This is a genomic window from Amycolatopsis orientalis DSM 43388, from assembly GCF_000411975.1.
GTDB classification, from domain to species: domain Bacteria; phylum Actinomycetota; class Actinomycetes; order Mycobacteriales; family Pseudonocardiaceae; genus Amycolatopsis; species Amycolatopsis orientalis_D.
Genome location: NZ_ASXG01000029.1, coordinates 1 through 54,441 on the forward strand (window position 1 = coordinate 1; position 54,441 = coordinate 54,441).

Annotated in this window: 68 protein-coding genes and 4 tRNA genes; 42 read left to right on the forward strand and 30 right to left on the reverse strand. The window is 66.9% G+C overall.

Annotated elements, in window-relative coordinates; genetic code table 11:
• Positions 1-147 precede the first annotated feature (147 nt).
• Positions 148-945 carry a hypothetical protein gene (locus L942_RS04745; RefSeq protein WP_037355370.1) on the reverse strand — a complete coding sequence of 266 codons (798 nt, stop codon included), beginning with the start codon at positions 943-945 and terminating at the stop codon, positions 148-150.
• A gap of 100 nt (positions 946-1,045) precedes the next feature.
• On the opposite strand from L942_RS04745, the gene L942_RS04750 reads away from it, so the two are divergent.
• From L942_RS04750 to mshC, 4 genes are all read left to right on the forward strand, one after another.
• Positions 1,046-2,443 carry an ATP-binding protein gene (locus L942_RS04750; protein WP_037355372.1) on the forward strand — a complete coding sequence of 466 codons (1,398 nt, stop codon included), beginning with the start codon at positions 1,046-1,048 and terminating at the stop codon, positions 2,441-2,443.
• Positions 2,443-4,401: a vWA domain-containing protein gene (locus L942_RS04755; protein WP_037355374.1), complete on the forward strand. Its 1,959-nt coding sequence runs from the start codon at positions 2,443-2,445 to the stop codon at positions 4,399-4,401. The genes L942_RS04750 and L942_RS04755 overlap by 1 nt, the downstream gene beginning before the upstream one ends.
• Before the next feature lie 210 nt (positions 4,402-4,611).
• Positions 4,612-5,376, forward strand: coding sequence for a MerR family transcriptional regulator (locus L942_RS04760; RefSeq protein WP_037355376.1), 765 nt, complete (start codon positions 4,612-4,614; stop codon positions 5,374-5,376).
• Between the two features lie 82 nt (positions 5,377-5,458).
• Positions 5,459-6,697 (forward strand): cysteine--1-D-myo-inosityl 2-amino-2-deoxy-alpha-D-glucopyranoside ligase, encoded by a 1,239-nt coding sequence (mshC, locus tag L942_RS04765; RefSeq protein WP_037355377.1) that lies wholly within the window; start codon positions 5,459-5,461, stop codon positions 6,695-6,697.
• Positions 6,698-6,766: 69 nt separating this feature from the next.
• Here the strand turns inward: mshC and L942_RS04770 are convergent, their stop codons facing one another.
• A complete protein-coding gene (locus tag L942_RS04770) occupies positions 6,767-8,392 on the reverse strand; it encodes an ABC-F family ATP-binding cassette domain-containing protein (protein WP_037355379.1) in 1,626 nt (541 codons plus the stop codon).
• A gap of 259 nt (positions 8,393-8,651) precedes the next feature.
• Between L942_RS04770 and L942_RS04775 the strand changes: the two genes are divergently transcribed.
• The 4 genes from L942_RS04775 to L942_RS04790 all read left to right on the forward strand — a co-directional run bounded on the left by L942_RS04775 (position 8,652) and on the right by L942_RS04790 (position 11,938).
• Entirely contained in the window at positions 8,652-9,221 is a 570-nt protein-coding gene (locus L942_RS04775; RefSeq protein WP_037355381.1) for a dienelactone hydrolase family protein, read from the forward strand.
• 82 nt (positions 9,222-9,303) lie between these two features.
• On the forward strand, positions 9,304-9,891 hold the full coding sequence (locus tag L942_RS04780; protein ID WP_037355382.1) for an ArsR/SmtB family transcription factor: 588 nt from the start codon (positions 9,304-9,306) through the stop codon (positions 9,889-9,891).
• Complete coding sequence (locus L942_RS04785; RefSeq protein ID WP_037355384.1) at positions 9,888-11,144, forward strand: MFS transporter; 1,257 nt, start codon at positions 9,888-9,890, stop codon at positions 11,142-11,144. The genes L942_RS04780 and L942_RS04785 overlap by 4 nt, the downstream gene beginning before the upstream one ends.
• A complete protein-coding gene (locus tag L942_RS04790) occupies positions 11,108-11,938 on the forward strand; it encodes a metallophosphoesterase family protein (protein ID WP_037355385.1) in 831 nt (276 codons plus the stop codon). The genes L942_RS04785 and L942_RS04790 overlap by 37 nt, the downstream gene beginning before the upstream one ends.
• 45 nt (positions 11,939-11,983) lie before the next feature.
• Here L942_RS04790 and L942_RS44125 read toward each other — a convergent pair whose 3' ends face one another.
• Together L942_RS44125 and L942_RS04795 are read right to left on the reverse strand one after the other, a co-directional pair.
• Positions 11,984-12,136, reverse strand: coding sequence for a hypothetical protein (locus tag L942_RS44125; RefSeq protein WP_158684417.1), 153 nt, complete (start codon positions 12,134-12,136; stop codon positions 11,984-11,986).
• A 281-nt stretch (positions 12,137-12,417) separates the two neighbouring features.
• On the reverse strand, positions 12,418-13,308 hold the full coding sequence (locus L942_RS04795) for a PAC2 family protein (RefSeq protein ID WP_106964800.1): 891 nt from the start codon (positions 13,306-13,308) through the stop codon (positions 12,418-12,420).
• 1 nt (position 13,309) lies between these two features.
• On the opposite strand from L942_RS04795, the gene L942_RS04800 reads away from it, so the two are divergent.
• Positions 13,310-14,845: a recombinase family protein gene (locus L942_RS04800; RefSeq protein ID WP_158684418.1), complete on the forward strand. Its 1,536-nt coding sequence runs from the start codon at positions 13,310-13,312 to the stop codon at positions 14,843-14,845.
• A 124-nt stretch (positions 14,846-14,969) separates the two neighbouring features.
• Here the strand turns inward: L942_RS04800 and L942_RS44130 are convergent, their stop codons facing one another.
• The 6 genes from L942_RS44130 to L942_RS04825 form a co-directional block, all read right to left on the reverse strand.
• Positions 14,970-15,128, reverse strand: a complete 159-nt coding sequence (locus tag L942_RS44130) for a hypothetical protein (protein WP_158684419.1) — start codon at positions 15,126-15,128, stop codon at positions 14,970-14,972.
• A complete protein-coding gene (locus tag L942_RS04805; protein WP_037355389.1) occupies positions 15,125-16,084 on the reverse strand; it encodes a glycoside hydrolase domain-containing protein in 960 nt (319 codons plus the stop codon). The genes L942_RS44130 and L942_RS04805 overlap by 4 nt, the downstream gene beginning before the upstream one ends.
• 8 nt (positions 16,085-16,092) lie before the next feature.
• Positions 16,093-16,356 carry a hypothetical protein gene (locus L942_RS04810; protein ID WP_037355393.1) on the reverse strand — a complete coding sequence of 88 codons (264 nt, stop codon included), beginning with the start codon at positions 16,354-16,356 and terminating at the stop codon, positions 16,093-16,095.
• A 52-nt stretch (positions 16,357-16,408) separates the two neighbouring features.
• Positions 16,409-17,113, reverse strand: coding sequence for a hypothetical protein (locus L942_RS04815; protein WP_158684420.1), 705 nt, complete (start codon positions 17,111-17,113; stop codon positions 16,409-16,411).
• Positions 17,114-17,299: 186 nt separating this feature from the next.
• Positions 17,300-19,747 (reverse strand): hypothetical protein, encoded by a 2,448-nt coding sequence (locus L942_RS04820; protein ID WP_037355397.1) that lies wholly within the window; start codon positions 19,745-19,747, stop codon positions 17,300-17,302.
• Positions 19,747-20,484 carry a hypothetical protein gene (locus tag L942_RS04825; RefSeq protein WP_158684421.1) on the reverse strand — a complete coding sequence of 246 codons (738 nt, stop codon included), beginning with the start codon at positions 20,482-20,484 and terminating at the stop codon, positions 19,747-19,749. Before L942_RS04825 ends, L942_RS04820 begins: the two co-directional genes overlap by 1 nt.
• 132 nt (positions 20,485-20,616) lie before the next feature.
• Here L942_RS04825 and L942_RS04830 point away from each other — a divergent pair, with 132 nt between their 5' ends.
• Complete coding sequence (locus L942_RS04830; RefSeq protein WP_158684422.1) at positions 20,617-21,009, forward strand: hypothetical protein; 393 nt, start codon at positions 20,617-20,619, stop codon at positions 21,007-21,009.
• On the opposite strand, the gene L942_RS04835 is transcribed toward L942_RS04830, so the two are convergent.
• The 20 genes from L942_RS04835 to L942_RS44140 form a co-directional block, all read right to left on the reverse strand.
• On the reverse strand, positions 21,006-24,461 hold the full coding sequence (locus L942_RS04835; protein WP_037355404.1) for a hypothetical protein: 3,456 nt from the start codon (positions 24,459-24,461) through the stop codon (positions 21,006-21,008). The two genes, L942_RS04830 and L942_RS04835, sit on opposite strands and share 4 nt — an antisense overlap.
• Before the next feature lie 5 nt (positions 24,462-24,466).
• Positions 24,467-24,676, reverse strand: coding sequence for a hypothetical protein (locus tag L942_RS04840; protein WP_037355406.1), 210 nt, complete (start codon positions 24,674-24,676; stop codon positions 24,467-24,469).
• A 152-nt stretch (positions 24,677-24,828) separates the two neighbouring features.
• Positions 24,829-25,356: a hypothetical protein gene (locus L942_RS04845; protein ID WP_037355409.1), complete on the reverse strand. Its 528-nt coding sequence runs from the start codon at positions 25,354-25,356 to the stop codon at positions 24,829-24,831.
• 80 nt (positions 25,357-25,436) lie between these two features.
• Positions 25,437-25,925, reverse strand: a complete 489-nt coding sequence (locus L942_RS04850; RefSeq protein WP_158684423.1) for a hypothetical protein — start codon at positions 25,923-25,925, stop codon at positions 25,437-25,439.
• Between the two features lie 198 nt (positions 25,926-26,123).
• The gene (gene gp17 / locus L942_RS04855; protein ID WP_037355412.1) at positions 26,124-26,522 is read right to left on the reverse strand and encodes a tail completion protein gp17; all 399 of its coding nucleotides are present in this window, start codon (positions 26,520-26,522) and stop codon (positions 26,124-26,126) included.
• A complete protein-coding gene (locus L942_RS04860; RefSeq protein WP_051165721.1) occupies positions 26,522-26,890 on the reverse strand; it encodes a hypothetical protein in 369 nt (122 codons plus the stop codon). The genes gp17 and L942_RS04860 overlap by 1 nt, the downstream gene beginning before the upstream one ends.
• Positions 26,887-27,267, reverse strand: coding sequence for a DUF6093 family protein (locus L942_RS04865; RefSeq protein ID WP_037355413.1), 381 nt, complete (start codon positions 27,265-27,267; stop codon positions 26,887-26,889). Before L942_RS04865 ends, L942_RS04860 begins: the two co-directional genes overlap by 4 nt.
• Positions 27,268-27,284: 17 nt before the next feature.
• Positions 27,285-27,872, reverse strand: coding sequence for a hypothetical protein (locus tag L942_RS04870; protein WP_037355416.1), 588 nt, complete (start codon positions 27,870-27,872; stop codon positions 27,285-27,287).
• On the reverse strand, positions 27,841-28,044 hold the full coding sequence (locus L942_RS04875; RefSeq protein WP_037355419.1) for a hypothetical protein: 204 nt from the start codon (positions 28,042-28,044) through the stop codon (positions 27,841-27,843). Before L942_RS04875 ends, L942_RS04870 begins: the two co-directional genes overlap by 32 nt.
• A 27-nt stretch (positions 28,045-28,071) precedes the next feature.
• A complete protein-coding gene (locus L942_RS04880; RefSeq protein ID WP_037355421.1) occupies positions 28,072-28,956 on the reverse strand; it encodes a N4-gp56 family major capsid protein in 885 nt (294 codons plus the stop codon).
• A 22-nt stretch (positions 28,957-28,978) separates the two neighbouring features.
• Positions 28,979-29,617 (reverse strand): phage scaffolding protein, encoded by a 639-nt coding sequence (locus L942_RS04885; RefSeq protein ID WP_051165723.1) that lies wholly within the window; start codon positions 29,615-29,617, stop codon positions 28,979-28,981.
• Positions 29,618-29,638: 21 nt separating this feature from the next.
• Positions 29,639-30,547, reverse strand: a complete 909-nt coding sequence (locus L942_RS04890) for a VG15 protein (RefSeq protein WP_037355423.1) — start codon at positions 30,545-30,547, stop codon at positions 29,639-29,641.
• On the reverse strand, positions 30,441-31,955 hold the full coding sequence (locus tag L942_RS04895) for a phage portal protein (protein ID WP_051165725.1): 1,515 nt from the start codon (positions 31,953-31,955) through the stop codon (positions 30,441-30,443). The genes L942_RS04890 and L942_RS04895 overlap by 107 nt, the downstream gene beginning before the upstream one ends.
• Positions 31,956-31,968: 13 nt before the next feature.
• Positions 31,969-33,573, reverse strand: coding sequence for a hypothetical protein (locus tag L942_RS04900; RefSeq protein WP_037355425.1), 1,605 nt, complete (start codon positions 33,571-33,573; stop codon positions 31,969-31,971).
• Positions 33,574-33,795: 222 nt separating this feature from the next.
• A complete protein-coding gene (locus L942_RS04905) occupies positions 33,796-34,254 on the reverse strand; it encodes a hypothetical protein (protein WP_037355428.1) in 459 nt (152 codons plus the stop codon).
• Between the two features lie 121 nt (positions 34,255-34,375).
• Positions 34,376-34,483: transfer RNA gene (locus L942_RS44135), tRNA-OTHER, on the reverse strand.
• Positions 34,484-34,695: 212 nt separating this feature from the next.
• A tRNA-Asn gene (locus L942_RS04910) sits at positions 34,696-34,768 on the reverse strand.
• Between the two features lies 1 nt (position 34,769).
• A tRNA-Leu gene (locus tag L942_RS04915) sits at positions 34,770-34,846 on the reverse strand.
• Positions 34,847-34,915: 69 nt separating this feature from the next.
• Positions 34,916-34,996 (reverse strand) — tRNA-Ser (locus L942_RS04920).
• Positions 34,997-35,073: 77 nt separating this feature from the next.
• Positions 35,074-35,226 carry a hypothetical protein gene (locus L942_RS44140; protein ID WP_158684424.1) on the reverse strand — a complete coding sequence of 51 codons (153 nt, stop codon included), beginning with the start codon at positions 35,224-35,226 and terminating at the stop codon, positions 35,074-35,076.
• Between the two features lie 1,225 nt (positions 35,227-36,451).
• On the opposite strand from L942_RS44140, the gene L942_RS04930 reads away from it, so the two are divergent.
• From L942_RS04930 to L942_RS05075, 32 genes are all read left to right on the forward strand, one after another.
• Positions 36,452-36,892 carry a hypothetical protein gene (locus tag L942_RS04930; protein WP_037355432.1) on the forward strand — a complete coding sequence of 147 codons (441 nt, stop codon included), beginning with the start codon at positions 36,452-36,454 and terminating at the stop codon, positions 36,890-36,892.
• Positions 36,893-36,994: 102 nt separating this feature from the next.
• Positions 36,995-37,207 (forward strand): hypothetical protein, encoded by a 213-nt coding sequence (locus tag L942_RS04935; RefSeq protein ID WP_037355434.1) that lies wholly within the window; start codon positions 36,995-36,997, stop codon positions 37,205-37,207.
• A 69-nt stretch (positions 37,208-37,276) separates the two neighbouring features.
• Positions 37,277-37,579, forward strand: coding sequence for a hypothetical protein (locus tag L942_RS04940; protein WP_037355435.1), 303 nt, complete (start codon positions 37,277-37,279; stop codon positions 37,577-37,579).
• 444 nt (positions 37,580-38,023) lie between these two features.
• Positions 38,024-38,314: a hypothetical protein gene (locus L942_RS04945; RefSeq protein ID WP_158684425.1), complete on the forward strand. Its 291-nt coding sequence runs from the start codon at positions 38,024-38,026 to the stop codon at positions 38,312-38,314.
• 87 nt (positions 38,315-38,401) lie between these two features.
• Positions 38,402-38,608, forward strand: coding sequence for a hypothetical protein (locus tag L942_RS04950; RefSeq protein ID WP_037355440.1), 207 nt, complete (start codon positions 38,402-38,404; stop codon positions 38,606-38,608).
• 76 nt (positions 38,609-38,684) lie between these two features.
• Positions 38,685-38,906: a hypothetical protein gene (locus L942_RS04955; protein WP_158684426.1), complete on the forward strand. Its 222-nt coding sequence runs from the start codon at positions 38,685-38,687 to the stop codon at positions 38,904-38,906.
• A gap of 208 nt (positions 38,907-39,114) precedes the next feature.
• Entirely contained in the window at positions 39,115-39,486 is a 372-nt protein-coding gene (locus L942_RS04960; protein ID WP_037355444.1) for a hypothetical protein, read from the forward strand.
• Positions 39,483-39,911, forward strand: a complete 429-nt coding sequence (locus L942_RS04965; RefSeq protein ID WP_158684427.1) for a hypothetical protein — start codon at positions 39,483-39,485, stop codon at positions 39,909-39,911. Before L942_RS04960 ends, L942_RS04965 begins: the two co-directional genes overlap by 4 nt.
• A gap of 113 nt (positions 39,912-40,024) precedes the next feature.
• A complete protein-coding gene (locus L942_RS45810) occupies positions 40,025-40,150 on the forward strand; it encodes a hypothetical protein (RefSeq protein WP_268745708.1) in 126 nt (41 codons plus the stop codon).
• Positions 40,147-40,587 carry a hypothetical protein gene (locus L942_RS04975; protein WP_037355449.1) on the forward strand — a complete coding sequence of 147 codons (441 nt, stop codon included), beginning with the start codon at positions 40,147-40,149 and terminating at the stop codon, positions 40,585-40,587. Before L942_RS45810 ends, L942_RS04975 begins: the two co-directional genes overlap by 4 nt.
• Before the next feature lie 428 nt (positions 40,588-41,015).
• Positions 41,016-41,534 carry a winged helix-turn-helix domain-containing protein gene (locus L942_RS42450; RefSeq protein ID WP_037355451.1) on the forward strand — a complete coding sequence of 173 codons (519 nt, stop codon included), beginning with the start codon at positions 41,016-41,018 and terminating at the stop codon, positions 41,532-41,534.
• 2 nt (positions 41,535-41,536) lie between these two features.
• Positions 41,537-41,881, forward strand: a complete 345-nt coding sequence (locus L942_RS04985; protein ID WP_037355453.1) for a hypothetical protein — start codon at positions 41,537-41,539, stop codon at positions 41,879-41,881.
• Positions 41,850-42,638 (forward strand): RecB family exonuclease, encoded by a 789-nt coding sequence (locus L942_RS04990; RefSeq protein ID WP_037355455.1) that lies wholly within the window; start codon positions 41,850-41,852, stop codon positions 42,636-42,638. Before L942_RS04985 ends, L942_RS04990 begins: the two co-directional genes overlap by 32 nt.
• Before the next feature lie 154 nt (positions 42,639-42,792).
• On the forward strand, positions 42,793-42,942 hold the full coding sequence (locus tag L942_RS44145; protein ID WP_158684428.1) for a hypothetical protein: 150 nt from the start codon (positions 42,793-42,795) through the stop codon (positions 42,940-42,942).
• Between the two features lie 81 nt (positions 42,943-43,023).
• A complete protein-coding gene (locus L942_RS05000) occupies positions 43,024-43,896 on the forward strand; it encodes a hypothetical protein (protein ID WP_037355459.1) in 873 nt (290 codons plus the stop codon).
• A gap of 16 nt (positions 43,897-43,912) precedes the next feature.
• Entirely contained in the window at positions 43,913-44,269 is a 357-nt protein-coding gene (locus L942_RS05005) for a hypothetical protein (RefSeq protein ID WP_037355460.1), read from the forward strand.
• The gene (locus L942_RS46125; protein WP_081654940.1) at positions 44,262-44,684 is read left to right on the forward strand and encodes an endonuclease VII domain-containing protein; all 423 of its coding nucleotides are present in this window, start codon (positions 44,262-44,264) and stop codon (positions 44,682-44,684) included. The genes L942_RS05005 and L942_RS46125 overlap by 8 nt, the downstream gene beginning before the upstream one ends.
• 10 nt (positions 44,685-44,694) lie before the next feature.
• On the forward strand, positions 44,695-44,829 hold the full coding sequence (locus L942_RS45815) for a hypothetical protein (protein WP_268745709.1): 135 nt from the start codon (positions 44,695-44,697) through the stop codon (positions 44,827-44,829).
• Positions 44,826-45,140, forward strand: coding sequence for a hypothetical protein (locus L942_RS05015; RefSeq protein ID WP_037355461.1), 315 nt, complete (start codon positions 44,826-44,828; stop codon positions 45,138-45,140). Before L942_RS45815 ends, L942_RS05015 begins: the two co-directional genes overlap by 4 nt.
• 11 nt (positions 45,141-45,151) lie before the next feature.
• On the forward strand, positions 45,152-46,807 hold the full coding sequence (locus L942_RS05020) for an AAA family ATPase (protein ID WP_037355462.1): 1,656 nt from the start codon (positions 45,152-45,154) through the stop codon (positions 46,805-46,807).
• A 12-nt stretch (positions 46,808-46,819) separates the two neighbouring features.
• Positions 46,820-47,593 (forward strand): hypothetical protein, encoded by a 774-nt coding sequence (locus L942_RS05025; protein ID WP_037355463.1) that lies wholly within the window; start codon positions 46,820-46,822, stop codon positions 47,591-47,593.
• Positions 47,594-47,621: 28 nt separating this feature from the next.
• Positions 47,622-48,233, forward strand: coding sequence for a hypothetical protein (locus L942_RS05030; RefSeq protein WP_158684429.1), 612 nt, complete (start codon positions 47,622-47,624; stop codon positions 48,231-48,233).
• Entirely contained in the window at positions 48,230-48,553 is a 324-nt protein-coding gene (locus L942_RS05035) for a hypothetical protein (RefSeq protein WP_037355465.1), read from the forward strand. The genes L942_RS05030 and L942_RS05035 overlap by 4 nt, the downstream gene beginning before the upstream one ends.
• Positions 48,554-48,762: 209 nt before the next feature.
• Positions 48,763-49,182, forward strand: a complete 420-nt coding sequence (locus L942_RS05040) for a hypothetical protein (RefSeq protein ID WP_037355467.1) — start codon at positions 48,763-48,765, stop codon at positions 49,180-49,182.
• Positions 49,183-49,286: 104 nt separating this feature from the next.
• Complete coding sequence (locus L942_RS05045; RefSeq protein ID WP_037355469.1) at positions 49,287-49,529, forward strand: helix-turn-helix domain-containing protein; 243 nt, start codon at positions 49,287-49,289, stop codon at positions 49,527-49,529.
• A gap of 15 nt (positions 49,530-49,544) precedes the next feature.
• Positions 49,545-51,584 (forward strand): DNA polymerase, encoded by a 2,040-nt coding sequence (locus tag L942_RS05050; RefSeq protein WP_235078897.1) that lies wholly within the window; start codon positions 49,545-49,547, stop codon positions 51,582-51,584.
• 14 nt (positions 51,585-51,598) lie between these two features.
• Positions 51,599-51,976: a hypothetical protein gene (locus L942_RS05055; RefSeq protein WP_037355471.1), complete on the forward strand. Its 378-nt coding sequence runs from the start codon at positions 51,599-51,601 to the stop codon at positions 51,974-51,976.
• Positions 51,973-52,203, forward strand: coding sequence for a hypothetical protein (locus tag L942_RS44150; RefSeq protein ID WP_158684430.1), 231 nt, complete (start codon positions 51,973-51,975; stop codon positions 52,201-52,203). Before L942_RS05055 ends, L942_RS44150 begins: the two co-directional genes overlap by 4 nt.
• On the forward strand, positions 52,200-52,430 hold the full coding sequence (locus tag L942_RS05060) for a hypothetical protein (RefSeq protein WP_037355473.1): 231 nt from the start codon (positions 52,200-52,202) through the stop codon (positions 52,428-52,430). The genes L942_RS44150 and L942_RS05060 overlap by 4 nt, the downstream gene beginning before the upstream one ends.
• Complete coding sequence (locus L942_RS41910; RefSeq protein ID WP_051165727.1) at positions 52,427-53,023, forward strand: DUF6378 domain-containing protein; 597 nt, start codon at positions 52,427-52,429, stop codon at positions 53,021-53,023. Before L942_RS05060 ends, L942_RS41910 begins: the two co-directional genes overlap by 4 nt.
• Positions 53,024-53,108: 85 nt before the next feature.
• Positions 53,109-53,306, forward strand: a complete 198-nt coding sequence (locus L942_RS05070; RefSeq protein WP_158684431.1) for a hypothetical protein — start codon at positions 53,109-53,111, stop codon at positions 53,304-53,306.
• Entirely contained in the window at positions 53,303-53,605 is a 303-nt protein-coding gene (locus L942_RS05075; protein WP_037355477.1) for a hypothetical protein, read from the forward strand. The genes L942_RS05070 and L942_RS05075 overlap by 4 nt, the downstream gene beginning before the upstream one ends.
• Positions 53,606-54,441: the final 836 nt, after the last annotated feature.

Genomic DNA, 54,441 nt, shown 5'->3' on the forward strand with positions numbered 1-54,441 from the left:
CTGCGGTCTGAGGGTGGTTGTCAAGGCACGCTTTCCCGCCTTGACAACCACCCTCAGACCGTCAGCACACTCGGGCTTCGGGGTGCCCCACGCCATTCACCCACCTGCAATGTCGCCCGCCAGGGCGACGAGCAGGCCCCCACCCGCTCAAACCTGCCGATCCCCCTGCTCAGCAAACACCCGCACCGCCTCATTAACCGACGCGGTCCGCGCCCCCCGAACCGCCTCCGCCAGCGGCCGCAACGCCTCCGCCCGTCGATTCACCGCGGAAGCCGACAACGCCCCACCGGGATCATCCGCCTGCGCCACCGCGAGAATCGCCGAAATCTCCTCCGCCCGCTGCAGCACCCGCAGCGCCCGCCCTGGCGTCCCGGCGGGCCACTCCACCTGCGGCCGAGCCCGCAAATGCGCGGACAACTCCGCCCGCACCCCGGGCCGGTCGCTGGCCACGTCCAGCGCCTGCAACGCTCCGGCACTGGCCCGGATCGCGTCGGTCAACCCGTGCTCTGCGTCGGGCAACGGCTGGTACTCCAGCGAAACCGGCGCGGCGAGCGAGTACACCGTCCACCGCATCAGCCCCTCGGCGATCGGTTCGGGCACCAACCCGAAGCCGAGCCCGCCGAGCACGACAGCCTCGCCGCACCGCAACGCGGCCTCGGCGAAAGGCCCGCCGCCGCCCAGACCGCGCACATCGCCCGGAACCGGCAGCACCAGCTGAACGCTCACCGCGCCCTGCGCTCGCAGCGCGAGCAGCAGCTGCACGGGAGTGGCCGCCCGGTGAAAGGCGAGCGGGAGATCGAAGGCCTCGGCCGCGGCGGGATCGGCCGCGACGACGTCGTGGGCCTCGGCCCAGTCCTGCAGGGCGTCGAGGACGTCGTCGGACGCCGCGGCCCCGTTCAGCCACGCGGAGGACCAGACGGCGAGGGTCGCACTGGGTCGGCACACGACTGCTCATTTTACCGGTTCCTCCCGCCTCCGCCGATCCCCGCCCGGCTGGAGCCGCTCCACATCGACGGATGCCGGAACGGTCAGTAGCGTCGAAGGGGTGAACGCAGTTCCCGACGCTCTTCCCCGTACTGCCGGCGAGCTCCGCGCCGCCGGATACGCCCCGCGCCCGATCGCGCGCGAGATCCACGACAACCTGCTCGCCGCGCTGCGCGAGGGCCGCGACGCCTGGCCCGGCATCGTCGGCTTCTCCCGCACCGTGCTGCCCCAGCTCGAACGCGCGCTGCTCGCCGGGCACGACGTCGTCCTGCTCGGCGAACGCGGCCAGGGCAAGACCCGCCTGCTGCGCACCCTGGCCGGCCTCCTCGACGAGTGGACCCCGGTCATCGAAGGCTCCGAGCTGGGCGAACACCCGCTCGAGCCGATCACGCCCGCCTCGATCCGCCGCGCCGCCGAACTCGGCGACGACCTGCCGGTGGCCTGGCGGCACCGCAGCGAGCGCTACACCGAAAAGCTGGCCACGCCGGACACGAGCGTGGGCGACCTGATCGGCGACGTCGACCCGGTCAAGGTGGCCGAGGGCCGCAGCCTCGGCGACCCGGAGACCATCCACTTCGGACTCGTGCCGCGCGCGCACCGCGGCATCGTCGCGATCAACGAGCTGCCCGACCTCGCCGAGCGGATCCAGGTCGCGCTGCTGAACGTGATGGAGGAACGCGACATCCAGGTCCGCGGCTACACGCTGCGGCTGCCGCTGGACGTGCTCCTCGTCGCCACCGCCAACCCCGAGGACTACACCAACCGCGGCCGGATCATCACGCCGCTGAAGGACCGTTTCGGCGCGGAAATCCGCACGCACTACCCGCTGGACGTCGAGTCCGAGGTCGCCGTGGTGCGCCAGGAGGCGAACCTCGTCGCGGAGGTCGGCGAGCCGCTGCTGGAGGTGCTGGCCCGGTTCGTGCGCAACCTGCGCGAATCGCCCGTGATCGACCAGCGTTCCGGCGTGTCCGCCCGGTTCGCGGTGGCCGCGGCCGAAACCGTCGCGGCGGCCGCGCTGCGCCGGGCCGCGGTGACCGGGGAGGACCCGCCGGTCGCCCGGCCGGTCGACCTCGACGCGGTGCCCGCCGTGCTGCGCGGCAAGGTCGAGTTCGAGCCCGGCGAGGAAGGCCGCGAGGTCGAGCACCTCGTGCACCTGATGCGCCGCGCGATCGCGGAAACCGCCCGCGAACGGTTCGCCGGACTCGACCTGCGGCCGCTGTCCGACGCGGTCGCGGACGGCCACCTGGTCGCCACCGGCGAGCGCGTCCCGGGCGCGGACGTCCTGGCCGCGCTGCCGGAACTGCCGGTGCTGCACGAGGTCGCCCAGCGCGCCGGAGTGGCCGCGGACGAACCGGCCGGCCGGATCGCGGCGGCGGTCGAACTGGCCCTGGAGTCGCTGTTCCTCGCCCGCAGGCTGGCGAAGGACTCCGACGACGGCACGACGGTGTACGGCGAATAATGCCGCTCTTACCGGAGGGATATTCCTACGGCCCGTGGCACGACGGGCCGGATCCGCTGGCCCCGCCCGCGGACCTGCGGGACGCGCTGGACGAGATCGGCCGCGAGGTCATGGGCGGTTCGTCCCCGCGGGCGGCGCTGGAGGAATTGCTGCGCCGCGGCACCGAACGCACCGCGGGCCTCGACGAGCTGACGCGCCAGTTGTGGCAGCGCCGTTCGCAGATCCAGCGACGGCACCGCCTGGACGGCACGCTGCAGGAAGTCCAGCAGCTGCTGCAGGAAGCGCTTCAAGCCGAGCGCCGGGAACTGTTCCCGGACCCCGACGACGAGGCCCGCTTCCGCGAAGCCCAGCTAGATGCTCTGCCGCCCGGCACCGCCGCGGCGGTCCGCGAGCTGAACGAGTACGACTGGCGTTCGGACGAAGCCCGGCAGAAGTACGAGCAGATCCGCGACCTCCTCGGCCGCGAGATGCTGGACGCGCGGTTCCAGGGCATGAAGCAGGCGATGCAGAACGCCGGCCCGGAGGACGTCGAGCGGATCAACCAGATGCTCGGCGACCTCAACGCGCTGCTTTCCGCGCACGCCCAGGGCGCGAGCGACATCGGCGAGCGCTTCGCCGAGTTCATGCGGCGGCACGGCGAGTTCTTCCCGGAGAACCCGCAGAACGTCGACGAGCTGATCGACGTGCTCGCGGCCCGTTCCGCCGCCGCGCAGCGGATGCTGAACTCGATGTCGGAGGAACAGCGGGCCGAACTGGCCGAGCTGGCGCAACAGGCCTTCGGCGACCCGCGGCTGGCGCAGCAACTGTCCGCTTTGGACTCGCAGCTGCGCGCGCTGCGGCCGGGGGAGGACTGGACGTCGTCCTCGCGCTTCCGCGGGCAGGACCCGCTGGGGCTCGGCGAAGGCGCGCAGGCGATGGCCGATCTCGCGGAACTGGACGCGCTGGCCGAGCAACTGGGCCAGTCCTACCCGGGCGCCCGCCTGGAAGACATCGACCTGGAGGCGCTCGAGCGCCAACTCGGCCCGGACGCGGGCGTCGACGCCCGCCGGCTGTCCGAACTGGAACGAGAACTGCGTCGGCAGGGCCTGTTCGAACGCGCGGCGGACGGAACGCTGCGCCTGTCTCCCAAGGCCTTGCGCCGCTTGGGGGAGACCGCACTGTCCGATGTGGTCAATTCGCTGCGCGGCAAAACCGGGGAGCGCGAGACCGAATCCGCGGGCGCGGCAGGCGAACCGACCGGTTCGAGCCGCCCCTGGCGCTTCGGGGACATGCAGCCGTGGGACGTTCCCCGTACCGTGCGCAACGCCGTGCTGCGCTCCACCGCGGTCGGCGCGGGAAGCGTCCGCCTGGAGGTCGAGGACGTCGAGGTCGTCGAGACCGAACACCGCTCGCGGGCCGCGGTCGCGCTGCTGGTCGACACGTCGTGGTCGATGATCCAAGAGGGCCGCTGGCTGCCGATGAAACGCACCGCGCTGGCCCTGCACCAGCTGATCAGCACCAGGTTCCGCAACGACGCGCTGCAGCTGATCACCTTCGGCCGCTACGCGATGCCGGTGGAACTGCCGGAACTGGTCGGCCTGGAAGGCGCCTGGGAACAAGGCACCAACGCGCACCACGCCCTCCTGCTGGCCGGCCGGCACCTGCGCCGGCACCCGGACGCCCAGCCGGTGGTGCTGATGGTCACCGACGGCGAGCCGACCGCGCACCTGGAACCGGACGGCGAAGCGGAATTCTCGTATCCGCCGGAACCGGCGACCATCTACAAGACACTGTCCGAAGTGGACCGGATCGCCAAACTGGGCGCGTCGGTGACCGTCTTCCGGCTGGGCGACGACCCGAGGCTGGAAGCCTTCGTGGACACCATCGCCCGCCGCTCCGGCGGCCGGGTCGTGGCCCCGGACCTGGACGGCCTTGGCGCCGCGGTCGTCGGCGACTACCTCCGCACCCGCCGCCGCTGACCCCTCCGGCAACGGTCCGTGAAGGGCTCCTTGAAGGAATCAGATTCCCGCAAGGAGCCCTTCACGGACTTGCCGGCGCTGCTCGACGACGGCAGCAATCGCTCGTGCTCGCGCCGAACCGCGGTGTCCGCGAGACTTGACCCTCACGCGACGTGAGGCGTGATCGTGGTTCTCGCAAGGGCCGTACGGCCGCAGAAACGGGGGAGAGCGATGGGGTACCGGGTGGGCGAGGTGGCGGCGCTGGCCGGCGTCACCGTGCGCGCGCTGCACCACTACGACGAGATCGGCCTGCTGTCGCCGAGCGGGCGCACCGCGTCCGGCTACCGGCGGTACGAGGACGCCGATCTCGACCGGCTGCAGCGCATCCTGCTCTACCGGGAACTGGGCTTTCCCCTGGAGACGATCGCGTCCGTGCTCGCGGATCCGGGAACCGACGCCGACGCCCACCTGAAACGGCAGCGGGAGCTGCTGGCGGCGCAGGCGGACCGGATCGCGCACATGGTCGCGGCCGTCGATCGATTGCTGGAGGCGAGAGCCATGGGCAACGCGTTGACGCCCGAGGAGAAGTTCGAAGTGTTCGGCGGGTTCCAGGCGCCGGACGGGTACTCGGAGGAGGCCGTCCGGCGATGGGGCGGCTGCGCCGAATGGCAGCAGACCCGGCTGCCGGAGAGCAAACAGGAGTGGGCCGAGGCGGAGCGGCAGCGGAAGGACTGGGTGCGGCGGCTGGTCGCGCTGGTCGACGACGGTGTTCCCGCGGACAGCCCGGAGGCGGCCCAGCTCGCCGAGGGGCACCGGGCGATGCTGTCGGCGGTGATGGGGGAGTGCGGCTACGAGATGCAGCAGCGGATCGCCGACCTGTACGCCGACGAGCCCGCGCAGCTGGCGTTCCTCGTCCGGGAGGACGAGCAGCGTCCCGGCATCGGGGCGTACGTGCGGGACGCCGTCCGGGCCAACGCCGTGCGGCAGCGGGTCTGACCGGTCCCGGTGGGAGGGACACCACAGCGGTCTCTCCCACCGGGTGGGATAACGGACGGACGTCCCGCTTACAGTCGAGGGCATGCAGACTTGGTCCTCCGTCGCCGTGCCCCGGCTGTCCGGCACGCCCCGTCCCCTCCGGCTCCACGACACCGCGACCGGGCAGGTCCGCCCGACCGCGCCCGGGGCCGCTGCCCGGATGTACGTCTGCGGCATCACCCCCTACGACGCCACCCACCTCGGCCACGCCGCCACGTATCTCGCGTTCGACCTGGTCAACCGGGTGTGGCGGGACAACGGGCACGAGGTGCACTACGTCCAGAACGTCACCGACATCGACGAGCCGCTGCTGGAGCGCGCGGAACGCGATTCGGACGACTGGGTCGTGCTCGGCATGCGCGAAACGGCGCTGTTCCGCGAGGACATGGAGGCGCTGCGGGTGCTGCCGCCGCGCCAGTTCGTCGGCGCGGTGGAGGCGATCCCGGAGATCGTCGAGGTGATCGCGAAGCTGCTCGCCAACGGGAGCGCCTACCGGGCGGACGACGCCGAGTTCCCGGACGTCTACTTCGACCACAGCGCGACCGGCCGGTTCGGCTACGAGTCGAACTACGACGCCGAGACCATGGGGAAGTTCTTCGCCGAACGCGGCGGCGACCCGGACCGTCCGGGCAAGCGGCACCCGCTGGACGCGCTGCTGTGGCGCGTCGCGCGCGAGGGCGAGCCGTCGTGGGAGTCCGAGCTGGGCGCCGGACGGCCGGGCTGGCACATCGAATGCAGCGCGATCGCGGTGAACCGGCTCGGACTCGGCTTCGACGTGCAGGGCGGCGGGTCCGACCTGATCTTCCCGCACCACGAGTACAGCGCCGCGCACGCCGAGGCGGTCGCGGCCGATCACCCGTTCGCCCGGCACTACGTGCACGCCGGGATGATCGGGCTCGACGGCGAGAAGATGTCGAAGTCGCGCGGCAACCTGGTCTTCGTGTCGCGGCTGCGCGCCGACGGCGTCGACCCGGCGGCGATCCGGCTCGCGCTCTTCGCCGGGCACTACCGCGAGGACCGGGCGTGGACCGGCCAGCTGCTGGTCGACGCGCAGGAGCGGCTGGCCCGTTGGCGCGAAGCGGTCGCACTGCCGGCCGGGCCCCCGGCTGACGATACCGTGGCCCGGCTGCGCGACCACCTCTCCGACGACCTGAACACCCCGAAAGCCCTCACGGCGATCGACGCGTGGGTCACGTCGGCACTGCGCCGCGACGGCACCGACCAGGCCGCTCCCGGGCTGATCAAGGACGCCGTGGACGCGCTGCTGGGCATCGTTCTCTGAGCCTGCTGACCACGAGCAGGGGCCGGAACTCGCTCCGACCCCTGCTCGCACAGCCGACTGTATAACGACCTATACATCCTGGCGCTGGCCGTTCGCCAGAGCCAGGTGGTCGCCTTCCCAGCGGCGGCGCAACCACCGATCATGCGAGGCGAGGACGACCGCGCCCGGCGCGCTGTCGAGCGCTTCGGACAATTCCTCGGCCAGGCTGAGCGACAGGTGGTTGGTCGGCTCGTCCAGCAGCAGCACGTCCGGCGGCTCGGCGAGCAGCACCGCCAGCGCCAACCGCCGCCGCTGGCCCACGGAAAGCTCGCCGACCGGCCGGTCGTGCTCCCTCGGCGGCAGCAGCCCGAGCGTGGACAGCGAAGGCGCCGCTTCGCCGGCCGCGGCCCGGTACACCTCCTGCGCGGTCCGCTTCGGCCGAGCGAACGCGACGTCCTGCTCCAGCAACCCCACTCGCACGCCGGGTCCGAAGTGGACAGTCCCGGCCGCCGGCGTGAGCTGGCCGGCCAGCACGGACAACAGGGTGGATTTGCCCGCCCCGTTGCCGCCGGTGACGAGGAGCCGCGCGGTGCGGTCGACGTCCAGCTCGTCCAGCCGCACCCGGCCCGGCACCGCGATGCCGCGCACCGACACCGCCGGACCTTCGCCGCCGGTCTCCGCGGTGAGCGTGGCCCGAAACCGCAGCGGTGCGGGCGGTTTCCGGACCTGCTCGCGCTCCAGCGTGTCGAGCTTGAGCTGTGCGTTGCGGACCCGGCGGGAAATCTGCTTCTGCACGCGACCGGTCTTGAAGTCGTAGAGCATCTTCGCGTTGTCCCGCGGCGCGCGGTTGTGCGCGACGCGGCGCGCGGTGCCGTGCACGGATTCCCGCAGCTGCTTGAGTTCCTCCTGTTCTTCAGCGAATCGCTGCTCCCACCGTGCTCGCTCGGCCTTCTTCTGGCCGAGGTAGTCGGTGTAGCTGCCGCCGTAGCGCGTCGCGCCGCCCACGCGGCGGTCCGCCGGAACCGGGTCGAGGTCCACGATGTCCGTGCAGACCGCGTCGAGGAACACGCGATCGTGCGAGGACAGCACGACGACGCCGGTCAGTTCCGCGAGATGCCGCTCGAGGAATTCCATCGCGTTGTCGTCGAGGTGGTTGGTCGGCTCGTCGAGCAGCAGAATGCGCGGCCGCCGCACCAGCAGCGCGGCCAGCCCGAGCCGCGACCGCTGTCCGCCGGAGAGCGTCTGCAGCCGCCGGTCGTGCTCGAGGTCGCCGAGCCCGAGACCGGCGAGGACGAGATCCGCGCGCCGGTCCGCGTCCCACAGGTCGTGGTCCTGCGCCCATTCCAGGACGTGGCCGTACTCGCTGAGTGCCTCCGGGTCGTCCGGGCGCTCGGCGAGCACGGAGGCCAGCTTGTCGAGCGTCGCCGCCGCGGTGCGGATCTCGGCGAGTGCCTCGTCGAGGACGTCGGAAACCGTCGCGGTGCCGGAGAACGGCAGCTCCTGGAAGAGAAACCCGAGGTCGCCGTGCCGCACGACGTCGCCGCCGCGCGGGGTTTCGAGCCCGGCCAGCAGCCGGAGCAAGGTGGATTTCCCGACCCCGTTCTCGCCGACGAGGCCGATCCGCCTCCCGGGCGACGCGACGAGCGAGACGCCGTTGAGGACAGTGCGGGCGCCGTAGCCGAAAACGAGGTCGGTGGCGTGCAGGACGGTAGACATGAGTGATCACCGGGCCTTTGCGATGGTGGCAAACGTCCCCGACGGGCGACGCGAGGCTCCCGGGAGCAGGGCTCGACCGGGAGCGGCCTCGATGCGGGGAGGGCTCGGCTCAGCTGTCCATGATGGCCGGGAGCATAACGCGGGACCGGCGGGGAAGGGCAAACGGTTTTTTCCCGGTTTTCGCCGAAGGCGTGGTCCGCGCCGCTAGCGTTGCCGGCGTTCAGGCAACTGGTTCGTCGGCTGAGGGGATTTCCGCGACATGGCTGAAGTCGTGCTGTACCACCACATCCAGGGGTTGACCGACGGCGTGCGGCGCGTGGCCGACGAGTGGCGCCAGGCCGGGCACACGGTGCACACGCCTGATCTGTTCGAGGGCCGGACGTTCGCCAGCATCGAGGACGGCTTCGCCTTCGCCCGCGAGGCGGGCTTCGAGAAGCTGCGCGAGCGCGGCATCGCCGAGGCCGAGGCGTTGGGGGAGGAACTCGTCTACGCCGGGTTTTCGTTCGGCGTCATGATCGCGCAGCGGCTCGCGCAGACTCGCCCGGGCGCGCGCGGCGCGCTGCTCATCGACTCCTGCCTGCCGGTCACGGAGTTCGGAACCGCGTGGCCGGACGGGGTGCCGGTCCAGGTCCACGGGAAGGAGAACGACGAGTTCTTCGAGGAGGATCTGCCCGCCGCTCGCGCACTCGTCGGCTCCGCCGCGCACGCGGAGCTGTTCCTCTATCCCGGCGACCAGCACCTCTTCGCGGATTCCTCGCTTCCCTCGTACGACCCCGAAGCGGCCGGCTTGCTCAGGGAGCGCCTGCGCGCTTTCCTCGCCGCCCGGTAACCGGCCCGCTTGACGCCGGACGGTCGGCCTGCAACTCTGAAAGAACCATTTCGAAAGAAACCCTTCAGAGTTGGGCCGGCCGATGACCGAACTGCCGCCGAGGAAGCGGATCGACGACGCTGAGCTGCTGCGCGCCCTGGCGCACCCGTTGCGCTCCGCCCTGGTGCACCACCTGATGGCGGTCGGTCCGTCGACGGCGAGCGAGTGCGCGGACGCGGTCGGCTCCACGGCGTCCAACTGCAGCTGGCACCTGCGCAAGCTGGCGGAACACGGCCTGGTCGAGCGGGCCGAAGGCGGCGACGGACGGGAACGGCCGTGGCGGGCGTGCCAGGTCGGGCTGGTGCTGGGCGGCTCGGGCGGCGACGACCCGGCGCTCGCGGCGGCGCAGCTGGCGGTCACCGGGACCGAACTGGCCGAGGAGCAGGAGCTGACCCAGCGGTACCTTGACACCGCAGAACAGCTCGACGCGGACTGGCGCGAGGCCGGCGGCTTCTTCTCCTACGGCCTGAAGGCGACGCCGGAGGAAGTCACCGCGCTGACCAAGGCGATCGACGAGCTGGTCCGGCCGTACGTGAGCGCGATCCGCCAGGACGCACCGGCCGACGCCCGGGCGGTCTTCCTCTCGATGCGCGCGTTCCGACGGATCGGGCACGACGGGAAACCGGCATGAGACGGCTGCTGGCCGCTCCGGGGTTCGCCCGGCTCTGGGTCTCGGCGTTCTTCGGCGAGACGGCCGAATGGATGCTGCAGGTCGCGCTGCCGGTGTATCTGTTCGTCCGCACCGGTTCCGCGGTCACCACCGCGTTGAGCATCGTGCTCGGGCTGTTGCCCGCGGTGCTGCTGAGCCCGGTCGCCGGGATCGTCGCCGACCGATGGGACCGCCGGGTGGTGCTCGCGGTCGTGTGTGCCGGGCAAGCGGTCGTGGTGCTGCCGTTGCTGGCCAGCGCCGAACTGCCGGTCGCGGCGGTCTACGCGGTGATGGCGGCGCAAGCGGGGTTGGCATCGGTGTTCGAACCGGCGCGCAGCGCGCTGGTGCCGGAGCTCGTCGGCACCGACGACGTCACTCCGGCGAACGGGCTGATGAGCGTGAACAGCAGCGTCGCGCGGCTCGCGGGCGGCTGGGCCGGAGGAGCGCTGCTGGGCTGGGGCGGGCTGGACCGGGTGGTCATCGGCTACCTCGTCGCACTCGCGGCGGCGGGGGCGCTGCTCGCGTTCCCGTTCCGCCGGGCGGCGGTGCGGAAGCCCGCGTCCGAGCAGCCGGATTGGCTCGCCGGCGTTCGCGATCTGGCTGGTCAGCGGCTCCGGGCGACGAGTCTGTCGGCGTCGCTGACTTCGCTCGCGCAGGGCATGTTCCTGGTGCTCTTCGTGGTGTTCGTGCTCGACATTCTCCGCGGCAGCGAGGCGGATGCCGGGCTGTTGCGCGGCGTGCAAGCGATCGGCGGGCTGGCGGCCGGGTTCGCGGTGGCGACGCTGGCGCGCCGGGTCGCGCCGGTGCTGCTGCAGGGCTGGGGGCTGGTCGCCGCGGGTCTGACGTCGACGGCGATCTGGAACCTTCCGGGCGCGACAACGGCGCTCGGGGTGTACGTCGGGCTGTTCATGGCTGTCGGCGCGCCCGCCGTCGTGGCCGGGGCCGGGCTGCTGTCCCACGTGCAGGCGGAGACCGGTCCGGAGCGGGCCGGACGGGTGCTGAGCACGGTGTACGCGCTGATAGCGGCGGGAACGGCGGCCGGTTCTCTGCTGGCCGGCGCGCTCGTCGCGGTGACCGGGCCGACACTGCTGCTGAACGTGCAGGCAGGCCTGCACGTGACTGCGGGCCTGGTCGTTCTGGGGTGGGGGAAGGGGCGGTTCCGGCGCTCCCGGGCGCGGAAAGTCGTTACGGTGGACGAGTGCCGTCTCTCTTCGCCACCAGCGACCTCCACGTGACCCACGAGGGCAACGGCCCGCTCGTCGACGAAATCGTGCCCGAGGGTCCCGGCGACTGGCTGCTCGTCGCCGGCGACGTCGCCGAGTCCGCCAAGGTCGTCCGGGAGACCCTGGCCAAGCTGCGCGAACGGTTCGCGAAAGTCGTGTGGGTGCCGGGCAACCACGAGCTGTGGACCACGCCGAACGACGAATGCCAGCTGCGCGGCCAGGCACGGTACGAATTCCTGGTGGAGCAGGCCCGGGCGATCGACGTGCTCACCCCCGAGGACGAATTCCCGGTGTGGGACTTCGGCCCGGAGCCGCTGACCGTCGCGCCGCTGTTCGTCTTCTACGACTACAGCTGGCGCACCCAGGCGACCGAGGGCAAGACCCGCGAAGAAGCGCTCGCGCACGCCCGCGAGATCGGCGTCGTGTGCACCGACGAGTACTACCTGCACCCGGATCCGTACGAGTCCCGCGCGGCCTGGTGCGAGCAACGGCTGAAGGTGAGCCAAGACCGGTTGGATGCGATCCCGCACGACCGCCGCACGATCCTGATGTCGCACTGGCCGCTGCACCGGCACCCGACGAACCCGTTGTACTACCCCGATTTCGCGCTCTGGTGCGGCACCACGCAGACCGAGGACTGGCATCTGCGCTACCGCGCCGAGCTGGCCGTCTACGGGCACCTGCACATCCCGCGCACGACGTCCGCGGACGGCGTGCGGTTCGAGGAGGTCTCGCTCGGCTATCCGCGGGAGTGGCGGAAGCGGGCCCGCGGCGCCGTTCCGGTGCGGAAGCTGCTCGCCGCCTGAGCGCGACCGGCCTGCCCGCGCAGCCCGGTCGCGTCCATCGGCGGATCAGTCGAACGAGAGCCGGCAGGCGGTCGCCGCGACCTGTGCGGGGACGTACTCGCCGTGCAGGATCCAGTAGCACTCCTCGAACGTTTCGGCGTCGTACGCGTTGTGCGCGAGCCAGGGTTGGACGTCGTACTCGCCCACTGCGTAGTCCATGCAAGCGCCGAAATCGTCCCCCTTCACCGGCGAAACGCGGTGATCGCGCCCGCCGCGAGCACTACCGGCGCTAGTGCGTTGCCGAACATCCTCGTACGTCCTGGTCCGCGCGATGTCGCTCGCACCAGGCCAGTCAACGAGAGCCGCTCGACAGGGCACCAGAGCCGTGCGGCGCGATCAGTCAACGGCGCACGCGCGGTCATCCCGCCGAGCGGCGCGGTTCACTGGTCGCAGTCGAGCGCGCACGGTGCGTTCCCTCAAGCGGGACGGCCTGCGAGGGGTCAGCGGAGGCCGAACCCGCCGTCCTGCCCGGGCCGGCGCCGCCGCAGGTAGCGCTCGAACTCGGCGGCGATTTTGTCGCCGGAGACCTCTTCCATGGTGAACTCGGTCTCGGCGTCGCCGCGTTCCTCGAGGCCGCGCACGTACTCGCTGATTTCCTCGTCCTCGTCGGCCATCTCGCTGACCGTCTGCTGCCACTCCTCGGCCTGCTCGGGCAGCGCGCCCAGCGGGATCTCGACGTCGAGCACGTCCTCCAGCTTGTGCAGCAGCGCCAGCGTGGCCTTCGGCGAGGGCGGGTGCGAGACGTAGTGCGGCACCGCGGCCCAGATCGACACCGCCGGGATGCCCGCCTGCACGCAGTAGTCCTGCAGGATGCCGACGATGCCGGTCGGGCCCTGGTAGTTGTTCACCTCGAGCCGGTACTTGCTCGCGGTGTCCTTGTCGTAGGCCGACCCGGTGACCGGGACGGGCCGGGTGTGCGCGGTGTCGGCCAGCAGGGCGCCGAGCGCGACCACCATCGCCACGTCCAGCTCCTGGACGTGCTCCACGATCTCCGCGCAGAACTTCCGCCAGCGCATGTTCGGCTCCGGGCCCTGCACCAGCACGAGGTCGCGGTCGAAGCCCTCGGGACGGCACACCGACAGCCGCGTGGTCGGCCATTCGACGCGGCGGGTGATGCCGTCGACCATCTTCACCGTGGGGCGGCTGACCTGGAAGTCGTAGTAGTCGTCCGGCTCGAGCTCGGCCAGCGGCGTCGCGTCCCAGGCGAGCTGGAGGTGTTCGATCGCCTGGCTGGCCGCGTCGCCCGCGTCGTTCCAGCCCTCGAACGCTACAATTAGTAGACGGCCGGGGTTGGCCTTTCCGCGGTCGTCAGGATGTTGGGGTGTTGACACATTGGACAGAGTAGTGCTTGCCACTCGGTACTCCGGAGAGGACGAGGCCGGGGTCATCGACCGTCACCGAGCGTTACTAGGCGCGTGGCTCGTTGAGGACGAAGAGCGGGTGATGGCCGAGGGGCCAGACGGGGGCTGGGTGATCGATGAGACGGTCTCCGGCTCGATCAACTTGGACGAGCGCAAGTCGCTCGGGCAGTGGCTCCGGGAGCCTCTGCTAGGCAACTGGGACACCCTCGTCGTGCCCGAGCAAGACCGCGTGACCCGTGACGACATTCACTGGTGGGTGTTCGTCGGGCGGCTGATGGAGTGGGGCAAGCGCCTCGTCGTCCTGGACGACCCCGGGCTAGACCTCTCGACGCCCAACGGAAGGATGATCGCGGGGATCAAGGCGACTCAGGCCGCGAACTACCGCAAGGACGTCCAGAAGAAGCTGATCAACGCGAAAGCCGAATACGTCAAGGACGGCCGCTACGTCGGCGGGCACTGGCCGTTCGGGTACCGCGCCGTCCCCCGCGAGGGACAAGAGGGCTGGGAGCGGGTGATCGACCCCGTGTCGTCCAAGTGGGTGCGGGAGGCGGTAGACCGCATCCTTGACGAGGAGAACCCGGGCTCGACGCAGAGCGTCGTCAAGGACTGGACGAAGCGAGGCATCCCGACCGCCCGAGAGTGGCAGGCGAAGAACACCCCACCGAAACCGGGGACAAAGCCGAAAGAGCCCAAGGGCTACAAGTGGCAGGCGACTAGCCTTCAACGGGTATTGCTGAGTCCCAACCTTCTCGGGTTGGGGACCTGGCAAGGCGAACTTGTCCGCAAGGACGGGCTGCCCGTTCAATTCGCCGAGGCGATCATCAGTCCCGCCGAAGCTCTCGAATTGCGGGAAAGGATTCTCAACAACGGCAAGAAGCGGCGGGGCATCCGGTCCAATCGGTCGCCCCTGCTCGGTGTGGTCTATTGCTCGTGCGGGTCGCCGATGACCTACAAGCATTACAAGCGCCCGGACAAAAAGTACCAGTATTACCGGTGCTGTCGGGTGGCTAACGAGTTCACCGGCTGCCCTAAGAAGGCTCGAATGTGGCCACTCGACGTGGTGTACTCCTACCTTGAGGAATTGTTCCTTTCGGAGCTGGGGGATGAGCCCTACCAGAAGCACAAGTTCGTCCCCGGCGTTAACCACTACCCGGAAATCCAGACGCTCACTGAGGCTATCGAGAACCTTGCGGAGAACCTTGGGGAGCTTCCCAAGGGGAGCCGTGCCGCGCGGGCGGCAATGGAGAAGATGGCCGAATACGAGAAGAAGTTAGACGAGCTGGAGGCGCAACCGGTCACGCCGTCCCGGGTGGTCAGCACGCCGACCGGGAAAACCTTCCGGGACATCTGGGAGGGCATGGAGACATGGGACGAACGCGGGGCGTTTCTCGCCCGCGCCCACGTGATGTGCGTCTTCGCGGGCACGCAGACGAACCCCGACGTCACACTGAAATGGCCGGATGATCTTCTGGGGCGCGTCACCCGCGCCGTCCCAATGAGCGTGTGAGAGCCACCCTCACCGGAGGCTGAAACGACAAAAAGCCCCCTCCCGGCCACTAGGGCTAGGAGGGGGCTTTACTGTGTCCTGGCGACCCCGGGCGGACCGATGTGCCTGCGCCCGGGGTCGTCTGTCACTCGGCGTTCTTAGGGGCGCAGAGAGCGCCCACGGCCGCGAGTACGCCGGTGATGACGGTTGCCCACCCGGCCGGGAGGCCGGGGACGAGCGTGGTGATGGGGACGGAGGTCAGCGCGCCCACGAGCGCGCCCACGAACTTGCTGTACTTGCTCACTTGGGGGCCACCTCGATACACAGGCTGTACGGCTTCTCGCTCTGGACGTAGGCAACGAACTGGTCCTGTCCGTCCGCGGCCTGGATGTAAACCCGGGTGTGGTCGGCGGCGACGCCCTTCCACTCCTTAGTCACCGGGTACTGGCCGCCGGGCAGCCCGGCCTTGTCGTCGCCCCGGATGCTCTGGAGCCGAACGTAATCCGCGCCGCCCGGGGCGTTCATGCACTTGAAGCTGAGCCACGCGTTAGCGGTTACCTGGCTGACACTGCCGACCGGGAGTACGAACGTGTGCGCCCGGGTTGCAAGCTTGCCGTCCGCGCCGCGCGGGCAGGGGTCGTAAGAGAAGATCTGAGCCACGTCGTCTCCGTTTTTCGCTTTAGGGGCGGGGTTGTTGACCAGGCCGCCGGGCACGTAGTCCGCGATGACCAGGTTTCGGTCACAGGTGATTCCGCCGACCGTCACCTTAACGTTGTTGTCCTGCCAGTAGTTGGCGTGCGGCACGAGGTCGCTTCGGCGGCCCGCCTGCCAGAAGGCGGAGGCGTGGCCGACCGCTGCGTTGAGCGCGTTGTAATAGCCGTACGCGCCAACGCGTTCACGTCCGAGCACCGACGCCGCTCCGTCTAGGTACGCCTGCCACGCAGCGACATTCGGGACCGTGGTCCGGTCGTTGGTGAAGTAGATGACGCCGGTGTACCCGAGGTAGTCCGCGCCTGCCTTGGCGCGAGTGGCGCGGTTTACGCCGCCCTGCCAACCGGAATCGGCGTCGGTCGTGGTGCCCTGGTGGACCAGGCGGACCGTGAGCCCGGCCGCGAGGTGCGACCGGTACTCGTCAAGGTTGGTGTGTTTGGTGCCGAGTAGCTGCGGGGCGTCGATATAGCGGATGACGCCGGTGTAACCGGCGTTCCGAATCGTGCTACCCGAAAGCTTCGCGGCGGAGTAATCCAGCCAGTAAGCCATGGGGTTCCTTAGGGCTTGACGATCTGCAAGACGACCGCGGCGATAGCGATAAGCGTGGTGAGCGCAAACATCACGTTCGCCCGGCGGATCGCCCGGCCGGATTCGTCGTCGGCCTTTAGCTCATCGATTTCCTTGCGGTGCTGGGCCAGCTCCGCGCGGTGGGAAACAAGTTCCTCGGCGTGCCCGTCGAGCTTCTTGGACACGCCGTCTACCGCCTCGAACAACCGGCGGAGCCAATAGCCCGGCTCATCGGGGAATTGGGGGAGGGTCACGTTGGGGTCCGTATTCTTCGGATCACGTAACCGGGTACGGGGTGGACAAGCGTTATCCCCCGGTCCGGTACAGCGAAATATGAGTGGTTTCCTCGGCCGCGGTCTCAATGGTCCGGTTAGATCCGCTGGTGTTCAGCGCGGTTACCTTGACCTTGTTTCCTGCGGCCAGTCGGATAGTCGTGGAGACAGTTCCCATGAGGCCGCCCAGCCAGCCGGACTTACGCCGCCAGGTTGACCCGCCGTCGGTCGACACCCAGAGATTGAGTTCCAGCGTCCCCGCCGGAGCGGTCATGCGAACCGTCGATTCGATCGCGTAGACACCGGCGTTCACGATGGTGAAAATCGAGGACGCGTAGGTGACGTCAGAAGACGACCGCACAGAGTTCTCAAACGGGACGTCTACTTGAGCCCCGTTGTTCAGGGCGGTAGCTGCGGTGGAGTTCCGCTCGGTGCCAGTGCGGGTTTCCAGCGCGGCGACACGGGTGTCAAGGGCGTTGTTGCCCTTGGTCGCATCCTGCGTGATCGTGATCCGGGAATCGTTGCCCTGGGCGATCGTGTTCGCCGCGGTGCCGTAGACCGGCGAGATAGTGCGGTTGGCGGAGAGGTCCCCGCCACCCTGCAAGCCGTTCGCGGTGGACACGGTGCGAGTGGTGGGGACCTTGCCCGACTCCACTGCGGAAACTCGGGAACCGAGAGCCGGGTTTCCCGTTGTGGGGTCGGTGATCCGCGCCTGGATGTCGTTGAGGTTGTCGACCACCGGATAGCCGAAGGCTTGCCGGGAAATCTCCGGCCGGTCAACGGCCGAGTGGTCGATAGCGTTCCACGTCACGGGGTTGTTTCCTCCGGATAAGGACGACCCGGGATAAGCAGGTATCCCGGGTCGCCGAACATTTCAGGGGGCTGCGGGTCGCCCGGAGCTAGCGCCGCGGACGCGGTTGCGGCATCAGACATTCCAATTCGATTCCCATCCCTGGAGCACCGAGTCCCACAGGGCGGAGCCCGGCACGGCCAGCACGATTAGCGAAAGCGAGTCGCGGAAACCGGCAGTGGTCAACGTCGTGTCAATGCCGACGATTTGCGCCGTGATCGTTCCCGTGAGCGTCGCGTCCCCGGTCAACCCGATGACGTCGAACAGCTCGCGCGAGGGATCGTGCGGGAGCGTGATATTCGATATCTGGATAAGACCGTGCGTGTACGAGTTCACGAGGTTGAGCGCGAGCGCGGCGCAGGAGGCGTACGTCTGTCGCCAGTCGGACTCCGGCAACTTGTAGGACTTGGTGCCGTAGATCGCGGCGTCGGCGTCCGCGGTCTGCGTCTTCTGGATGAGCTGGACGTCCGAGTACTGCCGACCGGCCACGCGGATGCTCGGCTGCTGCCCGCCCGCGTACGACCCGATGAAGATGGATTCGGTCGTGTTTCCCTGGCCGAACAAGGTAAACCCTCGCTGGCGGTCGAACCCGCGCACGTTGAACGCCCACCCCGGCCATGCCGCTTTGGTGTTGTCCGCTTGCTGGACGGCGGAAGCCGTCGTCAGCCGGACGTCCACGACGTCGGTGTTTGCCGGGGGCGTGACGCTGACTGTCGAGAGCTTCTGGACAACCGCCGTCACGTTCGAGAGCGGATACGAGGTGTTCCAGTTCTGGTTAACCGCGGTCGGGTAGTCAAGCGCGCCCTGCGATTTCCACACCACTGTTTCAACCGCGTTGCGGAAGCGGCCGGGCACGGTCACGCTGTTTTTCTTGGTGTCCGCTCGCGGCGTCAGCTCGATTTCGCCGACCACCGAATCGTCATACTGTGGCGTGTTCGGGCCGATCGAGTTAGAGGCGGTCGCCGAGATCGTCGCCCGGGAGGCAACGTGAACGGTGCCGTTGGCGTCCATCCACAGGCCGCCGAATTCCGCGCCTACTTGCTCTTTCAGCGACTCCCACGCGCCGACCGACTGCACATCCGGAATCCACGAAAGCTCCGTCAGCGAGCGGGTCAGGTTGACCATCGGGAACCCGTTCGGCAGCGTCGGCAAGGTGATCTGCGACGGCTGGACGAACCGGGCCGCCCCGACCGAAGTCGGTGCCGACCAGATGGAAACGTGGTGCGACGGCAGCGAACCGACGAACCGGCAAAGGTTCGTCCGCGAGTCGTCCGGGTAGCCGCCGGAGCCCGACGCCGCGAAGTCCAGCGTGTTCGCCGTGCCGCTCGTGGACGTCGGAGTGACTGTCGCCCCGTCAATCTGGATCGTGATTGCGATCGTGGTGGACATGTCGAACACCGCGGCGTAGTGGTGCCACCCGGCGGAAAGCGCCTTGGTGGAGCGGTCCGCGCGGCGGATCGTCGGGCTACCGCTGGACGGCTGGCCGGAGACCGCGGCGGCGGCCATCGAGCCGTCCTGGCCGACCGCGAGGGCGAGGCGCGCCCGGTTGTCCTGCTGGTTGACGTCATCGAGAAGATTCGTCTTTTCCAGGTACACCAGGACGTTCGACACGATCCCGGGGTCGCCGGACGGGTCCACCTTGAACCAGCCCGACAACCCCACCGAGGTGGGCGTCTTGGTCGGGTTGCTGGTGTTCGGGACAACGATCGCGTTCTGCGCGGTGCATAGGCCGGTAGAGGCGTCGCCGGGCGTCAGCGCGGTACCCCATCCGAACGGCGCGGTACCCTCGTAAAACTCGGGATCGAACGCGGGCAAGTTGACGTACGGACCCGTCGCCCAGCCGTCCACGAGACGGCCGACTGACGGCAGAAGCGAGCCGGACAACGACCAGTGCGCTTGCGCGTCCGAGCGGATCGGCGGGGCGACCAGACGTCCCGCCTGCCGGAGGGTTTCCTCCCAGCACCAGGAGAGCAGGATAGACCGGGCCGCCTTGGCGTTCCCGGAATTCCACGTCGCGTACGGGGACGCGGTGCCCACTGCCCACAGGGGCAGGGTTACGTTGTCGCCCAAGATGTCTAGGTGATCGTTGGCGACGAGGGTCACTGTCCGCGCCTTGCGGCGCGCGGTGAATTCGCGAATGAAGCCGGAGAAGATCCGCTGTTCCTGGACGCCGGTCGAGGTGGCGAACACCGCGAACGCCTCTATCCGGCGGTCGGTAATGTCCTTGCCGTACAGGGGAGACGTGGGCCCGGCGAACAGTTCGTAGGCCGTGAAGTCGCCATCGCCCCCGCCGAGTTCGAGCGTGAGTTCCCCGCTGCTGTAACCGTTCCCGCCCGCGTTGAGGTCTTCGGGGGAGTAGGTAGCGGTGCCGCGGTTGAGCTTGACGCTGCCCACCATGGCCGTGATGTCGGACTGCGGGTGGTCGTACTTGCCGTTGCCGTTCCAGTCGCAGACCACGCGGACCGAAGGCGAACGTTCGAGGCTGTCAACCGCTGCGCGGAACGAGGCGGGCAGCGTGAGCATTAGACCTCCGAGATAGTGACCGCGTTATCGCGGTAGGGCCACAGGACAGAAGAGCGGTCCGCCGAGGACACATAGACGCGGCAGACGCCGCCGCCCGGCCGCCACGGGGTGGCGGTCGCGCTCGCCTCAAGCTGGAGCGCGGCGAGCTGGAGCGTTGCGCCGTTGGGGACAGAGAACGTCGGGAGAAGGGTTCCGGTGGCCGATGTCGCCGACACGCTTACCCGCGTCCACGCGGACGGTGTTCCCGTGCTGGCAGTGCCGATCACCGCGTTTCCGTCCGAGAGCTGAACGCCGACGTTGGCGGATGCCTTGACGTAGGCGGAGAACGTGTGGACTACGGGCCGGACCGGTACCGCCGGGGTCCAGAGAGTCTGTGTCACGCCGGAAGAGTTCACCGACGTGACTTGGTTGCGGTGGCCGGGCGTCACGGCGAACGGGGCAGTCGCGGCGACGATATCCGCGCTGAGCCCGGGAACGGACGTCGTGAACGGGTTCCGGCCCGGCGTAGATCCGGCCGTCGCGACAATGGGGGAGAGCAGGTTTGTCGTCAGCGGGTCCACCAGGTAAAGCGGACCGGCGAGAGCGCCGGTGAGCGCCATGGTGAGAATCGATTCCAAGTCCTCAGTGAGTCCCTTGTAATCGAGTTTCCACGACCGCTTAGTGCCGAATCGCTCGACGGTCGCTGTTCCGTCGATAGACGAATTGACCGCTTGCACCGGGATGATGTCGGGGGTCACGGTTTCCGCCAACGGGATGGCCGTCAGCGCCCCGACCGGACCTAGGTAGTACGGGTGGTATGGAGCCGCCACGGCTTCTCCTAGTCAAGGGTGCGGAGTAACGTCTCCGGTCGGAAGTGCGAAGGGGGAGACATGGGACGAGTGCGCGCGCGGGCGCTGGCCGCCTGGGTGGCCGGGGCCGTGATGTTCGGCGGAACGGCGACGATGGTCGTGGCGACGCTGGTAGCCGCCCCGGGCAAGCCGCCGGTGACGGCTGAGACCGTGGCGACCGGGCGGGATTACCAGGGGTACGCCACGGCCAACCGCCTGATGGGGCCGACCGGCTTCGGCGAGTACAGCGCCACGATCGTCAACTCCGCCGGGTTCGCCGACGAGATGTGCAAGGACATCGCGGCGATGCCAGAGAACGAGTTGGGGGCCGCCCGCGGCCTGATGGCGGACTACCGCGTTGCCTACGACCGGCTGAGCGATGCTGAGCTGTCGGGGATCGTAGGCAACGCGAAGGCGTTCGTCTGCTCGCGCTAGCGGACGGAGTTCAGCGCCGCGCCCCGAGTCTCGAGAGTCGAGATTCCGCGGGGGTCGAGGTTGATCGTGACCTGGCTCATCCCGGCCACCACGGCCGCCTGGAGCTGGCTGGCGAACGCGGCGAGCACCTGCGCCGGGACGTCGCTCGCGGCTGCGGCCTGCATCGGGATGATGATCCGCGGGGCCATGGAGCCGACCCACGCCCGTCCGCTGGTGACGTCCGACTGGAGCGCCGGGTCCATCATCGCCTGCGCCAGGATCGCCTTAGAGCGGGCGGAGCCGTTCGCGGGGATGTAGTACTCCGGCACCCGGAGGTTGTCGCCCACGATGCGCCACGTAGCCGGGGCGACCCGCTGAGCAATGGGGCTCATCGGCGTGAGCCGCTGCCCGCTGGCCAGCCCGAGCACGCCGCCGGACGCCATCGGGACCGCCACGCCGCCTGCGGCGAAGTCGGCCCGGGTGCCACCGGCCGGGGCGCGCGGAGCGCCCCTGACGTCGTACGTGACGACGATCGTGGAATGCCGGGTGCGAGCGGCGTCGTTGATCGCCTTTTCAGCCTCCGCCGTGTGGGCGTCGAGGTTGACCCATCCCCACGAGCCGTCTGCCATCCGGAGCCAACCCTGTACCTTCCCCGTGGCGGGGTCGATGCGGGAATCGAGAGTCGCCCACGCGTACGACCCGTTCGCCTGGCGCGTCCAGTATTCGAGCTTGCCCGTGGCCGGATTGGCTCGGGCGTCAAGCGTGGTGTAACCAGTGGTTCCGTCCGCCCGCTTTTGCCAGACGGTTACGGTTGCCTGCGCCTCGCCATCCGTGGCTTTGACGTGAACGACACCGAACGTTCCATCAATCGTATTCTTGAAATCCGAAAGACCCTTTCGGCCCTCTTCGGTATTCGCGAAAACTTGGAACTTACCGTCAGGAAGCTGGACGATCTGGTACCCGAGGTCGGTAAGCGTCTTCCGCGCGGTGTCGGACATGACGTCAACGCGGATTCCCTTGCTATCGGGGAACTTCTTAAGCTCGCCGAGGATTCCGGAAAGCTCCGTCTGCGCGTCCGCGTTGCCCTCAAGCCGAAGCTGAGTCACGACGTCCGCCGGGATCATCCCGTAGTGCTGTGCGAGGCTGTCAATCTGGCCCTGCGTCAGCCCGGCCGCCCGGAGTTGCTTGCCTAGCTCGTCGTTCATGCCAGCAAGGCGGCCCTGAATCTGGTCCGCCGGGACGCCCGCGCTCTGCCACGCCTGCGCCTGCGTCGCCCACGCCTTGGACGTGTTCATGATGACGTCGTAAAGCTTGCTGCCCTCGGCGGACTGCGTGTTGATCGCGCCGGAGGCGTCCACGAGGTCGCCCTTGAGCTTCTTAAGGTCAACGCCCTTGAGCGATTCGCCGACGCTCCGGAGAGCGTCGTTCCATCCCTTGGTCGCTTCCTCGACGCTCGGCGTCTCGCCGCGGAGCAGTCGGACGGCCTGTAGCAAGTCGTCCGCTTTGGACGCGGCGTCCCCGCCAGTCTTGGACAGCTCGTTGAAAGCCGCGCTGAGCGAACGCGTCGTGGTGTCCGCTGCGCGCTCGCCGTCCGTGAGCGCCTTGTGGGCGTCGGCGGCCCCTTGCATGGCGGCCGATTCCGCCCGAGCGGCGTCCGCCGCGTTGGCGAACGTGCCCGCGTTGTCCTGCATGATGTTGAGCAGGTCTTGAGCGTTCTGGGCCGCGGCCGTCATGTGCTTTTCCGACGCGCCAAGGGCTTGGTTGTATCCGCCGTACGCGGCGGTGCCGGTCGAGGTGCCGTCGCGGACAATCTGCTGGAGCGTCGCCTTGAGCTTGTCGCCTGCCTGGGCGCTGCCCAAGAACGCGTCTACGAGCTGCCCCGCGCCTTGCGGTCCCGCCAGGTGAGTAACGTCCTGGATCAGGTTCCGGGTGCCCTCATCGAGCACCTGATACGCGGAAAGCTGTTTCACAGCCGCGGATCGCACGCTCTCGTCAATGACGCCGTTGGACGCCCGAAGGGCGTCGGTCAGCGTGTTGACGCGGTTGGCGGCGTTCTGCGCGTTGAGCGCCATGTTCCGTTGGTGCTGGCCCAACAAATCCAGGCCGACGCTGAGCGCGCCGACCGCGAGGGTAGCCGGGTTGAACGCACCGGCGGCGAGCCCGCCGACAGCGGTCTTCGCCTGCGCGGCGAACTTCGCCGTACCGGACAGGTCAGCTCCGGCCGCCCGGATCTTCCCGCCCAGTCCCTCGAATCCCGCGCCGACGTCGAGCCCGAACTTTGACGCGACCATGGACGTGGCCGACAGGGCACCGGCGAACTGTGTCAGCCCGGACGGCAGCGTGTTAATCACGGACGCCAGGATGTTCAGGACGGCAATCATGCCGCTGGCCGACGACGTGAACCCGGAGAGGAAGCTAGTTCCCGCCGCGCCCTGCTGCGTCAGCTTGATCAGCGCGGAGGTGACGTTGTCCACCATCGCGCGGAGGTCGCCCAGCGGGCCGCCGCTGATGTTCGACAGGTTGGCGAGCAGGGTTCCCAGTCTGCCAAGCAAAAGCTGAACGATGCCGCCGAGTTGCGACATGCCCTGTGCCGCCGAGACGGAGCCGTTCGTCAGCTCCGAGAAGAAATCCGAGAGACCGGAACCGGTCTGCGCCAAGAGAGACGCCAGACCGGCGACCGGGGGACCGGCCGCGGCCGTCGCCTTGGCGAACCCGGGCATGGCGTTCTCTGCGAGGTCTAGCACGCCGCGCGTGAGCGGCGCGACGTAGCCCGCCGCAGTGGTCATGGAATTCTGAATGAGCGGGTTCACCCGCTCGAACGAATGCCCGATGTCATCGATAGCCGCGGAAACCGGAGCCTCGAACTTCTCGCCAACCCCGCTGAACGATGCCTCGATGTTGTTCACCATGCCGGTGAACTTGTTGGCGATCTGGTCATTCTGGGCGGCGAGGTAAACCCCGAGCCCGGCGAACGCGGTAGCGATGCCGCCGAGGGCGACGGCGGTACCGGCCGCACCAATGGCAGCCGCGGCCGGGAGGCCAACGGACAGCGCGGTGAACTTGAGCGCGTCGAACTGTGCATTAGCCCGCGAGGCAACGCGGTCTAGCTCGTCGCGGGTCTTCTTGCCGCCCTTGTCCTGTTCCTCGTACGACTTCCGTAGCGCCTCCTGGAAGCGCTGCTCAGCCTGCGTCGCGTGGTCAATCGCGGCGTCCAGCTTGCGGAGGTTGCTGTTGTGTTCCTCTTCGGCCTGGGCGAGCTGCGCGACGGTTGCCTTGGAGTTGTTGCGGACCTCGGCAAGCTTCGCTTCCGAGACACGGGCGCGACCGGCGGCATCCTCGGCGGCGTCAAGGGAATTCTTGAGGTCGCGTTCCGCCTTTTCGACGTCACGCGTGACCTTCCCGGCTTCCTTCATTTTCGCGAAGTACTTAGCAATCTCCGCGTCGAGGATGACCTTTACTGTCCGGTCGGTCATTCGTGTTACTCCTTCAAGTGAACCGGCCAGACCTTGAGTGCGTTGGGCTGCGGGGAATCGGCGTACGCCTCTTGCTGCTTGGCCAATGCGTCGCAACGGTGGCAACGGTGGGGGAGGTCAGCCACGTACTTGCCCGCGTTGTCCGCGTCCGTGGTCTCCGGCAGGAAGCCGCCGCACCCGTGGCACACGAGGGCTTCGTATTCGAGGAAAGCCATTACGAGCGAACGATCTTCCGGTGTCCACTCAGGACTACGGGTGGTCACCGAGCGAACCAGCCGCCCGGATTCGTCGTACTCGTATTCGGTGACCTCGCTCGGTTCCTCGCCTGCGAGCCGGGACGGCGAGATCCCGAGCTTTACTGCCGCTTCTACTTCTCGTCTGAGCCGGGCATCAGACGAGAGGCGGCCTGGCTGAAAACCGGGCCGTCCGGGGTGTCCTTGCGGTTAAGGTTCCACGCGGCCTCGGCGAGCGCGTCAAACTGCTTGCTGGTCAACGCATCCAGGAACGCGTCCAGCTGGTCGCCGTCGAGCTCCGGCGACACCATGGATTCCCGCACCAGGGCCTCAAACATGGTGTCCGTGTTAAAGCCCATGATCTGGTCGGCGGGGCGATCCTTGCGCGGAGCGTTGTCCGCGACGAGCTTGAGCCACGGCTTACGGGTCAGCGCGCGGAACCGGACCTCTACGGTGCTCTCCGCCATCTCGGCCTCAAGCTCTTTGATCCGCCGCGCCAACTCCATGTCGGCATCGGACGGCGCAAGCGTCTCGCTCGTCGCCTGGCGGGAGGTCAGCTCACGATCCAGCTTCTCCCAGTCGGCTTGCAGGTCGCTGCGGAGGCAGACGGACACGGCGGTTTCGGGCAGCTTGGCAGCGGCCAGAAGACTGTCAATGCTCATTGGGTTTTCTCTCGACTCGCTCTCGACTCAGAAGGGGAATGCGCCCGCCCGGGAGTCGAGGACCGGGCGGGCGCAAGCAATCACGACCCGGCGACAACCGCGGCGTCGTACTGCGGCGGCGCGCTCACGAACCACTTGCTCTGGAACTTCACCGCGTTGTTCGCTTCCGGCTTCTGGAGCTTCCGCTCACCGGCCGCGCCCGGGAAGATGACGGGCTTGTCGCCCGCGGAGAAAGCGGTCTTGGACGGAACGCCGTACCGGATGGCGAGATAACCCTTGGTGCCACGCAGAAGCGTGGTCCACGCCTTGTCCTCGGTGTTGTCCGTCTTGCGGACGAGGGTCAGCTCGACACCGTAAGTGGCGCGGCCCGGAGCCTCCGCGTTGCTGGTGTCGCAGAGCTTCGGGATGGAAATCTTGTCCTCGTCAACCGAGATGTCCAGGCCATCCGCGGTGATGAGGCAGGAGAGGTCAACGCCCGCGTTAAGCTCCGTGACGGTCGGCGCGGACGGGTCCGCAATCGTCGGCACGAACTGCACGCGGATCTGACCATCGGTGAGCATGTCAGACATAGGTCATTCACTTTCTTTTCTGCGGGGTCGCGCGGCTTTCCGAGGGAAAGCGGCGGGCTTGGGGCCATCGGGCACGGGGCCGTCTACGGCCTGCCAGCCCTCAATGTGTCCGAGTTCGAGCGCTGTTTTCGGAAGGGCAGCGATGTGCCCGGTTTCCGCGCAGCGGGCACGAACGAAATCGTTGCCCATGGTTTCCTTTCAGCCCGCGAAGGAAGAAAAGTGGTACGTGTCAACCGCGTACATCGGATGTAGATCCGTGTTCGGGTTGGTGACCTCTTCGTTTGCGCGGACGGGAATTGCGGTCTCGTGATCGATGCGCGTGCACACGCGGCCGGGGACGACCGGGGTAGCGTCGATCAGCTTGGAACGGGCGGCGTCGGCGACGATCGCCACGCCCTGCGGCGACTCGGCAACCGAGGTGATCTGAAACCGAAACTCGGCGCGGTCCGACGAACCCTCAAGCTTCGTGCCGGACTCGGTGCCCGTGTCGAAATAGACGACCCGGTACGGGTACGTCGGCTTGGCGGGCACCTGCCCGTCATAGAACGGGAGCGGCGCGAGAAGCGCCCGGATGGCGTCGTGGTGTTCGAGGATCATTAGAGGATGTCCTCCGCGACGTCCGCTAGGGCCCGCTCGAATCGCGGAGCCTCTTTGTCAAGCGGCGGGTTGATGTTCAGAACGCCGTTGGTTTTATCGGTGCCGAAATACAGCAGGTTGCCAAGCGCGCCCTGAACCAGGTCCTTGTCCGGACCGATTTCCGCGCCAAGCCCGCCGTTGATCTCGTCGTACGTGATCGAGCGCGGGAAATGGCGGTAGGTCGGGTGGCCGGTGGCGTCGCGCCGCATGTCGTTCTTGACGTTCACCGCGCCCTTGCGGACGACCGGGAGAACCTTCTTGCGGATGTCGTCGGCCGCGATCTCGAGATCGTCGGCCAGCTTTTCTACCTCGGACCAGTCGACGCTCACCCGGTCACCTCTTCGACCTGGAGTCGTACGGCCGACTGGAGAGACTTGCGATCGTCGGACTTCACGCGGAAGATGCGGCCGACATTATCCGGGTCGGCGGACGCGGTGATCCGCACGCGGTGATCCACGCTGATAGCCGCGGTGCCGTTGACCGGCACGTGGAGTTCCAGGCTTTCCAGCGTCCACAGGTGTTCACCGGCAACCGGCGTCTGCGGGAAGCTGCCCCGTAGCCGCTGAATCTTGCACTTGCCCGAGTAGACCGGCGGCCCGTACGTCGGCGATACCGTGCCGTCCGGGTTGGTCGTTCTCCCAGTGACGGCAACGACTTCGCACGCGTCGAGCATCAGCGATTCAGCGGCCCGGCGGGCGCGGGCCACGAGCCCGCGCGTGTTCCTCATCGGAACCTCACCATGGCGACCGATCCGCCGAACCGTGCGCGTAGCCGCTTGCGGGTGGCGTCGGGCAGCTCGATAACCCCGGCCAGACGGCCGGAGGCGGACGAGTTGTAGCCCTCGCTGTAGTCATCGATCCGAAGCTGGGTCAGGTCGCCACGGGAGCTGTAGCCCCCGTCTTCGGCGTTCGCGAGCGCGAGCCCGACCAGCGAGCACACGAGGTCCACGACGTCAGCCGGTACCTCGTCCAGCCCGCCGTTAGCCGACACGGTGACGACCCGCGGGCAGTGGGGGTGTCCCCAGCCGCGTTGACGCCACAGGGAACCGTTGACCAGACGCCAGTCCGTCACCGGCTCGCCGTCGAGGAGAACCCATGCGACAGACCGAATCGGCTGGGCGGGCAGCGTCAGCTCCGACTGACCGATGGCGGGAATGTCCGCCGTGTAGTCGGTCCGTGTGATCGGGGACCCGGCCGCGGAGCGAACCTCCGAAGAGGCGGCCGCCAGAAAGGCGGCCACCCGTTCGGTGTTCGTGACGTCGATCCCGCGCGCGGCTAGGTCAGCCGTTCCCGCCAGACTTGGCAGCGCCACGAGAGGTGCCCTTCTGGCCGGGCTCGGTCACCTTGACGTCCCGGAGGTCGTCGCGGCGCACGAGCTTGCGGAAATAGTCAATTCGTTCCTGGTCCGCTTCCCGCTCGTCATCGAGCAGGAAAGTGACCTTCTGGCCTTCGTTGTTTTCGGTGGTGACGTGAACAGCAGCCATTACGGCTGACCTCCTAAGCGCGAGTTATCAGAGAACGGTGACGTCCACGTCGCAGACCACCAGGGCCTCCGGGCGGACAACCTTCGCGCCGTACAGGTGCAGTCCCTTCACGGCGTCCGAGAAGCTGTTCTGCGGGCGGTAAGCCTCGGTCTTCGAGATCTGCTCCGCGTACGTGGTCGCCATCGAGTGACCGGCAACCAGGAAGTTGGAAACCGCCGGAGCGGTGCCCGCGGTGCCCTGCGGAATCGTGTTCGACACGATCACCGAGAAGCCGACAATGCGGCCAACCTCGCCGTTCATGATGCCCGCGGAGCTGCCGTACTTGGAGACGTCCACGAAACGCGGGTCACCCAGCAGAACGGCGTAAAACTCCGGGCTCACGATCAGGAATCGACCGGTGGCCGGGACGTTCGCCTTGTCCAGGGCGACGCGCGCCTTCCGGATGAGCACGTACGCGCCGTTCTGCGCGGCCGTGGCGTCCGAAGTGGACAGAGCGGTAGCCGGGAGAACGGTACCCGCGCCCGCGACCATCAGGCCGGACAGGAAGGTGTCCGCCGCGGCCGACAGACCGCGCGCGGCCAGCTCGGCGGCCTTGGTCATCACCTGGCCGTTGTCGCGAACCTGGCGAGCGTCGATGTCGTCCAGCTCGAACGCGAAGTACTTCGCCTGGTCGATGAGCAGAAGCTGCTCAGTCGTGGTCAGCGTCGCCGGGTCGATCTGCGTGGTGTTCTTGACGTAGTTAGCGATCGACGGCGCGGACAGCGCACCGATGTGCACCGTGTCGCCGTAGGCGGAGATGTCGCCTTCGTAGTCGTGATTGACCACGCCGCCCTGGGCGAAAATGTACTGGGTCGGAAGCGCGGTCAGGAGTTCCGCGTTCCAAACTTCGGGGATAAAGGTGTCAACAGCCATTGTGGCGATTCCTTACGGGTGGTTATTTGATCCCGTAGAGATCGTTAAGGCGGCCTTCGGCCTTGGCCTTCATGATCGCTGCGGGGCTCATCTTCGCCAGTTCGGCGCGAGTGAGCTGGGACGGCCGCGCGGGCTGCTTGCGTGCGCCCTGGTCGGCGGAACCCTGGAACCGGCCCGTTGCGGTACCTGCCAGGTGTGGTTTTCGGGTGAGCAGGTCGGCAATCGCGTCCGCGATTTCCTCCTGGTCAACGTTGCCGTCCTTGTCGACCTCGAACTGTGAGGGGTCGATGTTCAGAACGGCATCGGAAACGTCGGCGAGCTTGCCAGCCGCGGCGGCTCGAATTTCCGCGCGGATAATTCGAGTGTTGGCCTTTTCGAGGGCGGCGGCCTCTGCCTTCGCCGTCAGCGCGTCGAGGTCGGGCTGTTCGCCTGCCTTGGGCTGCGGCGCTTTCAGCGCTTCGAGTTCCTTGCGAGCCTCGCGAAGCTGCTGCTTGTACTGGTTCCGCTCCGCCTTCATGGCGTCGAGGGCTTTCTTGCCCTTGTCGCCCAAGGCGTCCTCGCCCTCTAGCGGGGCGTCGGTGTCTTCGGTTTCGGCGGCGGAGCCGGTGCCCTCGGTCTCGTCAACCTCGGGGTTGGTGCCATCGTTTTCGGGTTCAGCCATTGCGGCGGAGCCTTTCTCGACTCAGAGGATGTAGCCGTGTTGGCGGAGGAGCCGTACGGCCTCGTCGTGATCGCCGTTCGCGATCTCGTAAATTCGTTCCGGCATCAGGCGGACTGCGCCCTTGAGGCGTCGGCCCGCGGTGCCGAACCGGGTGGTACCGGTCGTGGTGGTGCCAGCGGCGGACATCCCTTTGCGGGCGTTGACCACCTGGCCCATGTCGGCCCCTTCGCGGATAGCTTGGGCACCGTCTTTGGTGAAGATCCGGTCTTGCTCGTCTTTCGAGAGCGACCGGAAGTATTCGAGAGGGTCTGCCGTCAGACCCATGGCGCGAGCGTCGTGCTCGGATGTCGTCGGAATCGCGTAGCAGTCGCACCCGGGGTGCCGCTGAAAGTCGGCTTTCCAGCTATAGACACGGCCCGCCAGGAGAATGCAGCGGGAGCACGTCTCGCCGTAGATCACGCGGACCCACTCGGCGTTACGAGTGGCGACCGCGATTCCGTCAGCGACCCGGCCCGCGTCGGACACCTGGGTTCGCACGATCGCTTCTAGGTGGGCTTGCCCCAAGGCCATAGCGCGATCAACCGACGCCCCAAGCCCGATAGCGCGCTTGGTCGTGATCACCGGGTGGAACAGAAGCGATGGCAACGGTCGGCCGTCGCTTGCGATTCCGGCGAGCGAGTGCGGCGCGACGTCCCCGGCGGAGTCGAGCCGTTCGCCCTGCTGCCGGAGCACCGCGTCCGCGTAGTCGTCCGCAGTGGACGTCTGGCGTAGCTGAGCCTCCGTCACGAGGGCCGTAAGCCTTGCGACAGAGGCAATCCAGGTATCAAGCCGCTGTGGATCCAGCGCCGCCCACAGGCGGCGTCCCTCCTTGGCCGTCGCCTTGGACAGGCTGCGTCGGGCCCTCGCCCGGCGTTCCGCTATTGGGAGCATTAAGGTTTCTCGCGATCTCGGCGATTGGGTCGGTCTCCGCCTGGCGGCGGCGCATCTCGACCACCTCGGCCACTTCCTGGGGCGTCAGCCCCCACTTGGCGGCCAAGTACTCGAACGGGAAACCCACCTGCGAGAGCTTGAGCAGGGCGTCCGCAAGCTGTGACTGCGAGCGGAATTCCTCGTCAGCCCAAAGGGACCGTCCCGCGCGGAGCGCTTCGGCCTTGGCCGTGTTGCCCTGGGCGAGCGCGATAAGCGCCGCGGCTTCGCGAATGGCCGCGCCGAACCACAGTTGCTTTTCCTGCGTCCGCTTGACGAGGCCGCCTTCCGCGGCGATAAGCGCGTCGCTCGACAGGTTGGCAATTTTGCCGATGAGGTAGTGCTGGGGCGTGCGAGTCTGCGCCGCGATGTGGCCAATAGCAGTCTCGATGATCTCGGTAAACGCGGTCAGGTTGGTTTCCGAGAATTCCGCGACCTTCGCGTTTTCGTCGGTGACGAACGCGATGCGGTCAATCGCGAACCGCTCCATGTCTACCGGGCGCTCGCCGATGACCGTGCCCTTGTCGTCAAGGATGGGGATCATCGGGCGTTCCGCGCCGAGGATGAGCCGTTGCTTGAAACCGGCGTAGTCGGACGCGGTGAACAGAAGCGACCACAGGAGGTTTACGCCATCCTGCATCGAGATAACGCCGGTGACGTCCGAAATGGGGTCGGCGAGCAGAGTCGGCTTGTTCTGTAGCTCGACCATCGGGACAACGCCCATCGGGTTCGGCTGGGGGTTGGGCTCCGAATCGCCCATGTCCCGCGTGGCCCACTTGTCCAGCTCTTCATCAATCGCCGCGTCGGCGTGCGTCTTCGTGTTCTGCGAGAGCGGGCGCTCGAATTTCCACACCTCGTCCGGCAGATACAGCGTCGCAAACTCGCGGTTGCCGTCCTGCCACGTTTTCAGCGCCGCGCGCCGGAGGCGGCGCGAGCCGGGAACGTAGGCGATGATGCACTGAGAGGCGTCCTCGAACGTGACCATCGGGGTCTGTTCGTCGTCCGGGTTGCCCCAGACGAGGACGAACGACCGGCCGGAGTTGATAGCGCCGAGAAAGCCTAGCTGCGAGTCGACGTCGAGCCCGTTCGTCTGCCAGACGCGCCAAATCTCTTTGTCCGCCTGGGCTTCGCCGTTCGCGTGGATGCCCTGCCAGGTAAGCCGCTCCACCGGAGCGTCAGACACCAGCGGCACCCAGTTGTCCGCGAACCCCTTGTAGCGGTCCGCGTGGTACTTCGCGAACTGCTCGGAAGCGAACTTGAGCCGGTGGTCACCGCGGTAATACCGGTCGATCGTGTGAATGGCCGGGCGGCGGTTGCGAAGCTCGTTGTACATGACATCCACGAGCGCGGAAGCGTCCTCAATGGTCGCCATGCGTAAAGCCTTCCTAAGCTCCGTAGTAGTAATTCCGCCGCTTGGCGGCCAGTCCGGCGGCGCGGACGTCGCCCGCGGCCTCGTGCGTCAGCACGGACGTCACACAGGCGTCAATCTTGAGTTTGTCGCTGACTTTCACGAGCACGTAGCGATCGGCCGGGCGCGCGGCTGCGCGCGTATTGCCGACGTGGGCCGTCGTGATTTCGCAACCGTCGTGCGTGAAGCCGGAATCGGCCGTCATCACATCGGTTTTCAGCCGCTCGGCAGCGTCGTGCATCTGCGCCGGACGCCGGGTGTACCAACGGATAACCCGCTTGGCCCCGAAGCTCTCGGCCCACGCGTCGATCTCGGATTCCCAGTACGGCGGGTCGCAATACATCCGAACGACGTCGTACCGCGCGAACAGCTCGCGAACCGCGGCGTCCACTTCGAGCCGCGGCACCTGGCCGTCAAAGTCGGCCGGATTCCAAATCGTCTTTCGGCCGTTCGGCCCGTAAGTCGGGGTGAACTGGAAACCGTCCATGGTTTCCGCGCGAAGCGCTGTCCAGTCGTCAACGTCCGAACCGTCGAACCCGAGCACGATCCGCGTACGCGGCTTGACGACGCGGTCAGCCTTGTGGCTTTCCCACGCGGCGAGGTCCAGCCACGTATCCGTGCCTGCCGTGATCCGGTTGCCGAAGAATCGCTCGGCCTGCGCGGGGTCGCGCGTGAGCAATTCGGCAACCTCGGCCTCGATGCCGTCAAAGTCGATGTGGCTCGAACCGGCGTAGACAACCTTGTAGATCTTTCGCCGGTCGGCTTTGTTCTTGAATGACAGGTTGGCCGGGGCTTGCGGGAAGAATCGGAAAACGTCGTCCACCGTGGTCTGGTGGGTGAGCTGTGCCGTGCTCTCTTCCGTTGGGTCCCACGCGTTCGTGGTCTCGATTACCCGGCCACCCATACCGGCCGCGCCGCGGCGCTGGGTGTCGGCGACCTTCACCATCTTGTTCTGTTTGGTGTAGGTTCCGGTCTCGTCCTGAACGGCGAAAATGATGGGGTTACCGAGACGCGATTGCGCCGACGAGGTAACAACGGTGATTTCGCCATCGCGGGGAAGCCGCGTGAATTCCTCGCCGACCCGGCAGACGTCGCCGAGCGGGCCGAGTTTGAGCATGGCCTTTAGCGGACGGTAAACATTGTCTACCTGGTCTTCCGATGTGGCCAGAAGCTGAATTAGCGGCGTTGTCCACGGGCGGCCCATCGGTTCGCCCGGTTCGTAGACGTACATCCAGCCGCACGGGCAGCCCCAGTCGGCGCAGGCGTAAACCTCTCCGCCTGCCGCCCAGCCGTCGAAAACGACCGGGCCGAGCGCTTCCGCGATTGTCTGCGCCGCGGCAAACGGGCCCTTGCCGGACTTCTGCGGCATGACGATTTGCGAACGCCGGTAGTAGAACGCGGGGGCGAGCTGCCCCCGCTCGGCGGTCGGCTTGACGCGGTAGTGGTTGGCCAGACACCAGAGCTGCCACGGGTAGAGCTCAAGCTGAGCACCCCGGGCGTCCCGGTCGGGTACCGGACAGTGAGCCTCGATCCAGTCCGGGACAATCCACAGGGTAGGAAAGTCCACGGTGAAGTCATCCACCGTGAGCCTCCTATGTCAGTATTCGTCCCGCCATTCGCCTTGTTGAATGGCGCGGTTGGCGGATGCGCGGGTTCGATGACTTCCGAATCGGTGGCGCAGCCGCCCGTGAGTGCAATAGACGCAGTCGGGACCGCACGGGCGAACGTAAGCGCGCGTCTCACCGCGCGCCAGGCGCACTCGGTACGGTGCGGTCTTATCCGTGTGGCTCACAGGACTTTCCTGTCAGTCGTTTTTAACGACCCTCATCCGGTTCTTTGCGGACGGCCGGGTCGGTTTGGTTTCTGCGGAAGGCGTGCTGTTGTCGGCTTCCTCGATCCGCCATCGGTTGCGAAGCATTCCCTGAACGGAGAGCCCGAGGGAGTCGAGATACTGTCGGACGACTTTCTGAAGTTCGACGGAGGCTTTCGGCATTTCTGCTTCGCAAAGCTTCCGGACGAACATCGCAACCTCGATCGTCTGGTCGAGTTGTCGCCACATGATCGCCTGCGGTCGCTGCCACAGGTCGAGCCAGAACTCGACTTCTCGCTGCGTGGCCTGGATTAGCGGCCACTCCGGCGGCGGCTGGTATTCCGGCTCGCGAGGGAGCGTGGTCCAGCCAGCGGCGTCCGACGGACGTTCGCGGCGGAGAGCATTGGGATCGGGCGGCGGTCCGGAGACCGCGCGTGCACCACCACGGGGCATGTCGGTCTCCTCGGGTTGGTTTGGGGCTAGCGCGATCGGCCCTTTGCGACAGCGCTCCGCGGTGCAAGAAGCCTTGCGCGGGCTGTGAACCGATCGCCTTACCGGCTTCTCGGCTAGCGTTGTGCGCGGGCGGGATTCGGACCCGCGTGGGCTGGAGCATCGGGTGAATCCGGACCCGCTCTCAGTCCTGTATCCGGTGTCAGCATTCGGCCAGCTCTGCCACCGCGCGTGCCGGTCAACGGCTCCCGGCTTGCCCCTTCGCAGGGCCGCCTGAATGGTCGGCCGTTTGGGGTTCCCCGGTAGCGACCCGGGCACTTTTGCGACCCGCCCTGGGCTGCCAGGGGCAGCGGAACGGGTCTTGCTAACGCGGCAGCTCTGCCATTGAGACTTACCGGGGAGACTCCTCCTCGGGCGGGACTCGAACCCGCAACCACCGCCACGCTGGCCTCCCTGGACTCGAACCAGGAACCGGCGGATTAACAATCCGCTGCTCTGCCAATTGAGCTAGAGACCAATGGTACCCCTCCACGGATTCGAACCGCGAACCTTCCGGGTCTGAGCCGGACGCCTCTGCCAGTTGGGCTAGAGGGGCGAGCGATCCGGGCGAGCCCTGCTTCATTTGAGCTTCGGCGGCTGCGTCTACCCGAAGCCCCGGATCTAGCGGAGAGCCGAGGAATCGAACCCCGCGGCTGAGCCGCCCCCGGTTTTCGAAACCGGGTGCCCACCATTGGGCTGACTCTCCAGTGCCCGTTTAAGCGGCGAGCGACCCGCACAGGGCGGCTAGCCGACCTGCTAGCGCTTTGATGACGTTCAACCCCGTTAGCTTTCCGGCGGTATCCACCCAAGGGCCGCCAGGCGGCGGATTAGGCGGTTGACCGCTTCCTCCATCGCTTCGAGCTGCGCCCGATCCGATTCGTGCTCCGCGGCGAGACAGGTGAAGTCGGTCTCGCACACGCACGGTTCGTCGCTCACTTCGGCAACCCTCTCGACTTGATAACGACGGTTACGCCTGGTCGCCGCGCGCTTCGGGCGCGCGGCCGTTATCTAACGGCGACCTTTTGAACCTGACGGACCCGGCAGAGACCTCCCCGGCGGTCCAGGCATGATCCACATCCGGGGGTACCCCCCACCCCTATCCGCTTTCGAGGTCCCCGAAGCCGACCGAGGGGTTTGTTTCGAGGGTCACCGAGCGAGCCCGGAACCTTGGTTGAGCGCCGTCTCCCGCGAGTGGCACGAGTGACACAAGCCTCTTCCGTTGGCCTTGTCATTCGGGTTCATGCCCTTGAGGACTAGCTGATCCCTACTCAGTGGCCAGTGGTCCGCGTGTACCGCACGCTTGCGTCGGCACAGCACGCACACTGGATCACGAGCGAGCACGCCTCGCCTGAACGCCTCGTGTCCCTTGCCTCCGTAGCCACGGCTGGCACTGGTGCCCCGTGCCCGGTCCGCCCGTGCCCTGTGGTCTGGGCACCGGCCGCCACCTTCGGTCAGCTCCGGGCATCCGGCAACGGTGCACACCCGGTAGCCCGGCCTCACGGGAGGGCGAAGCCGCAGGGCGTCTCGTCGTCGCCGTCGTCATCCTCGGCTAGCTCGGTGATGGTGCCTAGCCCGAGCGTTACCTCTCGCTCGCCACGGCTGGCACTGAGGGAGAAGATCTCCCGGCCGAAGAGGCACACGCAGATATCCATAGCTAGCCTCCGGGGGAGTAGGTAGGGGGCAGGGCGGTAGCCCTGCCGTACACAAGCCGACCGGCCGACCATCCGTGGGCCGGTGCGTTTACGGCTGGTGCCCGGTCACCGCAGGGAGCTAGCTAGCTCGGTACCCACGATGACCGGGAGTTGTCTCCGTTGTCGACTCGGTGGCGCGATAACCCTTAGTCCACGGTGGACAACGGAAGAGAGACCGACCGGGGAGCATTACTGAGCACCAGGCGGAGAGAGGGACGCCTAGTTAGCTGCGTAAACCGCTCAACCACGGTCGGAAACCTAGTTAGCGTAGTTGACTTTGTTAACCAAGGCCGTTCGGCTGACGCCGACGGCTTTACTGTGTTGACGTAGTTAACTGCGCTGTGTTCGCTGTGTTCATCCTATAGACACTGTTCCAAACGCCGATCCGGAACATGAAGTGACGTAGTTCACTCGGTTGGAGCAATCGCCGTGCCTTTACGCGTGCCGCTAGCGCGTGTGAAGTCGTGGGCATGACGAACACGATGAGCGCCACCGAGACCCGCGTTATCGACGGCGTTACCTACGTCTGGGTGCCCTGCCACCGCTGCGGCGGGACGGGTCACTTCGGCCCCGTGTCCGTGATGGGCGGCAAGTGCTTCGGGTGCACCGACGAGAGCGGCCAGGCGGCACGCGGTCGCTGGGTTGCCGAGACGACCGTCATGCGCCAGGCTGCCGACAAGCGCCGCCGGGACGCTGCCCGCAAGGCTCGGGAGGCCAAGCGGCTGGACGCTTTCCAGGCACGCACTGACGCTGCCGTGGCCGCCCTGGTGGCCGTGGGCTTTACCAACGTGGCGGAGCTGATGCGCTCGGACGATCCGCGCGAGGCGTACCCGGCGCAGCTCGCGGCGCACTCGGTTCGCGACTACGGCACCGACCCGGCGGAGGCGTACGCCGACTGGCTCAACCGGTGACCGAGGGCCCCCCGCTTCGGCGGGGGTTTTCTCGTCTCCGTGACTTGACGAGTGCGGGCAGCGCGTGTAAAGTCAGTGGCAACAGCGAGCGAGGGAGACGAAATGCTTACGGTCATCGAGAACGACAGCGAGGGCACCATCCGGGTTCACGGCTCCGAGTGCCGCGACGTCGCCAAGGACGCCCGGGGCGCGCACGTCTACGTGACCCGCGTCGGCGACCGGGCCGAAGCTCTCCAGACCGTGGCCGACAACCAGGACGCCGAGGTTGAGGAGGTGGAGGGGTTCGTGACCTTCCTCCCGTGCTGCGGCCACTGAGGCACCGAGAGCCCCCGCTTCGGCGGGGGTTTTCTTGCATCCCATAGCCTGAGTCCGAAGGAGGACCCAATGACATCCCAGCGCAAGACGCTCGCCGCGCAGTACGTGTCCCGGGTGATCAACGCCGCGAAGCTCGGTATCCGCGTTCAGGAGTCGCACACCCGCTTCACCGGGCGAGAGGGCGTCTGGGCGGCCAATCGGGGGGATGGGGCGGTGAGCGTGGACGTAGCGAGCTTCGACCGTGACGACGCGATGGAGACGGCCGGAGCGCTCGTGCGGGTTCTCGGACCCCTGTTCGCACTGGAGATGACGTATGAGCCGCCGGACAGAGAGCCGCAATTGCACTACGTGTGGTTCACAGTCCGCCGCTGACAACTAGCCCCCGGAGACCCCGGGGGCTTTTTGCTGCCCGGAGTCTGCCCGATGCTCCGGGCTCGTGACCAGCGGAACGCCCGCGACGCTACGCCATCCGGGTGACCCCCCGGAGAAAGTGCTTTACAAGTGCTGACGGCGCACGTAAAGTTCTCTGTGTCAGGCCGAGAGGCCAGACGGAAACACCGGGGACACGGACTGCGCCGCGAGGTAGAAGCAGCAACGGGAACCGGGATCGGTCGCCAGACCGGGGAAGCTTTCACCAGGGCCTGAGAAACCCTGGGGACCTCGGCGAGGGGGCCAGCGGGGCGGCGACTGTCGGGAGACAGATAGCGCCCGCTGAACACAGCCACCCGGCTAGGAAGCCAGCCGCAGAACCGCCAACGTGCGGGGAAGGTCGCGGCGCGGGGTTCGATTCCCCCGGGTGGCACTGGAGGTACTGAAATGCACTGGAATTCAACCGCAAGCCACGAGAAAGCGTTCGGGCGCATGGTCCCTTGGTCGGACATCGAGCCGGGGCAGACCATCCGCTACCCGCTTCGACCGACTGAGCACACAGACAACGAGGGGTGCTCGGTGGCCTACTCCGAGCCCCGCCCGGTGCGGGAGGTCCGCCGGTTCGATAACGGCGCAATGGTCATCGTCTGGGACGACGAGCGGATCGCGGGCCGGAACGGCGAGCTTCTGCTCACCAAAAACCACGGGTTGTTCTCACCGATGGTTCTGCCCAGCTGAACCAACCGGGGTGACCGGCAGGCACCGAGGTTCGAGCCCTCGGCACCCGCTCTAGTATCAGTGCAACGCAACGAAAGGGGCCGCGCGATGGCTGGGACGAACGGGTTCACCTACTACGACGTGACGTACAAGCTGGACGGCGAACCAGGCGAATACCGCATGAGGTGTCAGACGGACGGCGAGACGACCACGGACGACTTTCCTGAGATGATCGGAGCCCGACTCTGGGGCAGCCCGAAAGCCGGGGCAGAGCGCATCATCGTCGTGAGGTACGAAGAAACGGACAACGATTAACCCTGACTTAGAACGCAAGGGCCGCAACGTGAACACCCGCGTTGCGGCCCTTCGTGTGCCCCCGAACGGAGAGACCATGCACGCGAGACTCACGAGAGCGGCCGAAGTGATCGGGTTCGCCGGGATCGCCGCCGCCACGGTGCTGGCCGCCCTGGTGGGCTTGGCGGCCTGCCGGACGACGGACGGGCACCCGTCGCCGCGCGCCCCGTACACCGAGGACGCGGACGCCAAGGACTACCTGTGCCAGTACGACGGCAACCGGCGTTGCCCGATCACCGACGCGGAAGGACGGATGTAATGGGCAAGGACAAGCGCGGCAAGACGGCTAGCCACTGCGCTAGCTGCGGTACGGGCCCCCAGTGTCAGAACTGCTCGGGAACCGGTCGGTGGCTCACGCGCCAGGATATCGCGTGTTCGCATTGCAACGGCAACGGCCGTTGCCCGATTAACTCATGACTTCTAACTTGACATGTGCTGAGAGAGGATGCTTAACAATGGTTATAGACGTGGCCAAGGCTCTGGAATTGCTGGAACGCGCCGTCAAGGAAAAGGGCGCGGATTACCTCTACCCCCGCACTTACACTGCCGGTCTGCCGGTGTGTGCTTACGAGCGGAACGGCAAGCCCTCGTGTCTGGTCGGCACCGCGCTGTCCTACACCGGAGTGACCGTGGAACAGCTTCGCGAGATGGACGCGGCCGGGTACGCCTCGTTCGCCCGGCTCTACATGGACGACCGGTTGCCCGTGGAGCTGACGGACGACGCGGTTGACGTGTTCCAGGCCGCCCAGACCGCGCAGGACATCGGGGACATCTGGGGTACGGCGCTGGAGAAGGCGCGCGAAGAGGCAGCGGAGATCGCGAAGAGGGACAAGCGGTGACTCAGAAGACATGGCACGCAGTGGCCGGGACCCTCTTCGGGTTCCCGGCCCTGCCGCCTGACGAGGACTGGACCAGGGACCCGTACGCCAAGATCCTGGCGGGCCAAGCCGCGATCCTCGACAAGGCGGCCAAGGTGAAGTACCGCAAGCCGACCAAGCCGCGGGGGTTCAAGGGTCCGAAGCCGGGTGACGGCGAGTTCGCGCCGAAACCCGGTCAGCCGGGATCGGTGCTGGAGTTGGACGGCAAGCGGTTCGAGGTGTGGGCCGACGCACCCGCGTGGGATGGCGGTAAGGCGGTATGGGCCGTCTGTGACGGCCGATACTTCCGCATCAACAAATACGGCGATTACGCGGAGTTCGATGCGTTGGGCTACCAGATCGGCGAAGCGCGCCGGGGCGACTATGCGGGCAAGGCCGCCGCATGAAAGGTGAAAACCCGGCAACCGCGGCACAGCGGACCCGGTTCATCAAGAAGGCGCTCCGGGACGCGGGGTACTCCGGTCGCGTCACGAGTGAACCGCCATCGCACAAGGCGCAGATGTCCACCGTTGACCAGTGCGACGACTTTGACGCGGTGAGCGCCTACCTGACCGGGTACCTGGTTGGTCTCGCGGACGTGAAGCGATGCGAAGGATTCGTGTCCGTCGTCTGGGTCGGCTCATGACGACGGAGCGGCGGTGCAAGCGGAACCACGAGCCGAACTGGCACAAGCCGCCCAACGGTTGGCCGTACTGCCGGACGTGCAAGAACGAGAGCCAGGCGGTACGGCGGAAGCCGCGGTGCACCCACGACGGCCCGCACCTGGTAGCCCGGGACGCCAACGGGAACCGCTACTGCCGCGTGCAACGGGCACAAGGGCTCCGCGCGGCACTCGCTTCCCGCGATGCCAAGGCGGCGGCCGTTCCCGTGGACGGCTGGGAGGCTGAATACGGCCCTTGCCCGCCGAAGGTGCCCGAACACCTGTGGGTTGACCGGGTGGCCCTGGAGCGACACCTCCGGGGCTTCCCGGTCGGCCGCCCGCTGACGGCGGGGGAGCGGCGGGCGCTGGTGTTCCTGTCGGCGCTCCGCAGCGAGCTGCCCGACGTGATCCAGGCCGCATAGGGCACGCGCCGAGGATTCGTTGCAACGGCCAACAGCGGAGCGATGCTAGCCGCGGCCGGACCTCCGCAAGCACGGAGCGCGACGGCTGGACTGTGGTACAAACGGGTGACCTTTAACGGTTGTTTACTGCAAGGTAGTGGCCCATTCGTTACCGGGGACAGGTAACGATGCAGGTCATGGCCCTGACGCTGGGGATCTTTGGACGCCCGTCCAACCCGGGTTAACCCGGCTACATCGATCGAACACCCGTGCGATGTTACCTTCTGTTATCCGCTCGTTAGGTGATGCTCGACACCGTGTGAGAAGTTTTCGGATTCAACTAACGTGGACATCGCTAGCCGAGAGGGGAGGAAATAGACGTTCGGCCGCTTGACGCCTGCTCTGAGCGCCTGTCAAGATAGGCGCAACATACCGAAGGGGCGGACCAAATGTCACGCGGCGGACTTGATAGAGACATAATTGTTGATCTGCTCAAGCAGCCCGGAATGACCCAAGCGGAAATTGCGCGGATGTACGGGACAACACGGGCAGCGGTGAGCTATCACCTCCGGAAGAAACCGGGACCGGCATATCCCAAGCGGACGGCTGACAATCTGGCTGAGCGCATGCCGTGGCCGGAGGCGTCCGGGAAGGTGAAGCGTACGCCGGAATGGCGAAAGCTTCTCAACCACTTGGAATACGTCGAAACCGGTGGCCGTGGCATGTCGGATGACAAGCTGGCACGGCTGGCCGGGTTCTACAGAGAGCTAGAAGAATTCAATGTAGTGGTCGAGTTTGACCCGAGCATTCCGCCGCGGCCGGGGTCCGCGGGCGGCGGGTGGGCGTTCGTTCCCCGTACCGAAAAGGACGGGGACCTTATCATCCGCGTGAACGAGCACACGCAGATGACGCCGCGAGACTACACAGTGTGGAAAATGCCGAAGGTTCGGCCAAATAGCGAGAGGTAAATATGACTGGGGAAACCGTCGTCTCGGAACACGGGGTTATCCACGCTACCCGAGAAGGCGACGGCGGCGGTTTGTGGCTGCTCATCGTTGACCGGTCAGTCCTGTGCGAAGAGGGAGACCCCCTCTTCGCGCCGGTAGCGTCGATCCTCGAAAGCTCGTGCACAAGCCTCGTCCTGGTGGACGAACGCGCGGACGGGGAATTCCTTTTCAACCGCGCGGTGATGACGGTCTACCGGAGTTTCGGCGGCTGCCCGGGGGCGGCCGTCGCCCACAGATGCCACACCAGCGAGGGAGTGGACAGGGAGGTGAAGGAGTATGACGGAGGCGAGCGAGAAGCGGCGGCCTAGGTATTCGGTCAGCCAGCACAAGCAATACCGGCAGTGCCCGCACCAGTGGTACCTACAGCGCCGCGTGAAAGCGTGGCAGCGTCCGGCCGCCTGGCTGGCTCACGGGACGGCCGTCCACGCGGCGGCGGAGTTCTGGGAGCGGTCGGGCCGCGCGGCCAGCCTCGCGGACGCTCAAGCCGAGTTCGCCCGGGTGTACGCGGCGACGTTGGCCGCGGACATGGAGGTCACGCCGAATCTTGAGTATTGGTTCCAGTCGGGGCCCTACGGTGGCGAGGCGGACGTAGAGCGCCGCTACGGCATCGGCCTGGAGCAGGTCGCCAAGTACATCGATTACTACTCCGGCAAGGGAAAGAACGAGGTCATTTGGATCACCCCGGACGGGACGCCCGGGATCGAGCTTCGGTTCGATATCGAGCTGGACGGCGTGTCGATCATTGGCTATATCGACCAGGTGATTAACGGCGAGGCGCGGGACATCAAGACCGGCCAGCCGCCGAAGGATACTTTTCAGCTCGGGGTGTACAAGGTCGCCCTTGAGGAACAATGGGGGCTCAAGTCCGACCAGGGTTCCTACTGGCTGGCGAAGTTCGCCCGGCCGGTGCGGACGTTCGACGTGAGCGACTGGAGTCGCGAACGCGTCGCCGACGAGTTCGGGAAGCTACACGAGGACATCACCGCGGAACGGTTCGACCCGGTTATTGGGGATCATTGTCAAAGATGCCCAGTGTCCGGGGCGTGCTCTTTTTTTGCCCGCTAACTTGACATGTGCTGAGAGAGGACGTCAAGTGAATAAGAGAATTGCTGTCGGGGCCCTCGCTGCGGGGGCCCTTTTGCTATCCGGGTGCAGCTCGATCACGGCGGGCACGGTGAGCGGCAAGGAATACGAGCCCGGGTCGACGTGGCTTATGCCCGTGAGCACGGGGAAGGTAACCGTCCTAGTCCCCCAGACCGACCCGGAGTGCTGGCGGCTCGACCTTGTGAGCGGCGAGGACACGGGCAGCGTGTGCGTTTCCCGCCAGGACTACGACGCTTACCGGGCCGGCGAGCGGTACCCGCGGTGACGTACGTCTTCGCGATTTTCTTTGTGCTCGCGTTCGCCTTTTGGTGGGCGGCCGAGCGACCCGATAGAGAGGAATAAGAGAGTGGCCAAGTTCAAAACGGGCGACCGGGTGCGCTACATCGGGGATGCCGAGCACGGGCTGTGGCCGTCGTTCCGTGCCATGCGTACGCCGGGAACGATCGCGGAAGTTCTCGGAACGAGGATGCGAGTCCACTTCGATGGATTCGGTGCCCGGAGTTTCACTACTAGCGAATTCGAGGTCAAGGCAATCGAGGGAGAAAAGATTACACACAAGTTCGAGACGACGTACCGGGGTGTCAAGGTGCCGGAGTCGCTGACGAACAACCTTGGTACAGCCGAGGCATCGTGGTTCAAGCGCGGTGTCGATGCGGCGATCGATGCCGCTCCGGCCAAGGTCACGGTCGCAGGGTACGAGCCGGAGAAGTTCGCAACGTTCCAGCTTCCCCCGGCCGGGATTTTCCCGGCGTCGTACTGGAGGGATCTGCTCAAGCCGAAGTTCCGCTACTTCCGTAGTCAGAAGCCGTCGCGGGCGAACGGCGAACACCACTACTGGCGGACCGCGGGCGACGCGACGGAGCTCTACTCGTTGTCTAGCAAGCGTTGGGAGGCCGCGACGGTCACACTCGACGCCCTTCGGTCTGCCGCGCAGATCTCCGAGGTTCTGTCCGGCGACGTGCCCGAGCATGTACGGAACGCCCCGAAGGCAGAGGGCCGCACCGCGGCTACTCGCTACTTCCGTACCTCGCCCGGGTTCGGCGGCCAAACTCTTTGGTACCGGTTCTCTGGCGGCAAGCTTGAGGTCTGGGACAACGTGAGCGGCTGGGACCCGAGTATGTGCGCCAGCCCGGAGCGGCTGAAGGCGTTCTGGCCGGAACGAACCGTTCACGAGGTTCGGACCCTCGACGTCCCCTTCCGCATCCTGAACGCCAAGTGAGAGAGGGGAAACAGCGATGACTGACCACAAGCTGATGTATCGAGGCGTCGAGATCCCGTCGTGGCTCTCGCCGCTCAAGAGCAACGCCAGCCCTGCCACTCTCCAGGTGTTCGCGGCCGGGGTCAATGCCGCTCTCGACAAGTCGACCGAGGCGGCACCGGCGTACCGCTATTTCCACGACGGCGACGACCCGGGGCACCGATTTTACTACCGGGTCGCGGCGGACGGAAAGATCGAAAACTGGTACGAGAATCGCAAGCCCCTCGAATGGAGGGACGCGACGGAGTTCAGGCGGCTGGAAGAGCTGACGGACACGGACGGGTACACCGAGGTTCGCGCGGACCAGGTTCCGGCGCGCGTCCGGAATGGCTAAGGGGTGCAAGGACTGCGCGGCCGAGGGCTCGCCGCTCACTCGGCCCGCGGATTACCCCGGCCCGCGGTGCTACACCCACCACAAGGCGGTCAAGAAAGCCCGGAGGGAGCGGGCTCAGGCACAGCGGATCGAGCGCGTTTACTCGATCACCGAGGACCAGTACCAAGAGCTGTACCGAGCGCAGGGCGGCGCGTGCGCCATCTGCCAACGGGCAACCGGGAAGACGAAACGCCTTGCGGTGGACCATGATCACTCGTGTTGCCCCGGCCCGGTCTCGTGCGGCAAGTGCGTCCGCGGCTTGCTGTGCACCCCGTGCAACAAAGGTGTCCTAGGACATCTCAGAGACAGTCCGGACGCGCTACGGCGCGCCGCGGAATACATCGACAACCCGCCCGCGAGGCGGGTTTTTTCATGAGGGAGAACGAATGAGCAAGGTTGAAAAGACGGTCGGCGCTGTCGGCTGTGTCCTGGTGGGCGTGTACGTCCTCCTGGCGGTGGCCTTCTGGGGTGCGGTCGTCTGGGGCATTGTCGAGCTGGTCTCCTGGCTGGTGACCAAGTGAGCGACTACAAGCTGACGTACAAGGGCCTTGAGGTGCCCGGGCGGTACTGGAGGATGCTCCCCGGGCTCGCCGACTGGCAGGCCGGGGCGGACGCCCGCGAGGCGGCCGACGAGCCCGTGCCGGAGTTCGACTACTTCACGAACGGCGTCGCGGTCTGGCGATTCCGGCCGGGTGCGCGACTGGGCGAGCGCATCGGATTCAGCTCGGGGTCGGGCTGGCGGCGGGCGGCGGCGGACCGGGAGGCGTGCGAGAGCCCGTTTACCGGGGTACGGCGCATCGAATACGGGCAGCTTCCCAAGCACGCCAAGTAAAGGGGGTACCCATGAACCCGGCCGCGGAGGCCGCAGTCAGGTACACAGCGCTCGGGTATCGGGTGTACCCGGTCAATGTGTCCTACGTAGACGGGAAAAAGCGCCCTTCGTTCAAGGGGGGCGCTTGGGACCCGGCCAAGGGCGCGGAGTACCCGACGGAGCCGGACGAGATCCGGGCGCACTGGGAGGGCTTCTCCGGTGTCGCGATCAATACCGGGCTGTCCGGCGTCGTTGGTATCGACATCGACCAGGGCAACGGGAAGTCCGGAATGGACAACCTGCGGGCGGCCGGGGTCCAGCTCGACCCGACGCCCATGGTTGCCATGACGCCATCCGGGGGACGGCATCTGCTCTACCGGGCGCACCCGGACCACCCGGCACCGACGAAGAAAGACATCCCGGTTCCACAGGTGGACGTCCGCGGCGTCGGCGGCATCCTGTTCGCCTACCCGACCGCTGTGGGCGACAACGCCTACAACTTCATCGGGGACGAGTGGGTCGGCCCGGCGGACCTCCCGGTCATCTCTGACCAGTGGCTCAAGTTCTTCCGCGAGCGAGAGCAGACACACGGCAACCGCCGTTCACTGCCAAGCGACCCGGGGGAGCTGCTACAGCGAGTGCGGGACCTCCCGCCCGGCGGTAGCTGGGACGAGCTGGGGCCGCTATCGATGCGGTACGCGGCCGTCTGCCTTGGCCGGGGCCAAGAGCCCGACGACATCGCCGAGGCGTTCGTAGAGGCGTTCAGGGACCGGGGAACCGGCGACCCGAAGGACGCGGAAAACTCGATCCGGTCGGCGCTCCGCAAGGTGGAGCCGTGGGAGCCGGACGACGGCGAGGGGGCGTACGAGCGGGACGTAGCCGAAGAGCTTCGGAGGCTGCGCGTCCGCGCCGAGGCGCAGCGGCGGCACCAGGCCGCCGAGGCACCCGAGGTGGACGAGAGCGCGGACGTCGTTTCAATCGACGGCCACGACGAGGGTCGCCGGTGGATCGTGCCGGACATGTTCCCCGCGGGGGACTTCATGATGATGTACGGCCCGAGCCGGGCCGGGAAGTCGGCGCTTCTCATCGACCTTTCCTGCCAGCTCGACACCGGCGGTGTCTTCATGGGGCACCAGCTCGACCGTACGCGAGGGCTTTATCTCGCGGCGGAGTCAGCTAACGGTGTCGCAAGCCGGTTTCGGGCGTGGCAGGCGTACCACGGGCAGCGGGTCAACGTCGTGGTCCGGAAGAAAGGCGGGCTGTCGCTCGACAACCCGGCATCCGTGGCGAAGTTCGCCCGCTACGTCAAAGACGAGGGTTTCGGCGTGGTCTTTGTGGACATGGTGAAGCACGTCGCGGGTTCGCTGGAGTTCGACAAGAACGCGGGCGCGAACGGCGCGCTTATCGCGCTGAACGACGTAGCCCAGCAAACGGGCGCTCTCGTCATCGGCACCCACCACAGCAAGTCAGCCGCGCCGACACTGATGGAGGGCAACCACGCGGCACTGTACGGCACCAGTAACTACGTGATGCTCGTTCAGCGCGAAGAGCACGGCGAGTTCACTGCCGAGTTACTGAAAGACAAGGACGGCCAAGACGGACGGCAGTGGACGGGGCACGTTGTCCCGGGCCCCAACGGGGTCCCGGTCTACGTATCCGATCGTCCGGTCGGAGGAGTGTTCCGCTAGGAAAGGCAAGCAATGTCAGACACGACTACCGTAGTCGTCCCGGACGCACAGATTCCGTATCACAACCGGAAAGCGCTTCGGGCGCTCATCGGCTTTATCGGCGACTTTCAGCCGGATAACGTCGTCAATATCGGGGACCTGGCGGACTTCCCCCAGCCGTCGCGCTGGAGCAAGGATTCCCGGCTGGAGTTCGAGGGCAGCATTTACCGCGACGCGGAGATTGTTGCCCGCGACTGGTCCGAGCCGCTGAGAGCCGTCTATGACGGCCCGGTGGGCATCCACGAGGGCAACCACGATGAACGACCGCGGGTGTACCTGGAGAAGTACGCCCCGGCGCTCTCCGGGACCAAGGCGTTCCACATGGAAACGTTGCTCAAGTTCGATGAGTACGAGTTCACGCGGCTACCGGAGTTCTACCGGATCGCGCCGGGCTGGCTCTCGACTCACGGGCACCGCGGCGGAATCCGGCTGACTCAGGTCGCGGGGATGACCGCCTTCAAGGCGGCCGAACGATTCCAGCAATCGGTGATCATGGGCCACACGCACCGGCTCGGGAAGGTCAGCAAATCCTACGGCTACGCCGGGGAAATCAAGAGCACGCTTACCGGCGTCGAGGTCGGAAACGTCATGGACATGAAGCGCGCTAACTACCTCAAGGGCGCTACCGCCAATTGGCAATCCGGGTTCGCCATTGTGCGGGCCGCGAAGAAATCCGTTCAGGTAGACACGATCGAAATCACCGGCGGCCGTTTCCAGGTCGACGGGGTTTCTTATCAGGTCTCCTAACTTGACATGCGCTGAGAGAGGATGGAAAGTGCGGGCGACCAATGCACTTGTTGACGAGGTGAAGCGCGCCGCCGCGCGGTCGGCGCGTAGCTGGGATGGCGTCGCCGAGGCCGACGACATCGCACAGGACATGTGGCTTCACCTGCTGGAGAAGGGCCGCGTTGACGCGGTCGCCGAGATGGACGACGAAGTCCGGCCGAAGGTGCTGGGCCGCATCGCAGACCAGGTGGCGAAGCAGGAACGCGCCGACTACGAGGCGTTCCGCGGCAATTTCGTCTACAGCACCGACGAAGTGCGGGCAATCCTGGAGGACGCGGCAAGCGTGCTCGACCCGGAATCCCGGTCGGGCTCGTGGTTCGTGGCGTCCGGCGGCACCGAGAACGTCGCCGACGCGGCGGACACGCCGGGCTCCGAGACGCACGCGGAACACATGGACCTCGCTGCCGGGCTTGCCCGGTTGCGGGACAGCAATCCCCGGTACGCGGACATCCTCACGCGGCACTACGTGCACGGGGAGGAAATCGGCTACCGGATCGAGCTGACGCGTGCCCGCGACGCGCTGACGCGCGAGATGAACACAGTCCGCCGTGAGGCAATCGCCGACCACGACGGACCGAGGAAGGGAGGCCGCAAGCCGTGAGCAAAGGGGAATGGGACCCGTTCCAGAACCCCGGCGGGAAACCGCCGGAGGCGGAATCGCCGACCGAACTCGAACATCAAGAGGAAACGGTGAGCGTAGAACAAATGGCAGACGGACGAATCTCGGTCACGTTCAAGGCGACCGGGGGCTATGAAGCCCCCTGGGTGGTCGCGGACGGAACCCCCGAGTACATCGCGAAATTGCTTGCGATCGAGGGCTTTACCGGCAAGATCTCCCAGATCATGAAGCAAGCCGTAGCGATCGACACGTACTACAAGAAACAGTACGTGAAGGCGGCGGAGACCAACCCAAAAGCCTAAAGCCCGGCCAGCCCCCGGGCAGCGTGGAACCGCCCGACTGGGCGGGAGAAGCGCCGAACTGTGACCACGGAGTTCAGCGCCGTTACAAGACGATCGCCAAGAAAGCGGGCGGCGTCGGACATCTTTTCGAGTGTGTAGCCGTTCGCTACCCGGACCCCGGGCAGTGCGAAGCGGTGTGGATCGATCCTCCGAAGAAGGGAAAGTAAGCAATGGCTTGGGAAACTGTCGGCGGCAACGGCGGGGACTTCGAAGAGCGCGAAACCCTCTCCACCAACATCGGCGAGAAGTTCGAGGGGACCTACGTCCGGCGCGGCAACATGATGCCGTCCAAGTTCGGTAACGGCGACTTCTGCTACGTGGACGTGGACCTGCCGGACGGCACCAAGGCGACGTTCCCTGCGGCGGGCATTCTGCTGGAGCGGATCGACGAAGCGGGCATGGTCGCCGGTGACGCGTTCCGCGTCGAGTTCTTCGAGTCGGAGAGCAAGGCGGGCCGCAAGTACAAGAACGTTCGTCTCCAGATCAACCGCGGTGGCGGCCAGCTCGCCCCGAGCAAGCCGAAGGCGGCCAGCAAGCCGCAGGCCGCGAAGACGGCCCCGGTCGCGGACGACGACGAGCCGCCTTTCTGACGTCTCGTAACTTGACATGTGCTGACGGCGGGGGGGGGGCAAACACCCCCNNGCTCTTCCGATCTCAAACACCCCCGCCGATTGGCGCTGAGAGGAGGAAATCTATGACCGACGTTGCCGCGCTCGTTCGCGGAGTCACCGATCTAGCGGCGGAGAACCGGCGGTTGCGGACCACGCTCGCCTACCGCGAACGCGCCAACCGCAAGCGGCTCACGCCCGCCGAGGTTGCCGAGATTCGGCGGTTGGCGGAAACCACGTCGCTGACACAGCGGGAAATCGCGGCGTCATTCGACGTCAACCCGGCAACCGTTTCGCGGATCGTCCGGGGCATCTATTACGGCCAGTAGGAGAAGGGGCAGGGCGTGAAAGGAACGGTTTCATTCGATATCGAGACGCACTCGGCGAGCCTCTTGCACACCCTGCCCCCCGAAGAGATGTTCCGGTTGGGCGGGTACAAGTGGGCCAACTCGTACCGGGTGCACATCACCACCGACTTGGACGAGATGCGGGAGGTAGTCCGGTCCGCTCGCTGGATCATCGGGCACAACATCATCAATTTTGACCTCCCGGTGATCTTCGGTACCAAGTCGGACGAGTGGGTACAGCTCGCCATTGACCGCCGGGTGATCGACACGTTCACGTTGGCCACCCGGCGGAATCCCGCGCCGTTCAAGTACACCAACCGGTTTGGCAAGGAAGCGTTAGCCGACTCGCCGGAGCGCGCGTTGTCCTGGTACGGGCTGGACGAGCAGGCGTTCCAGCTTGGCGTACAAGGGAAAACCCATGACCTCAAGGCGCTGGCGTTCGAGTTCGGCGACCCCGAGTTGCCGAAGGCGGAGCGGATCGCGGACGGCTTCGGGAAGATCCCCGTTGACGACCCGCGTTTCCGGGATTACCTCGTCGGCGACGTCGAGGCGTCCGAGGCGATCGGCCGCGCGCTCATGCGGCGGGGCGGCCAGCTCACGCCGTACGAGCTTCGCGAAATCGAGATCGAGGCGCGGAAGATGGTCATCTCGTGCAACGGTCTCCGGGTCGACAAAGAGCGCGCGGAGGCGCGCGTAGCGGAGCTGGCCGAACGGCGTGCGGTCATCATGGCCAACCTCGTTGAGTGGTACGGCCTGCCGACCGAAGGTGACGCGCCGTGGGCCACCAGCGAGGGCAAGGCGGCGATCCTGAAAGCCCTTGCGGACTACGGGATCACCCCGGAGTCCCGGCCGGACTGGCCGAAGACGCCCGCATGGGAGAACCGGGAGGCCAAGAAGGCGGAGGCTCGCGCGAAGGTTGCGGGGCTCAAGGCGAAAGTCGAGGTTTGGCGGGGGGAGCTTGCCAGCGGCGAGAGCATCAAGGGCAAGCGGCTTACCGCGAAGCAAACCGAAGCACGTCGGAACTGGATCACCAGGGACAGCGCGGCAATCGATGCGCTCGAATGCCATCCGTTGCCGGTCGGCTTCGGGCTCAACCTCGGTGGCGACACGCTCAAGGAACTGACCAAGGGAACCCCGGCGGAGGAACTGGGCGCCGCGCTCGCGGAGCTGAAAGGCCAGCGGTCGCTGGCGCAGCTCGCGCTTGACTCGATGCACGAGGACGGGTTCGTACACCCCGATATCACGATGCTACAGGCGTCGGGGCGTTGGTCCACAACGAAACCCGGGCTGACGGTGTGGAACCGGGACGGCGCAGAGAAGGAGTATTTCGTCCCGGACAACGAAAACGAGGTGTTGCTAGAGATTGACTACAGCAACGCTGACGCTCGCGTGGTTGCCATGCTGTCGGGCGACCGGAAGTACGCCGAGCGATTCGAGGAAGGCGCGGACGGCCACCTGATTAACGCGTGGGCCGCGTGGGGCAGAGACGTTGTCGGGACGGACAAACACAACCCGGTGACGTTCGAGTACCGGCAGAAGGCCAAGCCGCTAGGCCACGGCTGGTCGTACGGCGGGGGACCGAAGGGTCTAGCGAAGGCGTCCGGGTTGCCGCTGGAGGACGCGGAGACCTTCTGCCGAGGGATGAACGCCGAGTACCACGTACTCGTTGCCTGGCAAGACAAGGTGCGGAAGTTCGCCCAGCGCAACGGGTTCGTAGTCAACCGCTGGGGCCGGGTGATGCCTATCGAGCGTGGACGCGAGTTCACGCAGGCACCGGCGCTCATGGGCCAGTCCGGTACGCGGGAAATCGTGTGCGATGCGCTGCTCGCGCTTCCGTTGCACGTGCTCCGGCGGGTTAAGGCGCAGGTTCACGACGCTCTGTTGTTCAGCGTTCCCAAAGTCAATTGGGAAGAGTGCCGCGATTACCTCAAGCAAAAGATGACGTTCGAATTCCCCGCCGAGAACGGTGGGCAAGAGATGGCGTTCCCCGTGGACGCCGGACCGGCCGGGGCTAACTGGGCCCTGGCGTCGCACTGAGAGAGGGATTCAGAATGGCCATGAAGTATCACGGCGAGCTGGACGAGACTGACCCCTTGGGCGGTAGCCTCGGGTTCGTTGTCGAGGCGCGAGAGCTCGACTGGCGGAAATACGTCTCTGTGGAGATTTCCGACGTCGCGGTTTCGCACGGCCCCGTTGACTACATGCTGGGGCTGACGCGCGCGGGCGCTAACCGTCTGTCTCTCGCGCTCGCCGAGGCAGCCGCGGCGCTGGACGGCGAGACGCCTGCCCCGGTGCCCCCGGCCGACGAGACGCGGGCAACGGCGATCAGGGAGGCGATCGAGGCGCTTGGGTTGCTCGACCAGGTGCCCTACGGCGAGTTCGCCGCGGCTGTCGGCTCGGTGGTCGAGCGGCTTAAGGCGGCGCTGTGATCGAGAAGCGCTCAAAAGAAACGTATGGCAGGTCGCCCGATTCGTCGGGCGAGACTTACGAGATTGAGGTGTGCTGGTTCGGTTTCAACGGTCGCGATTGGTCATACGTCACTGCGGTAAACGGTGGATCGGAAGGGACGCGTGTGGCGTGCCTCGCGGTGCCGAACGCGGAGCTTCGCGACATGGCCCGGTGGATTCTGGAGAACATCCCGGAGGGGGCCAAGTGAGCGCGCGCGACAAGCTGAACGACTACGCCAGGGAAACGGCCACCCACACATTCACCGTGTCCGCCACGGGCAACCAGGTTGAGGTGCCGGTGGGCCAGCGGGGCGAACTTGCGGGCAAGGCTTTCGTTGCCCTGCAAGATGTTCTGTCCTACTTGGACAGCGCAGACGACGGCCACGGGGCCGACACGGACGACATTCGCGAGATTATCTGGAGGGCTTTCGCGTGACCGAGGACAACCACCGCAAGGCGCTGCTGACCGAGGCTGAATCCCTGGTGAACGGCGACCGCAACAACACGTACGGCGAGCCGCACCAGGATTTCCAGCGGACGGCAGACATGTTGTCAGCACTGGGTTTCCAGCACGCGCACCCGGGCGGGGTCCGGGCGATTGCGGCGCACGACGTGGCCGTGATCCTCGCGGCCGTCAAGCTCTCGCGGCTCACGTGGTCGCCGGAGAAACGGGATTCGTGGGTCGACCTCGCGGGCTACGCGGCGTGCGGGCACGAGGCGTTCGAGCTGACGCACCCCAAGCCCGAGGAACCCAAGCCGGAGCCGGAAGCGCCCGCGCCGCCGGACGAGACGGCCGGATTTACGGCAGTCAGGTCCGCCTACGGGCGACGAATCACAGCGTTGCTCGGCAGGGACGGCAAGCGGGTGCGGTACTTCCGGTCCCCGATGGGCAACTTCTACCGGCTAGCAGACAGCGAATTTACGTTGATCCGCAAGGGGTTTGAGCGCAAGCGAGCGCGCTCGGGGTACGGGGGTATTTGGGACAACTTCGAAATCCCGGTGTCCGAGGTGCCCGTGTGGGCCCGATGACCGAGCTTCGGAGGTTGGCGGCCGTGTTCGTTGCGGCCGCCGCCTCGGTCGTTTTCCTTGTCCTGCTAGCGGATTGGCGGTTGTGATGACTGAGTACGTCTACCGGGTTGCCGACGCCGAGGGGGCTTCGTGGCATGGGTACAACAACGAAAGCGGTTGGTACCGCACGATCCGGGGCGCACGGGCCGCCTTGGGGTACCTCCGGGGCATCGCTCGCCGGAACAGCCACCCGGACCCGGGGTGGCGGGTACAGCGCGCCGCGCTCGAATGGGAGGACGCGTGACCGCCGACGACCCGCGGATCGCCCAGTACGAACGCGAGCGCGCCGAGGCTATCGAGATCGCCCACAAGGCGATGACGACCAGCTACATCGGCGCTCCGCCGCCAGGTCTCCGCGGGGACGCTGACCGCATGGTCGCCGCGCTGATAAAGGCGGGGTGGACTCCGCCGCAGGCGGACGAGGTACCCCGCGTCGCCGACGCGCTCCACGCTCGCGACTGCGAGCACTCGGGGCACGAGGAGCCCCGGGACTACTACGAGGACATGGCGGCCGTGGCCGTCCGAGTGATCCGGCAGTACTGATACAACAAAGCCCCCTCCGGGTAGCCCACACGGGCCGCCTGGAGGGGGCTTTTTTTGCGTTTCAGCTCAAGTCAGCACGGCGGCTGGAATCCCGGAAGCCAACCGGAGCCCCCGCAGACCTCGCAGCTGCGAACCTGGGGGACGCCCCAGCCGTCCTCGTTGAAAACCAACTCGACCACGTCCCCGTCACCCATCGCTGGCGTGCGGTGCGGACGGTAAACGCCATCGGAGGTCCAACTGTCACGCATGACCATCGGCCTGCATCCGTGGCACGCGGTCCGCCGTGGCTGAGTCATGGTGTCCATGCTAGCCCCTCCCGCCCTTGCCCGTGCCGTTGCACGTCTTGCACGGTTCCTCGTTCCACACGGTCTCCGTCTTCCCTTTCGAGTTCACCTTTACGCGCTGGACCCTTGAGAGCCCGCTTCCGTTACAGGTGTTGCAGAGAACGACGTCGCCAGTCTTAGCCATCCTTCTCCCTCTCCTCTTCGGTTGTGTCCTCCGGTTCGTCCTTCCGGGGCTCCGGCGTCCGGGGCTTGTCCCCGTGCACCCCGCCGGAGTTGCCGCCCCACCACTCGACTAGAGGCATAGCGGCCCCCGGTACAGCGAGGGCGGGGCCGGGGGAGCGACCTCCGCGAGCAGGTCCCTTAGGTAGTCCTGGTCCGCCGGAGTCTCCCGCTGGTACGCCCTAAAGACCGCGAGGTAGAACGGCATCAACCCGTACTCCTCGCGAAGCGATTTCAATCCCTCGTCAGCCCTGTCCGTCTGCCGGATCTGTTCCGAGGGGGCCCCGAAGTGATCCACGGTCATCGACGCCCCCATATCCCGAGGGGACGGAA

Excerpts from the sequence above, each read along its gene's own strand:
- L942_RS04755 (WP_037355374.1), top strand. The coding sequence starts at position 2,443 with ATGCCGCTCTTACCGGAGGGATATTCCTACGGCCCGTGGCACGACGGG.
- L942_RS04760 (WP_037355376.1), top strand. The coding sequence starts at position 4,612 with ATGGGGTACCGGGTGGGCGAGGTGGCGGCGCTGGCCGGCGTCACCGTG.
- mshC (WP_037355377.1), top strand. The coding sequence starts at position 5,459 with ATGCAGACTTGGTCCTCCGTCGCCGTGCCCCGGCTGTCCGGCACGCCC.
- L942_RS04770 (WP_037355379.1), bottom strand. The coding sequence starts at position 8,392 with ATGTCTACCGTCCTGCACGCCACCGACCTCGTTTTCGGCTACGGCGCC.
- L942_RS04775 (WP_037355381.1), top strand. The coding sequence starts at position 8,652 with ATGGCTGAAGTCGTGCTGTACCACCACATCCAGGGGTTGACCGACGGC.
- L942_RS04780 (WP_037355382.1), top strand. The coding sequence starts at position 9,304 with ATGACCGAACTGCCGCCGAGGAAGCGGATCGACGACGCTGAGCTGCTG.
- L942_RS04785 (WP_037355384.1), top strand. The coding sequence starts at position 9,888 with ATGAGACGGCTGCTGGCCGCTCCGGGGTTCGCCCGGCTCTGGGTCTCG.
- L942_RS44125 (WP_158684417.1), bottom strand. The coding sequence starts at position 12,136 with ATGGACTACGCAGTGGGCGAGTACGACGTCCAACCCTGGCTCGCGCAC.
- L942_RS04805 (WP_037355389.1), bottom strand. The coding sequence starts at position 16,084 with ATGGCTTACTGGCTGGATTACTCCGCCGCGAAGCTTTCGGGTAGCACG.
- L942_RS04820 (WP_037355397.1), bottom strand. The coding sequence starts at position 19,747 with ATGCTCACGCTGCCCGCCTCGTTCCGCGCAGCGGTTGACAGCCTCGAA.
- L942_RS04830 (WP_158684422.1), top strand. The coding sequence starts at position 20,617 with ATGGGACGAGTGCGCGCGCGGGCGCTGGCCGCCTGGGTGGCCGGGGCC.
- L942_RS04835 (WP_037355404.1), bottom strand. The coding sequence starts at position 24,461 with ATGACCGACCGGACAGTAAAGGTCATCCTCGACGCGGAGATTGCTAAG.
- L942_RS04840 (WP_037355406.1), bottom strand. The coding sequence starts at position 24,676 with ATGGCTTTCCTCGAATACGAAGCCCTCGTGTGCCACGGGTGCGGCGGC.
- L942_RS04845 (WP_037355409.1), bottom strand. The coding sequence starts at position 25,356 with ATGAGCATTGACAGTCTTCTGGCCGCTGCCAAGCTGCCCGAAACCGCC.
- L942_RS04850 (WP_158684423.1), bottom strand. The coding sequence starts at position 25,925 with ATGTCTGACATGCTCACCGATGGTCAGATCCGCGTGCAGTTCGTGCCG.
- gp17 (WP_037355412.1), bottom strand. The coding sequence starts at position 26,522 with ATGATCCTCGAACACCACGACGCCATCCGGGCGCTTCTCGCGCCGCTC.
- L942_RS04875 (WP_037355419.1), bottom strand. The coding sequence starts at position 28,044 with ATGGCTGCTGTTCACGTCACCACCGAAAACAACGAAGGCCAGAAGGTC.
- L942_RS04880 (WP_037355421.1), bottom strand. The coding sequence starts at position 28,956 with ATGGCTGTTGACACCTTTATCCCCGAAGTTTGGAACGCGGAACTCCTG.
- L942_RS04885 (WP_051165723.1), bottom strand. The coding sequence starts at position 29,617 with ATGGCTGAACCCGAAAACGATGGCACCAACCCCGAGGTTGACGAGACC.
- L942_RS04890 (WP_037355423.1), bottom strand. The coding sequence starts at position 30,547 with ATGCTCCCAATAGCGGAACGCCGGGCGAGGGCCCGACGCAGCCTGTCC.
- L942_RS04895 (WP_051165725.1), bottom strand. The coding sequence starts at position 31,955 with ATGGCGACCATTGAGGACGCTTCCGCGCTCGTGGATGTCATGTACAAC.
- L942_RS04905 (WP_037355428.1), bottom strand. The coding sequence starts at position 34,254 with ATGCCCCGTGGTGGTGCACGCGCGGTCTCCGGACCGCCGCCCGATCCC.
- L942_RS04930 (WP_037355432.1), top strand. The coding sequence starts at position 36,452 with ATGACGAACACGATGAGCGCCACCGAGACCCGCGTTATCGACGGCGTT.
- L942_RS04935 (WP_037355434.1), top strand. The coding sequence starts at position 36,995 with ATGCTTACGGTCATCGAGAACGACAGCGAGGGCACCATCCGGGTTCAC.
- L942_RS04940 (WP_037355435.1), top strand. The coding sequence starts at position 37,277 with ATGACATCCCAGCGCAAGACGCTCGCCGCGCAGTACGTGTCCCGGGTG.
- L942_RS04945 (WP_158684425.1), top strand. The coding sequence starts at position 38,024 with ATGCACTGGAATTCAACCGCAAGCCACGAGAAAGCGTTCGGGCGCATG.
- L942_RS04950 (WP_037355440.1), top strand. The coding sequence starts at position 38,402 with ATGGCTGGGACGAACGGGTTCACCTACTACGACGTGACGTACAAGCTG.
- L942_RS04955 (WP_158684426.1), top strand. The coding sequence starts at position 38,685 with ATGCACGCGAGACTCACGAGAGCGGCCGAAGTGATCGGGTTCGCCGGG.
- L942_RS45810 (WP_268745708.1), top strand. The coding sequence starts at position 40,025 with ATGTCCACCGTTGACCAGTGCGACGACTTTGACGCGGTGAGCGCCTAC.
- L942_RS04975 (WP_037355449.1), top strand. The coding sequence starts at position 40,147 with ATGACGACGGAGCGGCGGTGCAAGCGGAACCACGAGCCGAACTGGCAC.
- L942_RS42450 (WP_037355451.1), top strand. The coding sequence starts at position 41,016 with ATGTCACGCGGCGGACTTGATAGAGACATAATTGTTGATCTGCTCAAG.
- L942_RS04985 (WP_037355453.1), top strand. The coding sequence starts at position 41,537 with ATGACTGGGGAAACCGTCGTCTCGGAACACGGGGTTATCCACGCTACC.
- L942_RS04990 (WP_037355455.1), top strand. The coding sequence starts at position 41,850 with ATGACGGAGGCGAGCGAGAAGCGGCGGCCTAGGTATTCGGTCAGCCAG.
- L942_RS05005 (WP_037355460.1), top strand. The coding sequence starts at position 43,913 with ATGACTGACCACAAGCTGATGTATCGAGGCGTCGAGATCCCGTCGTGG.
- L942_RS46125 (WP_081654940.1), top strand. The coding sequence starts at position 44,262 with ATGGCTAAGGGGTGCAAGGACTGCGCGGCCGAGGGCTCGCCGCTCACT.
- L942_RS45815 (WP_268745709.1), top strand. The coding sequence starts at position 44,695 with ATGAGCAAGGTTGAAAAGACGGTCGGCGCTGTCGGCTGTGTCCTGGTG.
- L942_RS05020 (WP_037355462.1), top strand. The coding sequence starts at position 45,152 with ATGAACCCGGCCGCGGAGGCCGCAGTCAGGTACACAGCGCTCGGGTAT.
- L942_RS05025 (WP_037355463.1), top strand. The coding sequence starts at position 46,820 with ATGTCAGACACGACTACCGTAGTCGTCCCGGACGCACAGATTCCGTAT.
- L942_RS05040 (WP_037355467.1), top strand. The coding sequence starts at position 48,763 with ATGGCTTGGGAAACTGTCGGCGGCAACGGCGGGGACTTCGAAGAGCGC.
- L942_RS05045 (WP_037355469.1), top strand. The coding sequence starts at position 49,287 with ATGACCGACGTTGCCGCGCTCGTTCGCGGAGTCACCGATCTAGCGGCG.
- L942_RS05055 (WP_037355471.1), top strand. The coding sequence starts at position 51,599 with ATGGCCATGAAGTATCACGGCGAGCTGGACGAGACTGACCCCTTGGGC.
- L942_RS05070 (WP_158684431.1), top strand. The coding sequence starts at position 53,109 with ATGACTGAGTACGTCTACCGGGTTGCCGACGCCGAGGGGGCTTCGTGG.